Origin of the sequence: Sphingobium herbicidovorans, assembly GCF_002080435.1 — a bacterium.
GTDB classification, from domain to species: Bacteria; Pseudomonadota; Alphaproteobacteria; order Sphingomonadales; family Sphingomonadaceae; genus Sphingobium; species Sphingobium herbicidovorans.
The window spans coordinates 1,648,396-1,705,489 of the sequence record NZ_CP020538.1; the positions used below are offsets into that span (position 1 = coordinate 1,648,396).

51 protein-coding genes, 1 tRNA gene and 2 pseudogenes (1 of these 54 cut by a window edge) are annotated in these 57,094 nt (G+C 62.3%); 28 read left to right on the forward strand and 26 right to left on the reverse strand.

The annotated features are described in order from the left end of the window. The 5 genes from tolQ to pal form a co-directional block, all read left to right on the forward strand. Positions 1-580 carry the 3' portion of a protein TolQ gene (gene tolQ, locus B6S01_RS07955; protein ID WP_037465401.1) on the forward strand. Its footprint begins 140 nt before the window's first position, so 580 of the gene's 720 nt are visible here — the last part of the coding sequence; its start codon lies beyond the left edge, outside the window; the stop codon is at positions 578-580. Between the two features lie 124 nt (positions 581-704). After that, positions 705-1,169: a protein TolR gene (tolR, locus tag B6S01_RS07960; RefSeq protein ID WP_037465404.1), complete on the forward strand. Its 465-nt coding sequence runs from the start codon at positions 705-707 to the stop codon at positions 1,167-1,169. Positions 1,170-1,186: 17 nt separating this feature from the next. Then, positions 1,187-2,116 (forward strand): hypothetical protein, encoded by a 930-nt coding sequence (locus tag B6S01_RS07965; protein ID WP_037465406.1) that lies wholly within the window; start codon positions 1,187-1,189, stop codon positions 2,114-2,116. After that, positions 2,113-3,435 carry a Tol-Pal system beta propeller repeat protein TolB gene (gene tolB, locus B6S01_RS07970; protein ID WP_037465410.1) on the forward strand — a complete coding sequence of 441 codons (1,323 nt, stop codon included), beginning with the start codon at positions 2,113-2,115 and terminating at the stop codon, positions 3,433-3,435. Before B6S01_RS07965 ends, tolB begins: the two co-directional genes overlap by 4 nt. 59 nt (positions 3,436-3,494) lie before the next feature. Then, on the forward strand, positions 3,495-4,010 hold the full coding sequence (gene pal / locus B6S01_RS07975) for a peptidoglycan-associated lipoprotein Pal (protein ID WP_037465413.1): 516 nt from the start codon (positions 3,495-3,497) through the stop codon (positions 4,008-4,010). 142 nt (positions 4,011-4,152) lie between these two features. Here pal and B6S01_RS07980 read toward each other — a convergent pair whose 3' ends face one another. The 3 genes from B6S01_RS07980 to B6S01_RS07990 all read right to left on the reverse strand — a co-directional run bounded on the left by B6S01_RS07980 (position 4,153) and on the right by B6S01_RS07990 (position 7,901). Then, positions 4,153-4,602: a MarR family transcriptional regulator gene (locus B6S01_RS07980; RefSeq protein ID WP_037465415.1), complete on the reverse strand. Its 450-nt coding sequence runs from the start codon at positions 4,600-4,602 to the stop codon at positions 4,153-4,155. A gap of 112 nt (positions 4,603-4,714) precedes the next feature. Beyond that, complete coding sequence (locus B6S01_RS07985) at positions 4,715-5,017, reverse strand: hypothetical protein (RefSeq protein WP_037465447.1); 303 nt, start codon at positions 5,015-5,017, stop codon at positions 4,715-4,717. A 22-nt stretch (positions 5,018-5,039) separates the two neighbouring features. Beyond that, positions 5,040-7,901: a M16 family metallopeptidase gene (locus B6S01_RS07990; protein ID WP_037465419.1), complete on the reverse strand. Its 2,862-nt coding sequence runs from the start codon at positions 7,899-7,901 to the stop codon at positions 5,040-5,042. Positions 7,902-8,051: 150 nt separating this feature from the next. Here B6S01_RS07990 and B6S01_RS07995 point away from each other — a divergent pair, with 150 nt between their 5' ends. Then, on the forward strand, positions 8,052-9,686 hold the full coding sequence (locus B6S01_RS07995; protein WP_037465422.1) for a M20/M25/M40 family metallo-hydrolase: 1,635 nt from the start codon (positions 8,052-8,054) through the stop codon (positions 9,684-9,686). 87 nt (positions 9,687-9,773) lie between these two features. Next, complete coding sequence (gene clpB, locus B6S01_RS08000; protein ID WP_037465425.1) at positions 9,774-12,353, forward strand: ATP-dependent chaperone ClpB; 2,580 nt, start codon at positions 9,774-9,776, stop codon at positions 12,351-12,353. A gap of 51 nt (positions 12,354-12,404) precedes the next feature. Here clpB and B6S01_RS08005 read toward each other — a convergent pair whose 3' ends face one another. Then, complete coding sequence (locus tag B6S01_RS08005; RefSeq protein WP_081570343.1) at positions 12,405-15,461, reverse strand: TonB-dependent receptor; 3,057 nt, start codon at positions 15,459-15,461, stop codon at positions 12,405-12,407. 87 nt (positions 15,462-15,548) lie between these two features. On the opposite strand from B6S01_RS08005, the gene B6S01_RS08010 reads away from it, so the two are divergent. From B6S01_RS08010 to B6S01_RS08030, 5 genes are all read left to right on the forward strand, one after another. After that, the gene (locus B6S01_RS08010) at positions 15,549-16,904 is read left to right on the forward strand and encodes an IS1380-like element IS1247 family transposase (protein ID WP_006473457.1); all 1,356 of its coding nucleotides are present in this window, start codon (positions 15,549-15,551) and stop codon (positions 16,902-16,904) included. Positions 16,905-17,173: 269 nt separating this feature from the next. Beyond that, positions 17,174-17,476: a YciI family protein gene (locus B6S01_RS08015; protein WP_037467959.1), complete on the forward strand. Its 303-nt coding sequence runs from the start codon at positions 17,174-17,176 to the stop codon at positions 17,474-17,476. A gap of 1 nt (position 17,477) precedes the next feature. Next, complete coding sequence (locus B6S01_RS08020) at positions 17,478-18,107, forward strand: glutathione S-transferase family protein (RefSeq protein ID WP_037467957.1); 630 nt, start codon at positions 17,478-17,480, stop codon at positions 18,105-18,107. 7 nt (positions 18,108-18,114) lie between these two features. Beyond that, positions 18,115-18,738: a glutathione S-transferase family protein gene (locus tag B6S01_RS08025; RefSeq protein WP_037467955.1), complete on the forward strand. Its 624-nt coding sequence runs from the start codon at positions 18,115-18,117 to the stop codon at positions 18,736-18,738. 36 nt (positions 18,739-18,774) lie between these two features. Further along, entirely contained in the window at positions 18,775-19,122 is a 348-nt protein-coding gene (locus B6S01_RS08030) for a nitroreductase family protein (RefSeq protein ID WP_081570344.1), read from the forward strand. Between the two features lie 135 nt (positions 19,123-19,257). Here the strand turns inward: B6S01_RS08030 and B6S01_RS08035 are convergent, their stop codons facing one another. Then, positions 19,258-19,467 (reverse strand): DUF2093 domain-containing protein, encoded by a 210-nt coding sequence (locus B6S01_RS08035; protein ID WP_037466191.1) that lies wholly within the window; start codon positions 19,465-19,467, stop codon positions 19,258-19,260. A gap of 31 nt (positions 19,468-19,498) precedes the next feature. Further along, entirely contained in the window at positions 19,499-21,004 is a 1,506-nt protein-coding gene (xseA, locus tag B6S01_RS08040; protein ID WP_037466189.1) for an exodeoxyribonuclease VII large subunit, read from the reverse strand. 7 nt (positions 21,005-21,011) lie between these two features. Here xseA and purD point away from each other — a divergent pair, with 7 nt between their 5' ends. Both purD and B6S01_RS08050 read left to right on the forward strand, forming a co-directional pair. Continuing rightward, a complete protein-coding gene (gene purD / locus B6S01_RS08045) occupies positions 21,012-22,289 on the forward strand; it encodes a phosphoribosylamine--glycine ligase (RefSeq protein ID WP_037466218.1) in 1,278 nt (425 codons plus the stop codon). A 62-nt stretch (positions 22,290-22,351) separates the two neighbouring features. After that, the gene (locus B6S01_RS08050; RefSeq protein ID WP_037466216.1) at positions 22,352-22,867 is read left to right on the forward strand and encodes a hypothetical protein; all 516 of its coding nucleotides are present in this window, start codon (positions 22,352-22,354) and stop codon (positions 22,865-22,867) included. Between the two features lie 52 nt (positions 22,868-22,919). On the opposite strand, the gene B6S01_RS08055 is transcribed toward B6S01_RS08050, so the two are convergent. The 5 genes from B6S01_RS08055 to B6S01_RS08075 all read right to left on the reverse strand — a co-directional run bounded on the left by B6S01_RS08055 (position 22,920) and on the right by B6S01_RS08075 (position 28,140). Next, complete coding sequence (locus B6S01_RS08055) at positions 22,920-23,876, reverse strand: acyltransferase family protein (protein ID WP_037466214.1); 957 nt, start codon at positions 23,874-23,876, stop codon at positions 22,920-22,922. A 115-nt stretch (positions 23,877-23,991) separates the two neighbouring features. Then, positions 23,992-24,789 carry an inositol monophosphatase family protein gene (locus tag B6S01_RS08060; protein WP_037466187.1) on the reverse strand — a complete coding sequence of 266 codons (798 nt, stop codon included), beginning with the start codon at positions 24,787-24,789 and terminating at the stop codon, positions 23,992-23,994. After that, positions 24,776-26,122 (reverse strand): TldD/PmbA family protein, encoded by a 1,347-nt coding sequence (locus tag B6S01_RS08065; protein ID WP_037466184.1) that lies wholly within the window; start codon positions 26,120-26,122, stop codon positions 24,776-24,778. Before B6S01_RS08065 ends, B6S01_RS08060 begins: the two co-directional genes overlap by 14 nt. A 40-nt stretch (positions 26,123-26,162) precedes the next feature. Then, positions 26,163-27,083, reverse strand: a complete 921-nt coding sequence (nudC, locus tag B6S01_RS08070; protein ID WP_037466182.1) for an NAD(+) diphosphatase — start codon at positions 27,081-27,083, stop codon at positions 26,163-26,165. Beyond that, a complete protein-coding gene (locus tag B6S01_RS08075) occupies positions 27,070-28,140 on the reverse strand; it encodes an A/G-specific adenine glycosylase (RefSeq protein WP_037466179.1) in 1,071 nt (356 codons plus the stop codon). Before B6S01_RS08075 ends, nudC begins: the two co-directional genes overlap by 14 nt. A gap of 26 nt (positions 28,141-28,166) precedes the next feature. Between B6S01_RS08075 and B6S01_RS08080 the strand changes: the two genes are divergently transcribed. From B6S01_RS08080 to smc, 4 genes are all read left to right on the forward strand, one after another. Beyond that, complete coding sequence (locus B6S01_RS08080; RefSeq protein WP_037466177.1) at positions 28,167-28,709, forward strand: DUF721 domain-containing protein; 543 nt, start codon at positions 28,167-28,169, stop codon at positions 28,707-28,709. 80 nt (positions 28,710-28,789) lie between these two features. Continuing rightward, entirely contained in the window at positions 28,790-29,461 is a 672-nt protein-coding gene (locus B6S01_RS08085) for a thioredoxin domain-containing protein (RefSeq protein ID WP_037466212.1), read from the forward strand. Between the two features lie 47 nt (positions 29,462-29,508). Further along, positions 29,509-30,243, forward strand: a complete 735-nt coding sequence (locus B6S01_RS08090; protein ID WP_037466175.1) for a thioredoxin domain-containing protein — start codon at positions 29,509-29,511, stop codon at positions 30,241-30,243. Between the two features lie 95 nt (positions 30,244-30,338). Continuing rightward, positions 30,339-33,779 carry a chromosome segregation protein SMC gene (gene smc / locus B6S01_RS08095; RefSeq protein ID WP_037466173.1) on the forward strand — a complete coding sequence of 1,147 codons (3,441 nt, stop codon included), beginning with the start codon at positions 30,339-30,341 and terminating at the stop codon, positions 33,777-33,779. Between the two features lie 36 nt (positions 33,780-33,815). On the opposite strand, the gene B6S01_RS08100 is transcribed toward smc, so the two are convergent. Continuing rightward, a complete protein-coding gene (locus B6S01_RS08100; RefSeq protein WP_037466171.1) occupies positions 33,816-35,264 on the reverse strand; it encodes a phospholipase D-like domain-containing protein in 1,449 nt (482 codons plus the stop codon). Next, complete coding sequence (ubiA, locus tag B6S01_RS08105; RefSeq protein WP_037466170.1) at positions 35,261-36,163, reverse strand: 4-hydroxybenzoate octaprenyltransferase; 903 nt, start codon at positions 36,161-36,163, stop codon at positions 35,261-35,263. The genes B6S01_RS08100 and ubiA overlap by 4 nt, the downstream gene beginning before the upstream one ends. A gap of 96 nt (positions 36,164-36,259) precedes the next feature. Between ubiA and B6S01_RS08110 the strand changes: the two genes are divergently transcribed. Then, positions 36,260-37,006, forward strand: coding sequence for a 16S rRNA (uracil(1498)-N(3))-methyltransferase (locus B6S01_RS08110; protein WP_037466210.1), 747 nt, complete (start codon positions 36,260-36,262; stop codon positions 37,004-37,006). Between the two features lie 97 nt (positions 37,007-37,103). Beyond that, the gene (locus tag B6S01_RS08115) at positions 37,104-38,477 is read left to right on the forward strand and encodes a glutamate--cysteine ligase (RefSeq protein WP_037466169.1); all 1,374 of its coding nucleotides are present in this window, start codon (positions 37,104-37,106) and stop codon (positions 38,475-38,477) included. A gap of 3 nt (positions 38,478-38,480) precedes the next feature. On the opposite strand, the gene B6S01_RS08120 is transcribed toward B6S01_RS08115, so the two are convergent. After that, the gene (locus B6S01_RS08120; RefSeq protein ID WP_037466167.1) at positions 38,481-39,779 is read right to left on the reverse strand and encodes a methyltransferase family protein; all 1,299 of its coding nucleotides are present in this window, start codon (positions 39,777-39,779) and stop codon (positions 38,481-38,483) included. Positions 39,780-39,922: 143 nt separating this feature from the next. On the opposite strand from B6S01_RS08120, the gene ruvA reads away from it, so the two are divergent. Then, positions 39,923-40,531, forward strand: a complete 609-nt coding sequence (ruvA, locus tag B6S01_RS08125; protein ID WP_037466166.1) for a Holliday junction branch migration protein RuvA — start codon at positions 39,923-39,925, stop codon at positions 40,529-40,531. On the opposite strand, the gene B6S01_RS21900 is transcribed toward ruvA, so the two are convergent. Beyond that, positions 40,512-40,733, reverse strand: a complete 222-nt coding sequence (locus tag B6S01_RS21900; RefSeq protein WP_272937802.1) for a hypothetical protein — start codon at positions 40,731-40,733, stop codon at positions 40,512-40,514. The two genes, ruvA and B6S01_RS21900, sit on opposite strands and share 20 nt — an antisense overlap. Between B6S01_RS21900 and ruvB the strand changes: the two are divergent. Together ruvB and B6S01_RS08135 are read left to right on the forward strand one after the other, a co-directional pair. Beyond that, positions 40,656-41,590, forward strand: a pseudogene (gene ruvB, locus B6S01_RS08130) (Holliday junction branch migration DNA helicase RuvB). The gene B6S01_RS21900 and the pseudogene ruvB overlap by 78 nt on opposite strands. 127 nt (positions 41,591-41,717) lie before the next feature. After that, a pseudogene (locus B6S01_RS08135) lies at positions 41,718-43,459 on the forward strand (AMP-dependent synthetase/ligase). 4 nt (positions 43,460-43,463) lie between these two features. On the opposite strand, the gene B6S01_RS08140 reads toward B6S01_RS08135, so the two are convergent. The 3 genes from B6S01_RS08140 to B6S01_RS08150 are packed head-to-tail and all read right to left on the reverse strand — an operon-like array spanning position 43,464 to position 45,077. Then, a complete protein-coding gene (locus B6S01_RS08140) occupies positions 43,464-43,865 on the reverse strand; it encodes a hypothetical protein (protein ID WP_037466160.1) in 402 nt (133 codons plus the stop codon). Between the two features lie 50 nt (positions 43,866-43,915). After that, entirely contained in the window at positions 43,916-44,638 is a 723-nt protein-coding gene (gene gloB / locus B6S01_RS08145; protein ID WP_037466158.1) for a hydroxyacylglutathione hydrolase, read from the reverse strand. Between the two features lie 4 nt (positions 44,639-44,642). Then, positions 44,643-45,077: a VOC family protein gene (locus B6S01_RS08150; RefSeq protein ID WP_037466208.1), complete on the reverse strand. Its 435-nt coding sequence runs from the start codon at positions 45,075-45,077 to the stop codon at positions 44,643-44,645. Positions 45,078-45,179: 102 nt separating this feature from the next. Here B6S01_RS08150 and B6S01_RS08155 point away from each other — a divergent pair, with 102 nt between their 5' ends. Beyond that, on the forward strand, positions 45,180-45,884 hold the full coding sequence (locus B6S01_RS08155; RefSeq protein WP_037466157.1) for an SIMPL domain-containing protein: 705 nt from the start codon (positions 45,180-45,182) through the stop codon (positions 45,882-45,884). Positions 45,885-45,891: 7 nt separating this feature from the next. Here B6S01_RS08155 and B6S01_RS08160 read toward each other — a convergent pair whose 3' ends face one another. Both B6S01_RS08160 and B6S01_RS08165 read right to left on the reverse strand, forming a co-directional pair. Next, positions 45,892-46,779 carry a tetratricopeptide repeat protein gene (locus B6S01_RS08160; protein ID WP_037466156.1) on the reverse strand — a complete coding sequence of 296 codons (888 nt, stop codon included), beginning with the start codon at positions 46,777-46,779 and terminating at the stop codon, positions 45,892-45,894. Beyond that, positions 46,779-47,534, reverse strand: a complete 756-nt coding sequence (locus B6S01_RS08165; protein WP_037466154.1) for an alpha/beta fold hydrolase — start codon at positions 47,532-47,534, stop codon at positions 46,779-46,781. The genes B6S01_RS08160 and B6S01_RS08165 overlap by 1 nt, the downstream gene beginning before the upstream one ends. A 144-nt stretch (positions 47,535-47,678) precedes the next feature. Between B6S01_RS08165 and B6S01_RS08170 the strand changes: the two genes are divergently transcribed. The 3 genes from B6S01_RS08170 to B6S01_RS08180 all read left to right on the forward strand — a co-directional run bounded on the left by B6S01_RS08170 (position 47,679) and on the right by B6S01_RS08180 (position 49,549). Continuing rightward, positions 47,679-47,765 (forward strand) — tRNA-Leu (locus B6S01_RS08170). 175 nt (positions 47,766-47,940) lie between these two features. Further along, positions 47,941-49,170, forward strand: a complete 1,230-nt coding sequence (locus B6S01_RS08175; RefSeq protein ID WP_037466152.1) for a tyrosine-type recombinase/integrase — start codon at positions 47,941-47,943, stop codon at positions 49,168-49,170. A 217-nt stretch (positions 49,171-49,387) separates the two neighbouring features. Then, positions 49,388-49,549 carry a hypothetical protein gene (locus tag B6S01_RS08180; RefSeq protein WP_156103369.1) on the forward strand — a complete coding sequence of 54 codons (162 nt, stop codon included), beginning with the start codon at positions 49,388-49,390 and terminating at the stop codon, positions 49,547-49,549. Between the two features lie 30 nt (positions 49,550-49,579). Here B6S01_RS08180 and B6S01_RS08185 read toward each other — a convergent pair whose 3' ends face one another. Genes B6S01_RS08185 through hsdR form a run of 4 tightly spaced genes read right to left on the reverse strand, consistent with a single transcriptional unit; the run spans position 49,580 to position 54,662 of the window. Then, positions 49,580-50,695, reverse strand: coding sequence for a restriction endonuclease subunit S domain-containing protein (locus B6S01_RS08185; RefSeq protein WP_051908268.1), 1,116 nt, complete (start codon positions 50,693-50,695; stop codon positions 49,580-49,582). Positions 50,696-50,715: 20 nt separating this feature from the next. Then, positions 50,716-52,278, reverse strand: coding sequence for a class I SAM-dependent DNA methyltransferase (locus B6S01_RS08190; protein WP_037466150.1), 1,563 nt, complete (start codon positions 52,276-52,278; stop codon positions 50,716-50,718). Positions 52,279-52,296: 18 nt separating this feature from the next. Further along, positions 52,297-52,740, reverse strand: a complete 444-nt coding sequence (locus tag B6S01_RS21320) for a type I restriction-modification enzyme R subunit C-terminal domain-containing protein (protein WP_197053219.1) — start codon at positions 52,738-52,740, stop codon at positions 52,297-52,299. A gap of 44 nt (positions 52,741-52,784) precedes the next feature. Then, positions 52,785-54,662 carry an EcoAI/FtnUII family type I restriction enzme subunit R gene (hsdR, locus tag B6S01_RS08195; protein WP_197053218.1) on the reverse strand — a complete coding sequence of 626 codons (1,878 nt, stop codon included), beginning with the start codon at positions 54,660-54,662 and terminating at the stop codon, positions 52,785-52,787. A 431-nt stretch (positions 54,663-55,093) separates the two neighbouring features. Between hsdR and B6S01_RS08200 the strand changes: the two genes are divergently transcribed. Next, positions 55,094-55,948, forward strand: a complete 855-nt coding sequence (locus B6S01_RS08200; protein ID WP_231568007.1) for a protein NO VEIN domain-containing protein — start codon at positions 55,094-55,096, stop codon at positions 55,946-55,948. A 43-nt stretch (positions 55,949-55,991) separates the two neighbouring features. On the opposite strand, the gene B6S01_RS08205 is transcribed toward B6S01_RS08200, so the two are convergent. Both B6S01_RS08205 and B6S01_RS21600 read right to left on the reverse strand, forming a co-directional pair. Further along, complete coding sequence (locus tag B6S01_RS08205; RefSeq protein ID WP_051908267.1) at positions 55,992-56,570, reverse strand: PIN domain-containing protein; 579 nt, start codon at positions 56,568-56,570, stop codon at positions 55,992-55,994. Continuing rightward, positions 56,567-57,016 carry a helix-turn-helix domain-containing protein gene (locus tag B6S01_RS21600; RefSeq protein WP_037466147.1) on the reverse strand — a complete coding sequence of 150 codons (450 nt, stop codon included), beginning with the start codon at positions 57,014-57,016 and terminating at the stop codon, positions 56,567-56,569. Before B6S01_RS21600 ends, B6S01_RS08205 begins: the two co-directional genes overlap by 4 nt. Between the last annotated feature and the right edge of the window lie 78 nt (positions 57,017-57,094).

Consider the following 57,094-nt stretch of genomic DNA (forward strand, 5'->3'; position numbering starts at 1 on the left):
GACCTGGGCGATGATCATCGGCTTCAGCGTCACGCTGCGCAAAGCCAGCCGCCAGAGCAGCAGCTTTGAAGAGGATTTCTGGAAGGCGGAGGATATCGACCGCTTCTATGAAGCGCGCGGCAAGTCCGACTTCCCCGCCGCCAAGGTGATGGCCGCAGGCGTCACCGAATGGCGCAGGTCAACCGCGCAGAAGGTGATCGACCGCGACGGCACGCGCGACCGGCTCGGGACGGCCATGTCCAGCATGATCGCGGCGGAAGTCGATCGCCTGTCCGACCGACTCAACATCCTCGCCACCATCGGCGCCGTCGCGCCGTTCGTCGGCCTGTTCGGCACCGTCTGGGGCATCATGCGCGCCTTCACCGCCATCGCGAAGGAACAGAACAGCTCGCTCGCGGTCGTCGCGCCCGGCATTGCCGAGGCCCTGTTCGCCACCGCCATCGGCCTGTTCGCGGCGATTCCGGCAGTCATCGCCTACAACCGCTTCAGCCACGGCATCAACCGCATGGAATCAAAGCTGACCCGCTTTGCCGACGGCTTCTATTCGACGCTCAGCCGCGAACTGGAAGCCCAGCGGTGACGGTCAACATCACCCCCTCCCCCGTCATCCCAGCGAAAGCCGGGATCTCAGGCGGCGTAGTGCGCATTATGAGGCACGAGATGCCAGCCTCCGCTGGCATAACGAGCCGGACGGAGGCCGCATAATGGCCATGTCCGGCCCGCCCTCTCATCGTCGTGGCCGTGGCCGCGCGCCGATGGCCGACATCAACGTCACGCCACTGGTCGATGTCATGCTGGTGTTGCTCATCATCTTCATGGTGACGGCCCCGCTGCTCGTCACCGGCGTTCCCGTGAACCTGCCCGAAACCCGCGCCAAGGGGCTGGATCAGGACCAGAAGCCGACCATCGTCTCCATCGACCGCGACGGCGGCCTTTATATCGACGAAGCCGAAGTCAGCGACGCCGACCTGCCGGGCCGCCTGGCCGAAATCACCTCCGCCAATGCGGGCAAGGCGGAACCGCCGCAGATATTCCTGCGCGCCGACACCGGCCTCGACTATGGCCGGGTGATGCGGGTCATGGGCGAACTGAACCGCGCGGGCCTGAACAAGGTGGCGCTGGTCAGCACCGGGGGCAACGACGCCGCGCTCGGCGACGGTTCAGAATAGGGGCATAGGGTTCGGGCATGGAACGCGCGGAGAAGATCGGCCTTGGCGTGGCGAGCGCGGGACATGTCCTGCTGTTCGGCTTGCTGTCCGTCGGCTTTCTCGCCACCCCCAATCCCCTGAAACTGAACTCGCCGCCCATGGACGTCAGCCTGGTGGACGATGCCGCGCTCCAGTCCACCGCGCCCCAGGTCTCGCTCCAGCCCCCGCCGCCCAGCGTCGCGCCGGACGAAGGCCCGACCGAGGATGCAGCGCCCGCGCCGGTCCCGGAGCCTGCTCCCGCACCTGAGCCGGAACCGACGCCAGCACCGCCGCCGCCAAAGCCTGCGCCTCCCAAAAAGGCGGAAAAGCCGACACCCGCCAAGCCCAAGCCCGCGCCGGCGAAAAAGGAAGTGGCGAAGGCCACGCCAAAGCCCAAGCCCGCCCCTGCAAAGCCCGCAGCCAAGCCCGCACCGTCAAAGGCGAAGCCCGCCGCCAAGCCCAAGGCGAATGCCCCTGCGCGCGCGTCCGGGCAGGGCAAGGCGGAAAAACCGAAAGGCTCGCTGCTCGGCAAGGATTTCCTGAAAGGCATCGACACCGAAGCCGACGCCCCGCGCAAGGCCGCGCCGCCGCCCGCCGCTGCCATGGGGCCCGCGCAAAAGGCCGCGCTCGACCGCCTGATCAGCGACCAGATCTACCGCCACCTGAAACTCCCCTCCGGCGCGGACGTCGAACTGCTGGTCGCCTTTCTTGAGGTAAGGCTCGACCGCAATGGCCGGGTGATCGGCAGGCCGGAGGTTCTCGATATACAGGGCAGGACCGCCAGCAACAGCCCGCAGGTTTCCATCTACAAGGAACGTGCAGTGCAGGCCGTGCTTCAGGCATCCCCTTTCCGGGGGTTGCCTGCCGAATATTATGACCAGTGGAACTGGCTCAAACCCCTCAGAGTCTATGCAAGGAAAGCGCGATGAAACGCTTCGGAATAACCGCACTGCTTGCCCTTTGCGCAGCCTTTGCCCCCTCGGCACTCGCCCAGCTGTCTGTGGATGTGACGGGTGAGATTGAGAGCAACCTGAAAATCGTCGTCCCCGCCCTGCCCGCGCAGGCGGAAGTTTCGACGCCGGCGGGCTCATCCACCGACCTTGGTCGCAAGATCGCCGAAGTCATCGCCACGGACCTTAAAGGCTCCGGCCTGTTCGATCCGTCCGGGCCCGGCGGCATCCCGACCATCGCTTTCCCCGAAGTCACCAACCCCGCCTATGACAAATGGGGCGCCTATCAGGCGCTGGTGCAGGGCTTTGTCCGCACCACCGGCGGCGAAGCGGACATCACCGTCGGCTGTTACCTCTATGACGTCGCGCTGAAACAGGAACTGACCCGTCAGGGCTTCATCGTCGCGCCCCGCGACTGGCGGCGCGCCGCGCATAAATGCGCCGACGCCATCTACGCCCGCCTGTCGGGGGAAAGCCCCTTCTTCGACAGCCGCATCGCCTATATCGCGGAGAGCGGGCCCAAGGGGAACCGCACCAAGCGCCTCGCCATCATGGATAGCGATGGCGCGAACCACCGCTTCATCACCAACGGCCAGTCGATTGCGCTCACCCCGCGCTTCTCGCCCGACTACAAGTCGATCGTCTATGTCAGCTATCTGGGCAGCCGGGTGCGCATCTATGTCTATGACATCGGCAGCGGCCGTCAGCGGCTCGTCACCGAAAGCAACAATGCGACTTTCGCGCCGCGCTGGTCGCCCGATGGCCGCAACATCCTCTTTTCCATGGCGGTCGCGGGCAATACCGACATCTACCGCGTGTCGGCGCAGGGTGGCCAGCCGGTCCGCCTCACCACCGCGCCGGGCATCGACGTCGGCGGCAGCTATTCGCCCGATGGCGCACGCATCGTCTTTGAAAGCGACCGTTCCGGCAGCCAGCAAATCTACGTCATGAACGCCGACGGCTCCGGCCAGCGCCGCATCAGCCATGGCGGCGGCCGCTATGCCACGCCCGAATGGAGCCCGCGCGGCGACCTGATCGCCTTCACGAAGATTTCGGGCGACTTCAAGATCGCCGTCATGACGCCGGACGGCGGCAATGAGCGCATATTGACCAGCGGCTGGCAGGATGAACAGCCGACCTGGTCGCCCAATGGCCGCGTCCTGCAATATTTCCGCACCACGCCCGGTCGCAACGGCTCCAGCCAGGTCTGGCAGGTCGATCTTACCGGGGTCAACGAACGCCGCATCCCCACCCCGCTCAGCGGCTCGGACCCTGCCTGGGGTCCATTGCTGCCCTGACAGGGAACCACATCGTCGCGAAGGCGTAACGAACCCATACCTCTCTTAAGGAGACCGCCATGAAACTCACCCGCCCCCTTCTCATCGCAGGATGCGTCCTGGCCCTCGCCGCCTGCGGCAAGAAAGCGCCCAAGGATCTGCCTCCCCCGCCGCCCACCGACACCAGCGCCCAGACCGGGACCGACATTGGCGGGACCAGTGGTGTGGTGAAGGGCAGCCAGCAGGATTTCGTCGCCTCCGTCTCGTCCGACCGCATCTTCTTCGACACCGACCAATATGATGTCGACATGCAGGACCAGCAGACATTGCAGAGCCAGGCCGCCTGGTTGCAGCAGAACCCCAATGTCCGCGTCACGATCGAAGGCCATGCCGACGAACGCGGCACCCGCGACTACAACATCGCCCTGGGCGAACGCCGCGCCAACGCCGCGAAAAACTATCTCGCATCGCTCGGCATCGATCCCAGCCGCATCAATACCGTCAGCTATGGCAAGGAACGCCCCGCCGCGCTGGGTTCCGACGAAGCCTCCTGGGCGCAGAACCGCCGCGCGGTGACCGTCACCGTTCAATATTGATCGCTCTTCGGGCGGGCGGCTCGCCTGCCCCAGGGGTGCGATGAACTCTGGGAATATCCCGCCGGCGCAGGATCGGCGGGATTTCCTTTGCCTTCAAGCGGTCCGGAAGGGGCGACCGCTCACCAAAGGCGCACGCAAGCGCTCAGCACCGCTGGCGGCGCTCGGCGATTCGGCGACCGAACAGTTCCAACAGGTTCGCCGTAATCTCGATGGCGGCATCGGGCACCCCGTCCAGCAGTTCGCGCCGCAAGCCATCAAGCCGTTCCTCGATCAGCCCGGCCAGCTCCTTGCCCGCCGCAGTAAAGCGGATGGTATTGGATCGCTTGTCATCGGGATTGGGCACGCGCTCCACCAGCGCCATCGCCTCCAACTGATCCAGCGTCCTGACCAGCGACGGCTGGGTGATCCCAAGCAGCTGCGCCAGATCCGCCTGCCGCGCCTCGGCGCCCAGCCGATCCAGATGCACAAGGCACCAGCCCGCGCTATTGGATACCCGAAATTCCGCCAACGCCTCATCAGCCAGCGCCCGCCAGCTACGCGCCAACAAAGGCAACTTCCGCGCCAGCGCGCGCTCCATCTCCAATCGTGACATCTAATTTAGGTAGCTAACTAAATGATGAGCGTCAATAATATGCGATCTTCCCGCTATTTCATTCACGCATTCAAATTCCGGGAGCTCCAAAAACCCCCGGAAATTCTCAATATCAGGCCCGCTTCGTCCCGGAAAACCCGGCCGCCCCAAACGCGCCCAGCTGCATCGTGCCGCTGATGCTGTCGCCGCTCACCTCGGCCTCGCAATCCATCGTCACCGGCATCGGCATTGTCATGTTCATCTTCCAGGTCAGCTTGTTGCCATCGACCTTACCTTCAGCGACGTCGAGCGAACCCATCATCCCGGCGAAAGTCCCATGGAAGCTGTCTCCTGAACTGATGACGGTCAGCACGCCCTTCTGCTCTCCCAGCGGCGTCTTCGCCACGCAATCATAGGCTCCATCGACTGCTGCCATATTCATTCTCCTTTGCGGCCCTTTAGTCGGCCAATGTTCCCATCTCGACCGGCAGGCCCACGGCGTCAAGCTGCGGCCGCACCAGTTTCGCGTCGCCCACGACCACCCAGATCAGCCGGTCTGGATTGATCGCCTCCCGCGCGGCCTTGTCCAGGTCGGCCGCGGTCATCGCCCGGTAGATCGCGGGCAGCTTTTCATAGAAGTCGTCCGGCCGTTCCAGCAGTCGATTGCGCATCATCGCGCCCAGCAGATCCGACGATGTTTCGAAGCTGCCGGGCAGCGACAGGATCTGGCTGTTGATTGTCTGGTTGCGTTCGGCCTCGCTCGTCCCCTTGCTCGTCAGAAAGTCGGCGATGTCCTGCCGCGCCGCAATGATCGATGCCCCCGTCTTGTCCGTCTGCACCGGCGCATAGACCAGAAGCGGCATCGTTTCCTTGACGCCGGGCAGGGTGCTTCCGGCGGAATAGGCCCACCCCTTTGTCTCGCGCAGGTCCATGATCAGACGCGATGTCGAACTGCCGCCGAGCACCTCATTCGCCGTGATCAGAGTCACCGGATTGTCGATGCCGCGCTTGTTGGTCAGCAGCCCGGCGAGGATCATCGACTGCGGGCTCTGCGGCTTATCGACCAATATGATCCGCGACGGCCGCATCATCCGGTCCATGCGGAACAGCTTGGTCCCCTTCGCGACATTCGGCGCTTTCCAGTCGCCAAACCGCTTTTCAAGCAGCGGCATGATCTCGGCCAGTTCCGTGTCGCCCGCCACGAAGATGGTGGCATTGTCGGGCCGCAGCCATCTGTCATGGAAGGCGACAAGGTCAGCGCGCGTCACCGCCTTGACTCCGCTTTCCGTGCCCGACCCGGTGAAGGGAATGCCATAGGGATGCGCCTGCCCGTAAAGCAGCGGCGGCAACAGGCGCTGCGCGATCGGCATGGGCGCAGTCTTTTCAGCGGCAATCCGGGTCAGCACCTGCCCACGCAGCCGTTCCACCTCCTGCGGGGCAAAGGCCGGGTTGCGAATGACATCCGCCAGCAGCCTCAGCGAAGCGTCAAGATTGGGCTTCAACGCATAGAGGCCGACGCTGCTCGTATCCATGCCGTTGCCCGCGCTGATCGATGCGCCCAGCCGCTCCTGCTCCTCGGCAATCTGGATCGAGTTGCGCGTCGTCGTCCCTTCGTCCAGCAGCGCAGTGGTCAGTCCTGCGGTGCCGAGCTTCGCCTTGTCGTCGGCGGCGTTGCCCGCATCGAATGACACCGACACCCGTATCACGGGCACCGTCGCCCGCCGCGCGAACACCACTGGAATGCCGTTCGTCAGCTTCGCATGCTCGACCTTCGGGAATTCCAGATCCTTGACCGGCTCGATGGCAGGCGCGGCGATACTCGTCGGCGCAGGCGGTGTCGCCGCCGCAGGCGCGGGCTTTTGAGGATCGCGGAAATAAGCGGGGCGATGCGTCGCATTGCCTGCCAGCGCATTATCTTCCGGGGACCGCTCGCCGGGCGCAACCGTCAATCGAAACACCGGCCGCCCCAACCATTTGCGAGCGGCTGCGCTCACCGATTGCGGCGTTGCAGCTGCGTAAAGAGCAAGGTCCTTCTTATATTTCCCCGGATCGTTGGAATAGACCGCTCCTTCGGCCAGCGTCACCGCTTTGCCGCTGAACCCGCCTACCTTTTCCAAGCCGCCGATGGTGCCGGAAAGCTGCCGCGTCGCCGCCCGCTGAACCTCATCGCTCGTAGGTCCCTTGGCCAGATAGTCGGCAAGCAGCTGGTCCAGCCGCTTGCCCACCGCTGCGGCATCCTGACCGGGCTTAACGTCCACCGTGATCTCCGCGATGGACAGCTTTTCAAAGGGCTGGACGTTCGCCTTGACGGCGACCGCGACCTTTTCGCCACGCACGAGGATGTTATCCAGGCGAGAGGATTTGAGCCCGCCAAATACCGACATTGCGAGGTCGAGCTGCGGCAGGTCCGCCGAATTGACGCCAGGGACGATCCAGTTGCGATAGAGCCGCGTGGCCGCGACATTGTCGTGCATCACCTTTTCGACGTCCTGCGGAAGGGTGGGGACAGTCGCATCCACATCCTTGGGCGCCGGGCCGGAGGGAATGTCGCCAAACCATTTTTCCACCTTGGCGCGAGCAGTGGGCGCATCAATGTCCCCGGCCAGCACCAGTACGGCGTTGTTCGGGCCGTAGTGCGTCTTGAACCAGTTCTGCACATCGGCAAGGCTGGCCGCGTTCAGATCTGCCATCGAGCCGATCGTCGAATGGCGATAGGGGTGCCCCTCCGGCAGCATGGCGGCCAGCTGAGCATATTCGACAAGGCCATAGGGCTCATTCTCGCCCATCCGCTTCTCGTTCTGGACGACCCCCCGCTGCGTATCCAGCTTGGCCTGCGTGACAGCGCCCAGCAGATGGCCCATGCGGTCCGCTTCCAGAAACAAGGCCCGGTCGAGCGCGCCTGTCGGCACCGTCTCGAAATAATTGGTTCGATCAAACCAGGTCGTGCCATTCCAATCTGTCGCGCCGATATCCTCCAGACGACCGAAAAACGGCCCGTCCGCATTTTCCGAACCGTAGAACATCAGATGTTCGAACAGATGCGCAAAGCCGGTCTTGCCCTTGGGTTCAAACCGCGACCCAACATGATACCAGACCGACACCGCGACCACCGGCGCCTTGCGATCGGTATGAACGATAACGCGCAGCCCGTTTTTGAGCGTGAACTGTTCATAGGGAATATCGACTGCCTCAACGAGGCTGGAAAGCGGCGCGGGCGAGGCCGCGACAGGCGCGGAGACCGCTTGCGTCATCGGAGCGAGCGCCAGCGAGGAAAGGCCAAGCGCCAGCATCAGCCGCCGCGAAAGGGGAAAAAACGTCATGAGCGCCTCATGAAATCAAGGGCATGCGGCCGCACGCCAAGCACGGGTGCAGCATAGCGAGGCGAGTTAGCGGCGCAATACGCATTCCGCTGGACAGGGGTGCAACGCACGATAACGTCATGTTTCAATCATGGAGAGGGTTCACCGCTGATGCGCCTCGACCGCCGGTTTTTTCTGGTTTGTTCATTCTTTTTCCTGATCCCCGGCCCCGCGCCTGCAGCGCAGGGTTCGCCTGCGGAAATCTCCTCTGACGAGATCCGCGCGGATATTGGCTTCCTCTCGGACGATTTGCTGGAAGGACGGGATGCGGGCACGCGCGGTTACGATCTTGCCGCGCGCTATGTTGCTGCACGCTTCGAAGCGCTCGGCCTGCGGCAGGCGGTGCGAGATAGCTGGTATCAGTCGGTGCCGCTTGTCGTCACGGAGTTGGACAAGCGGATGACGTCATCGCTTACCATTGGCGGCAGGCGGTTCGAAAATGGCGGCGACATCATCATCAGCGCCTTTGGCACCGAGCCTCGTCAAACCGTAGAGGCGCAGGCCGTGTTTGTCGGTTTCGGAGTGGCGTCAGCGCGCGAGAAGATCGACGATTATGCGGGTCTCGATCTGAAGGGGAAATTCGCGGTCGCCCTGTCCGGCGCGCCCGCCGGCTTGCCGAGCGAGATCGCCGCGCATCTGGCCGCCGAAAAGGCGGCAGCAGCGCAAGCCGCAGGCGCCATCGGACTCATCACCATCCCTAGTGAAAGCCTGCTGACGCGCACACCCTGGGCCAGATTGCGCGACCGCGCCACGGGACCGGCCGTCGGTTGGGTGGGAGCAGATGGCCGCAGCTTCAGCCGCACACCGGGCATCGTCGCGACCGCTTATGCCACCGCCACCGCCGCCGATGCTTTGCTGGCCGGAAGCGGCGCGTCACTGGCCGCAATCCGCAAGCAGGCGGCAAAGCGCAGGCCGCTGCGGGGCTTCCCGCTTCGCCCGATCGTCAGGCTGGAACGTAACGCCGCAGTCAGCACGGCAGCCAGTTCCAATGTGCTGGCGATGTTGCAGGGATCGGACCCGCAACTGGCGGACGAATATGTTCTGCTGATGGCGCATCTCGATCATCTAGGCATGCGCAAGGACGCCAAGGGGCTTCCCAGGATTTACAATGGCGCAATGGATAACGCGGCTGGCGTCGCGACCATGCTGGCGGTGGCCAAGGCCTTCGCACAAGACGGACGGCGACCGCGCCGATCGATCCTGTTCGCGGCCGTCACCGCCGAGGAAGACGGGCTGATAGGGTCGCAGTTCCTGGCGAAGCATCCGGTGACGCCGCCTGGCGGACGGGTGGTGGCAGTCATCAATCTGGACATGCCCATCCTGACTTATGATTTCCAGGACTTGATCGCCTTTGGCGCTGAACATTCAACCTTGGGGCCGATTGTCCAACGGGCGGCAGAGGCGTCGGGCATCGCACTATCGCCTGACCCGTTGCCGGACGAGGGGCTGTTCACCCGGTCGGATCATTATCGCTTCGTCCAGGAAGGTATCCCCGCCGTCTTCCTGATGACCGGCTTTGGCGGTTCGGGAAGGCAGGAGTTCCAGAAGTTCCTGAAAACCGATTATCATCAGCCGTCTGACCGGATAAACCTGCCCTTCCATTGGAACGCGGCGACCAGGTTCGCATACGTAAATTACGCCATTGCGCGGGACGTCGCCAATGCCGATCATGCACCCCAATGGTATTCAGGCGATTTTTTCGGGGATGAATTTGCGCCCGAAGCGCAAAAGGCGACGAAACGATGAGCATAGACTGAAGCATATTGGATGCGCCCCTTGTGTGGCTTTTCAGCAACACTACATGGCTGGCATGTTTGAGCCCGTGAGGATGACATGAATCTCGAGAAATTCACTGACCGCGCCAAGGGATTCCTGCAGTCGGCGCAAACCGTCGCAATTCGCATGAGCCATCAGCGCATAAGCCCGGAGCATCTGCTCAAGGCGCTGCTGGAAGATGAACAGGGCATGGCGTCCGGCCTGATCAAGGCTGCGGGCGGTGATGCTGCCGTGGCACTTCGGGAGACTGACGCGGCGCTGGCGAAGGTGCCCGCGGTGTCGGGCAGCGGCGCGCAACAGACGCCAGGACTCGACAATGACGCGGTCCGCGTGCTCGACAGCGCCGAACAGGTTGCGGCCAAGGCGGGCGACAGCTTCGTCACCGTCGAGCGGCTGCTGCTGGCCGTGACACTCGCCACCACCACCGCGGCCGGGAAGGCCCTGAATGCAGCTGGTTTGAAGGCCGAAGCGCTCAACGCAGCGATCAACGATCTGCGCGGCGGCCGTTCAGCCGATACGGCGGGCGCGGAAGATCGTTATGACGCGCTGAAGAAATTCGCCCGCGACCTCACGCAGGCGGCGAGGGACGGCAAGCTGGACCCGGTGATCGGCCGGGATGAGGAAATACGCCGCACCATCCAGATCCTGGCGCGCCGGACCAAGAACAATCCGGTCCTGATCGGCGACCCCGGCGTCGGCAAGACCGCGATCGCCGAAGGCCTGGCGCTGCGCATCGCCAATGGCGACGTGCCCGATACGCTCAGAGACCGCACGCTGATGGCGCTCGACATGGGGTCGTTGATCGCTGGCGCCAAATATCGCGGCGAGTTTGAGGAGCGGCTGAAAGGCGTGCTCGATGAGGTGAAGGCCGGTGAAGGCCAGATCATATTATTCATCGACGAGATGCACACACTGATCGGCGCGGGCAAATCAGAAGGCGCGATGGACGCGGGCAATCTGCTCAAGCCCGCCCTCGCGCGCGGCGAGCTGCACTGCATCGGCGCGACGACGCTCGATGAATATCGCAAATATGTGGAGAAGGATCCGGCGCTTCAGCGGCGTTTCCAGCCCATTTTCGTGGGCGAGCCGACGGTGGAGGACACCATCTCCATCCTGCGCGGGCTCAAGGAGAAATATGAGCTGCACCATGGCGTGCGGATCACCGACGGGGCAATCGTGTCGGCAGCGACGCTGTCCAACCGCTACATCACCGATCGCTTCCTGCCCGACAAGGCCATCGATCTGATGGACGAGGCTGCGTCGCGGCTGCGCATGGAGGTCGAGTCCAAGCCTGAGGAGATCGAGACGCTGGACCGGCGCATAATCCAGCTGAAAATCGAACGGGAAGCGCTCCGCAAGGAGACCGACAAGGCTTCGAAGGATCGTCTGGACGCGCTGGAAAGCGATCTTGCCAATCTGGAGCAGCAGTCCGCCGAACTGACGCAGCGCTGGCAGGCCGAGAAGGACAAGATCGCGGGCGAAAGCAAGCTGAAGGAGCAACTGGACGCCGCTCGGATGGAACTGGAGCAGGCGCAGCGGGCGGGCGACCTCGGCAAGGCTGGCGAGTTGGCCTACGGGCGGATTCCCGAACTGGAGCGCAAGATCGCCGAGGCGGAAGGCGCGACCGAAGGCGCGATGCTGCGCGAGGAAGTGACGAGCGAAGACATCGCAGGCGTCGTTTCACGCTGGACCGGCATCCCCGTCGACAAGATGATGGAAGGGGAGCGGGAGAAACTGCTCGCTATGGAGGAAGAGCTTGGCAAGCGGGTGATCGGACAGGCCGATGCGGTGAAGGCCGTATCGACCGCCGTGCGACGCTCGCGGGCCGGATTGCAAGATCCCAACCGACCGCTTGGCTCTTTCCTGTTCCTCGGGCCTACCGGCGTCGGCAAGACCGAATTGACCAAGGCGCTCGCCGGTTTCCTGTTCGATGACGATAGCGCGATGGTGCGCATCGACATGAGCGAGTTCATGGAGAAGCATAGCGTCGCGCGGCTGATCGGCGCGCCTCCGGGCTATGTCGGCTATGAGGAAGGCGGCGTCCTGACCGAGGCGGTACGGCGGCGGCCCTATCAGGTCGTGCTGTTCGACGAGGTGGAGAAGGCGCACAGCGATGTGTTCAACGTGCTGCTGCAGGTGTTGGATGATGGCCGCCTGACCGATGGGCACGGGCGAACGGTCGATTTCACCAACACGATCATCGTGCTGACGTCGAACCTGGGCAGCCAGTTCATTGCCGGGCTGGCCGACGACGAACCGGTGGAGAAGGTCGAGGATCAGGTGATGGAGATCGTCCGGAGCCACTTCAGGCCCGAATTCCTCAATCGTCTGGACGAGGTAATCCTGTTCCACCGCCTGGGCGCGAGCCATATGGCGCCGATCGTGGATATTCAGGTGGGGCGCGTGCAAAAGCTGTTGAAGGATCGCAAGGTGGTTCTGGACCTGACCGACGGCGCGCGGGCGTGGCTGGGCCGGGTAGGCTACGACCCAGTCTATGGTGCCCGGCCGTTGAAGCGAGCGGTGCAGCGTTACCTGCAGGATCCACTGGCCGACCTCATCCTGCGCGGCGAAGTCCCCGATGGCGTCAAGGTGCGCGTCGATGAGGGCGATGGCGCGCTGACGTTGAGCGTGGGGTGACAAGAAAAGGGCGGCAGTACGACTGCCGCCCCATTATGCGTCACCTGAGTGTTAGAATTTGACCGACGCACCGATAAAGAAGGCCCGGCCCAGTGGATCGTAGGTCGCGGGGAAAGTGTTGCCGCTGTTTTCAGCGGTGCCGCCATAGTCATTGCCGACGATAGGCGGCTTCTTGTCGAACAGGTTGTTGATGCCCCCACGCAGTTCAAAGCGTTCGGCGACACGAACCGTGCCGCTGAGATCGAAATAGCTCCGGGCCTTGATCACGGGAACCACATAGTCCGCCGGATCGGCGCCATTCAGCACGATATCATCCTTGGTGAGCTTCCCGATATAACGCCACCGCAGGAGCAGGCTGACCGGGCCATAATCCAGCTGGGTGTTCTGGATGAACTGCCACTTGGGCTGCGGACGCAGGCAAGTCTTGCCCACCAGTCCGACGCAATCATAGGAGGGGAAAATGTCGGCAGGCTGATCCTCTGCCTTGATAGCGCGCGTAGCATTGATACCGAATTGCAGGCGGGCATCATCGCTGATCTTGAACTGATAGGCGACGGCGAAGTCGATACCCGTCCGTTTCAAAGATGCCGCGTTGAGGGTGCTGGCATCGACGCCGGTTTCAGTACCACCGCTAAGCGCCCCATTGATCGGGTTGCGATTGATTAGCTGGCAGAAGAATCCGTTCGGGTCCTGCTCCTGTTCATAACAGGCATCGACGATGACCTGTTCAGAGAACTGGGTGATCGCATTCTTCACCTTGATGTTGAAATAGTCGATGGACGCTGTGAAGCCGGGCACCTGCCGGGGTTGGACTACAAGCCCAATGCTGTAGGTGTCCGATTTTTCCGGCGTCAGCGTTGGATTGCCGCCGACATAATTGTTGATCTGGCCCGCAATCGGGCCATTGACCGTTCCGATACGCCCGGCAGGTACGCCGGTGTCAAGGCACAACTGGGACAAGGCCGCATTGCCGACCGGGTTCGATCCCGCGCAAGGATCATTTTCCAGATCCCCCGTGCTGGAGGTTCGTGGTTCGCCCAGCTCGGCAAGATTGGGCGCCCGGACAGCGCGCTGATACAAGCCGCGGATGCGCACGCCTTCTGTCGGAACCCACTCGCCACCGGCCTTGTAGGTCCAGTTGGAGAAGCTATTTCCGAATGTTCCGCCAGTGACCAGGTTCGAAACATCACTGCTATATTTGGAATAGCGCAAGCCGCCTTCAAATGTCAGCGCCTCCGCAAAAGGCTTGTCTTCCAGCAACGGCACGCGAAGCTCACCATAGATTTCCTTCACCGTGTATTTCGCGTCGATGGGAGATTGCGCGCCGAAACCAGGTGAATTCCCCGCAATCAGGTTTGCATCAGGCCGCGAGATCGTCTTCTCGCGACGATATTCCAAGCCCACCGCAAATCCCGCTGCCGAGCTGGCGGTTGGCAAGGTGAATAAGTCTCCCGCGAGAAAGGCGCCTGTGACGAATTGAGTGGTCTTGTCATTTGCTTCAAGATCCAGCCGTATGAAGTCCCCAGCCTCTGGCGTCAGATTGCCTGCACCGAAGAGGTTGACCGGGACACAGCCATTGCTGGGATCGATACAGGTGGGCACGCCCCCCACGTCGCGCACCAGAAGGCCCTGCTGCGTCTTGGCGAAGTCGATGTCGTTCAAATATTGCTGCCGCCGTTTCACCTGGCCATATTGAGCAAACACTTCATAATTCAGGCTGTCGGTGATGTCCCCACGCAGCCCGCCGACGAACTGCAAGGCCTTGTTGCGATAAATGGAATCGCGTGTTCCCAGTTCAGTAGTACGACGACCGAAGGCGATATCCACATCCCCGTCCGCGTCGGTATCCAACGGCGCGAGCACGCTGCGCGCCTGATCCGAGAGGAACGGGTTATCCAGGTTCACCGTGAACGGGAAGAAGAACGTCCCCGACGGCGCGAGCACCGTCGTCACCTTGGTGTCTATATAGGAAACCCGGCCGAAGAAGCGCGCGGCGTCCGAAAATTCATACTTGAACAACGCATGCGCCTGATACCGTTCCTGCGGCACCTGAAAAAGATTGTAGGGATTGAAATTGAAGGAACCCTGCAACGGACCGAGATCACCATTGGGCGAAAATTGCGCGTAGCAGTTGCCGTCATCGATGTCGGCCTGCGAGCAGATGGTCGGAAAACTGTCCGAGATGTTGCCGGGCGTATCAGTCAGGCTGCCTGACGGTTGAAGGTCGGCCTGTCCGAGCGCGAAGCGGGAAAAACTGCGTCGCGCCTGGCTCAATGCGGCCTTCTTGGTATAGCCGCCATTGACGACCAAATGCCCTCGTCCGTCAGCAAAGCTGGTACCGTAGGTAAGGCTGGCATCGAAAGTCCGCGCATCGCCTCGACTGGTGATGCCGTATTGGACGTCGCCCTTGATCCCTTGAAACTCGTCATCGAGGATGAAATTGACCACGCCTGCGACCGCATCGGAGCCATAGACCGCCGATGCACCGCCGGTCACGACGTCCACGCGCTTGATCAGCGCCGCAGGGATCATGTTGACATCGACGATGCCATCTTTGTTGAAGGGAACGAAACGCTTGCCATCGACGAGGACGAGGGTCCGCTCTTCGGTAAGATTACGCAAGTCGATGGTGGCGGCACCCTCATTGCCATTGTTTGTCTGCCCACCAATGCCAGGAACAGCCTGCGGAATATCCCGCAGGACGTCTTCGACAGAAGTCGCACCCGACAGCCTGATGGTATCAGCCGAAACAACCGATATGGGAGAGTTAGAGGTCAGATCAGGCCGCGAGATGCGCGATCCAGTTACGATGATAGTTGCCTCTTCGGAAGCGCTGCTCTGTACAGGCGCCTCCTGAGCACCGGCAAGTGTCGGCGCGAACAATCCGGCACTTGCAAACGCGATCGCGGATACGGCTGCGCCATTGCATAACAATGTGCTCTTCATCGGTGTCTTCACAGTCCAGTCCCTTGCTCTGGAGCGGCGCAAGCAAGCCTGCGCCCTTTGTTGTCCACGCATGGAGAGGAGCATTAGGAGCCCGACAGCAAACCCCTCTTCATCCGTGCTGCGGCGCAGTCTGCGCAGTCGTTTTAAGAGTGTAACCCACATTTCCCAAGTAAGGCGCTGATTTCGCTGTCCTGACCATTATATTTCCTATATAAAACATGGTGTTGAAGGCTGCGAGGGGCGCGTTTCATGGATCACCCAGAGGGTGCGGGCTTGCAACGGGCAGATCGGGTGGATTTCGACCCTCGCGTGCGGCTGGAATTTCGCGGCACGCAGCTCAGTTCCGACGGCGGCCTTCTGGTGATGCGCGAGCTTGATGACGCGCTCGGGTTGTCCGATTTGGCGTCAGCGGCGCTGCGCGATACTCGCTCTGGCAAGAACACGGTCCATCGGCTCGACGGCCTGTTCCGGCAATCAGTCTTTGGGCGGCTGGCCGGATACGAGGATGTCAACGACGCCAACCGTCTCGCCTGCGATCCGGTCATGCGCCAAGTTGTCGGCGGCAGAGCGGTCGATGCACAAGCGGCCTCGGCATCGCAGATGGGACGGTTCGAGACCGAGACGCTGGCTCTGGCCGGGAACCGTGCCGCGCTGGCCGACCTGAACGGGCAATGGATCGACCGGTTCCATGACCGTAACGGGCTGAAGTACATCGTTCTGGACATGGACAGCTCGGTCAGCCCGACCCATGGCGACCAGGAAGGGTCCGCCTGGAATGGCCATTTCGACTGTAGCTGCTATCACCCCAACTTTCTGTTCAACCAGTTCGGGATGCTGGAACGCTGCGCCCTGCGCCATGGCAACGTCCACAGCGCCGATGGCTGGCGTGATGTTCTCGACCCCGTCATTGCGCGCTACGCGGAGCGCGACCTTGGTGGCAGGTTCTTCCGGGCCGATGCTGCCTACGCGATCCCGGCGATCTATGAGCGATTGGAAGAAGCGCGGTTCTTCTACGCCATCCGGCTGCCCGCAAACGCGGTCCTCAAGGACAAGATCGCGCATCGGCTAACGCGCCCTGTCGGGCGGCCGTCACTGACCAAGGTCAAGCGGTTCTTCGAGGAATTCGAGTATCAGGCGGCGTCCTGGGACAAGGAACGCCGGGTGATCGCCAAGATCGAATGGCATCCGGGCGAACTGTTCCCGCGTGTCGGCTTCATCGTCACCAACCTGCCGATGGAGCCGGACTGGGTGGTGCGGTTCTACAACCAGCGCGGCACCGCCGAGCAGCACATCAAAGAGGGCAAATACGCCTTTCGCTGGACGCGGCTGTCGTGCCGGAAGTTCCGCGACAATGAGGTGCGGCTGCAACTGCACGCCCTGGCGTACAACCTGGCCACCTTCTTGCGCTGCATCGAGCTGCCCGAGGCCATGGCCGACTGGTCGTTGACCAGCCTGCAACTGAAGCTGATCAAGATCGGGGCACGTGTGGTCCGTCACGCCCGCACCATCACCTTCCAGCTGGCCGAGGTCGCTGTCACCGGCACGATGGTACGCGCCATCCTCGCCGCTATCCGCCGATTGCGAGCGCCACCGCTATGCGCATGATCGCGATCCACGCTCAAACTGAACGAAAGCGGCTGGACAGATCTGTCCGCTGCGCTGAAAAACGCCGCCCCTGGGCAAGGAAACAGCGGCTTCGCGGTCTGATCCGTCCAGATCCAGCAGTCTGCGCGACCGCAGGTGCCGCTTGCGGCAGAAAATCCTTGTCTAGCGCTCGGATACAGGCGATCTTCACCTCAAACGACACGCCACTTGGGGAATGCAGGTTCTACACGCTCGACTATCGGTTTAACCTGCACCCGGTGGCTTGACACATGTACTTCGTTCTTCAGGCGATGGACCGCCCGGACGCGGGTGATATTCGCGCGCAAACGCGCGAGCGCCACGTGGCTTATATGTCGGGCGGCGAACTTCCGGTTCGGGTCATCCTTTCCGGGCCATTGATGGACGAGGCGGAGGAGAAGGAGGTCGGCTCGCTCATCGTGGTTGAAGCTACGAATCGGCACGATGTCGAGGAATTCTCCCGAAATGATCCCTACCGAAAGGCCGGGCTTGTCGGTGCGATCTTGATCTTGCCGTGGCGCTGGACCCGCGGCAACCCCGACCGGAGGAACTGATATGACCTTGCAGCTTTTTACCTGGCAGACGCCGAACGGGCGCAAGATTTCCATCATGCTCGAAGAGCTGGGGCTGGGTTATGAACTGCGGCCGATCAACATCCTAAAGGATGAGCAATTCTCGCCGGACTTTCTAGCGAAGAACCCCAACAACAAGATCCCTGTGATCGTCGATCCCGATGGCCCCGGAGGTGAGGAACTGGTGCTCTTTGAGTCCGGCGCCATTCTGGTTTATCTGGCACAGAAATACCGAAGCGAGCTACTGCCGTCCGATCCACGCGCGCAGGCAATAACCTTGCAATGGCTGATGTTCCAGATGGGCGGCGTGGGCCCGATGCTTGGGCAACTCCATCACTTTCGCAGATATGCTCAAGACCAGGAATATTCGCTCGGGCGCTACCAGAAAGAGGTGGAGCGAATCTACGGCGTGCTTAACAAGCGGCTGCAAGATTCAGCTTATATCGCGGGGGACGGGTATACTATCGCCGATATCGCCACCTATCCCTGGCTCGCGCGCAACCCGCTTCACAACATCGATCTTGAAAAGGTACCAAATCTCAAGCGCTGGTACGATCACGTTGGTGCACGCCCCGCCGTGCAACGCGGAATGAACATACCGGAAGCAGGTTGAGAGAGTCATGCTTCGAGTTTTAGGAAGGCGCAGCTCCTCCAATGTCCAGAAGGTCCTCTGGCTCCTGGACGAGTTGGATATACCGTTCAGCCAGGAAAATTTCGGCGGCGAATTTGGCGGGAACCGCGACCCGGAATATCTTGCCGTGAATCCCAATGGCGTCGTGCCGACGTTGATAGACGAAGGCAACGCGATCTGGGAATCCAACACCATTCTCCGCTATTTGTGCAATTCGCGCGGACCCACCTCGCTTTATCCCCAGGACCCGATCGACCGGGCAATGGTCGAGCGCTGGATGGACTGGCATCTTGCCGCCTTGAACAAGTTCATGTCACAGCTTTATATCGGCATCGTCAAAACTCCGGAAGCCGAGAGAGACCTGCAGGCTTTAGACCGGGCGCGCATGGAGTCGCAGCGCTGCTTTGCGCTACTAGACGATGCCCTTGCACAAAATTCCTACCTTGCTGGCGATGCATTTTCGCTCGCCGATATTCCCTGCGGAATCATGGTCTATCGCTGGATAGCTCTCGGGTTCGCCAGGGATTCGGAGCAGCCCAATCTTCGTAGGTGGGCCGACCGTCTCGCGGAACGGCACGCCTATCGCAAGAACGTCATGGTCGGCCTTGGCTGACCGGAATCAGAAATCAAACAAACGGAAGGGCTGCCAATGACGGTTGCTGACGAGAAAACCCTGGAAATCCTCTTCACAGAGGCACGTTCTCAGAATGGCTGGACCGACCAGGTGGTAACGGATGCGGAACTTCAGGAGGCATATGATATCGCCAAATGGGGACCGACCTCGATGAATATCCATGTAAAGCAGCGTCACGGAACAGCGTGCAATTTGCTGTTGCACTGTCGTAAATTTGCCACATCATTTCTGAATGTTACTTTTGGGGCATTTGACAACTTTATGACGTTGACGAGACATCCGCCGAACTTTGCTTCTGATGTTTGCGGAAACGGTGTGGAAAAATTGCGCAGGGTGACAGGGTCAGCAGTGGCCCAGGGCTGACGACAACGGGTCGCCGGCCGGCGCCCTAGCGATGCCGGTCTGGCAGTCGCCAGGCACGCCCAGATAGATATGTGGTGCGATCCAAGGTCTGAAATGCACCGCAAACGTGCAGGCGCAACAGACGGGCTGGTCCGGTTAGTGCCCCCGCGCCTTCAACTCCGCTCGGGCAGAGGCTTCGGCGGTGGCGTAGGCTTCCTGCCGGACAATGCTCCAGTAGCGAAGATCGTCGAGCGAGATCTTCTGGCCAGTGACGGCGCAGACAACATGATCGCCCGCCTGCAGGACGCGGAAGCTATAGGCCATATAATGCAGCCGGGCCGGGCGGTCACGGTTGGACATCAGCATGGGTCAGCGACCTTTTCCATTTTCGAGCGCATCAGGAAAACAGATCCTGTTGCCGGTCTTCTGCGCCGTGCTGCGAGTTGCGGGGCGCACGGGATGAAGCGGATATAGATTGGCTTTGCGGCTTCTCAAGAGGTTTGGCAGGCGCCCCACCCTCCACCACCGCTCCGACGGCGCCGTCGTCGAAATGAAGCGAGACCGCACCGGCTGCGCGCGCGTCGGTGACTGTCTTGATAAGGCGCGCGCCCGCCATCACCCGCGCAAATCCGCGCCGGAGCGGAAGGTCGGGATTAACCGAAGCAAAAAGGCGGGCGAGGCTATCGAAAGCCGTAACCTGGGCATGAAAAACGCGGGTCAAATAATCCGGGCGCAGGCGCAGGCGGTCGAGGCGCTCCTTCCCCCGGTTCAGATATTGCCGCAAGAGAGCAGGGCGAAGCGCACCGCCGGCCTGCCCAAGATGCGCACGGGCGTCTGCGACGCGATGGCGCAGGCAATTGCCCAGATTGTCGGATAGCTGGTCCAGCCGCTGGCGTTGTGGCGCAAGCAAGGTGTCGGGCGTCGGCATCAGACGGACCTGCATGTCCAGCCGCTCGCGCGCTTGCGCCGCGCTCCGCCGCACGGCGCGGTTCATGCGCAAGCCTTGCTCGGTCAGCATGGCCATGAGGTCGGCCCGGACCGGCACGGCCAGTTCAGCTGCGGCGGTGGGCGTCGGCGCGCGCATGTCGGCAGCATGATCGCACAGCGTCGTGTCGGTCTCATGCCCCACCGCCGAGATGATAGGAATCGAACACTCCGCCACGGCGCGCACCACGATTTCCTCGTTGAAGCTCCAGAGGTCCTCGATCGAACCGCCACCGCGCGCGACGATGACAAGGTCTGGCCGGGGCAGCGGACCCCCGGGCTTCATGTCTGAAAAGCCACGAACCGCACGCGCGACCTGCTCGGCAGCACCCTGCCCTTGCACCAACACGGGCCAAAGAAGAACATGGGTCGGGCAGCGGTCTTCGAGACGATGCAGGATGTCGCGAATGACTGCGCCGGTGGGGGATGTGACGACGCCAATTGTACGGGGCAGGAAAGGCAGGCGACGTTTCCGGTCTCTGTCAAAGAGCCCCTCGGCAGCGAGTTTCTGCTTCAACTTCTCCAGCAGCGCCATCAGCGCGCCTTCGCCCGCAAGCTCCATGCGGTCAATGACGATCTGATATTTGGAGCGCCCCGGATAGGTAGTCAGTTTGCCAGTGGCGATCACCTCTACCCCGTCCTGCGGCGAGAAGGGCAGTCGTGCGGCTCCGCCCTTCCACATCACGCCGTCGATGACGGCATTATCGTCCTTGAGGCAAAGATAAAGATGCCCCGAAGCCGCGCGCTTGAAACCCGATATTTCACCGCGCAGGCGGACATGGCCGAAACGGTCCTCGACCGTGCGCTTCAACATGGCCGACAATTCGCTCACCGAAAGCGGCGGTGCGTTGTCCCCCGCCCGTTCCTCCGCTAACAGGCGGCCCGACGTACCGAAACCAGCTTCATATTCCGGGGACATGGGCGAAATGAACATCCTTTTGTTGGGCAGCGGCGGCCGCGAACATGCTCTGGCCTGGAAGCTGGCGCAATCGCCAACACTCACGACCCTTTATGCAGCACCGGGCAACCCCGGCATAGCCCAGCATGCGACGTTGGTCGATCTGGATGTCACGGATCATCGCGCGGTGGAGGATTTTTGCCTGCGCCATGCAATCGGTCTGGTAGTGATCGGGCCGGAAGCCCCCCTCGTTGACGGCCTCGCTGACAATCTGCGGGTGAAGGGCTATCCGGTTTTTGGCCCGGGCAAGAAGGCAGCGCAGCTGGAGGGGTCGAAGGGCTTCACCAAGGACCTGTGCAAACGGGCGAACATCCCTACCGCAGGCTATGAGCGCGTCCACAGCAAGGATGGCGCGATCGCGGCGCTGCCTGACTTCGGACTTCCTGTCGTGATCAAGGCCGATGGTCTGGCCGCAGGCAAGGGCGTCATCATCGCGGAAACGCAGGATGAGGCGCTGGCGGCGCTGGACACCATGTTTTCCGGCGCGTTCGGCGCTGCGGGCGAGGAAGTGGTGCTGGAGGAGTTCATGAGCGGGGAGGAGGCGAGCTTCTTCGCATTGACCGATGGCAGCGCCATCCTGCCATTTGGCTCCGCGCAGGATCACAAGCGGGTGGGCGACGGCGACACCGGCCCCAATACGGGCGGCATGGGCGCGTACAGCCCGGCGCGGGTGCTGACGCCCGAACTGGAAGCCGAAGTGATCGAGAAGATCATCCGGCCGACGGTCGAGACGCTGGCGGCCGAGGGGACGTCCTATTCAGGCGTGCTCTATGCCGGGCTGATGCTGACGGACGAAGGTCCAAAGCTGATCGAATATAATGCGCGCTTTGGCGACCCGGAGTGCCAGGTGCTGATGATGCGCTTCGACGGCGATCTGGTCGAACTACTGCTGGCAGTGGCCGAAGGGCGGCTGGCGGATCAGGGGGCCGTGGCGTTGGCTGACCGGACGGCGCTGACCGTGGTGATGGCCGCGAAGGGCTATCCGGGGACGCCGGAAAAGGGTGGCGCGATTGGCGGCATCGAAGCGGCGGAAGTGGGCGGCGCACGCATCTTCCATGCGGGGACGGCGGAGAAGGACGGCAAGCTGGTCGCCAATGGCGGTCGCGTTCTCAACGTCACGGCAACGGGAGACAGCGTTGGGGCGGCTCAGGCGGCAGCCTATCGGGCGGTGGATGCGATCGACTTCCCGACTGGCTTCTGTCGCAGGGACATTGGCTGGCGCGAGATAGAGCGCGAAGCACGCTGACACTCTTGCTTCAGCCGGCAGATCGCCCTTAAATGCCCTGGATAAACAGGGAGGACCGGTTGATGCAGCAGTTTTTCATTGATTATGGCCTGTGGCTGCTAGTCGCGCTGCTGATCTTGATCGGCGTTGTCTTCCTGCTGACGGGCCGCAAGAAGACCGTGGACGCGCCGGTGGTCGAGCACCCGGCGGAAGTCGAGCGGCGGGATATCGCTCCTCCCCCACCGATCCGGGAAAACATTGCGGCCGAACCGATCGCAGCGCCAGTGGCCGAGGCCGAACCCAGGATCATGCCCGCTGCCGTTGAGTCGGCTCCCGCCTCCTCCAGCATGTCGTCCGACGAGCCTGATAATCTGCTGAAGCTCAAGGGCGTGGGGCCCAAGCTGAACCTGCTGCTGATCGAACTGGGCGTCACCCGTTACGCGCAGATCGCAAGCTGGAGCGATGCCGATATCGCCGCGATCGACGCCAAGCTGGGCAATTTCAAGGGACGCCCTGTGCGCGACCAATGGGTCGATCAGGCCAGATATCTGGCTGCTGGCGACTTGGCGGGATACGAAGCCAAATATGGGAAACTGTGAGTCAGGTCTGACCCCGGTGGCTCGATGACTGGACAGGCTGAGCGCTAACCTTTTAGCCAGCTATCGCGGGCGCCGTTTTAGCCCGCATCGGGCGCGACCTTGCCGGATCGGTCCCCAGCAGCAAGGCGGCAACAGGTCGCTGGGCGGCAAATCGGCTCGCAACTGCCAGCAACAGGATTGATAGCGCCAGCGTGGCCAGCGGGCCAATGCCGGTCAGCATCACCGATCCCATAACCAGCGGATGCCACAAATAGAAGAAGAGGCTATCGCGCCCGATCGCATCGATGGGCGCGTTGTGAAGACCAAGCCCCGACAGGACGGGCAGCAGGGCGATCAGACCCAGGCACATGAGCAAACGCGCCGGGACATACGCCAGTTCTTTCCCATCGACGTAAAGACCGGACCACCAAATGAAACCAAACACAGCGGAGAGCAGCGCCGGCAACAGAGCGCCTTTAGGAAACGTCCGTTCGGCAAGCAGCATGCCGAAGAAGAAATAGATGGGATATTGCAGGAAGCGGCTGTCCGGCGCCAGAAGGCCGCCGTAAACCGGACCATGGCCGAGGCCAAAATTATACATGACCGCCAGGCTGACGGGCGTTGCCATCGCTAGCAATACCAGCGGCGAAAAGGGCAGCAATCGAGTGACCAAGATCAGGAAAAAAAGGACCGGCACATACCAAAGATGGAAAGGCGGTCGCAGCAACAGATCGAGCGGCGTAGTCCAGGATATCGGCCAATGGCCCGCGATGACATAAACGAGCATCGCGATCGTCCAGGGGACCAGCATGCGCTGCCCATAACGGGACAGCAATTCGGCTGATCCGACGCTCCGCACCCGAGTGACGTTGAGCAGATAGCCGGAAATGCCCATCATCAACGGCATCCGAAAACCCGATCCGACCCATAGAGCAAGATGGCGCGCTTCCGCCAGTTCCATGGCGTGACCGGCCATGACGAGCAGCATCAGCGCGCCCTTCAGCAGGTCGATGGATGAATTTTTCGCCACCTGATATCTTTCCGCACTGGCTTCATCGGAATGATATCGTCGCAAGCCTTCTCTTCTGGTTAATCAGTCGCGGCCCGGTCTCTCCCTAGCCTGATTCCGTTCTCGCGCACGGGTGCTAGTCGCGCCCCAGCAATTCCCGGACGCGGGGCGCAAGTCGTTGGGTCGCGGCGGCATGGATGCCGGGCGCCGTGCACAGCAGGCCCAAGGCAGTGGGCTCCGGTCGGTTGAAAGACAACTCATCGCCGAGCGCATCGGTGACGATGGCGCCAGCCTCCTGCGCTATCAGGGCAGCGGCGGCGACGTCCCATTCATTGCCCCAGCGGACGGTAGCGACGATGTCGGCTTCGTCAGCGGCGACCATCGCCATGCGCAGCGCAATGCTGTTGGGCTTGTGCACGGCCACCAGATCGCGGTCATGGCGGGGCAGTTGATCGGCAGGCACGCGTGCGCCGGGTAGCATCGCGCGCGTGCCCGCCTGCAAGACACGGCCGTTCCGGGTCGCGCCCTTCCCTGCCTGAGCGAGCCAGAGTTCGTTACGCGCTGGAGCCGCGAGAATGCCGATGCGCACCGAACCATGTTCGACCAGCGCTACGGATACGGCCCAACCCGGACGGCCGCGCAGATAGTCGCGGGTGCCGTCGATCGGATCGACCACCCAAACCCGCGCCAAGTCCAAACGATGGACGGTGTCGGCGGTCTCTTCCGACAACCACCCGGCCTCGGGATCGATACGACCGAGACTCTCACGCAGCATCTCATCTATTTCGAGGTCCGCCTCACAAACAGGATGGCCGGGCACCTTTTCCCATTGGCGCACCTGAGTCTGGCCGCCCGCCCAGAGGGTGAGCGCGCGGTCAGCAGCGTCCGATACCGCGCCAACCAGCGCGCGCAGGTCGACCTCAGCCTCCGGCAACGGTCATCCCGTCGATGCGGATGGTGGGCACGTTCATGCCATAGCGGAAAATAAGGTCATTCGCCGGGATGAGGGCGCGGAACATGTCCTTCAAATTGCTGGCGATTGTGATTTCCGACACGGGGCGGGTGATCGCCCCATCTTCGATCAGGAAACCGGCGGCGCCACGACTATAATCGCCAGTAACGCCGTTAACGCCCATGCCGATCAGTTCGGTGACGTAAAGACCACGCTTTATGTCGGCCATAAGTTGCGCGGGCGAAAGGCTGCCCGGCTCCATATGGACATTCGTGACACCCGCGCCCGGCGCGCCGCTACCACCTCTGCTGGCATGGCCGGTAGGTTCGAGGCCAAGCTGGCGAGCAGAGGCGCTATCGAGCAGCCATCCCGTTAATACACCTTGGTCGATCAGCGCGCGGCGGGCGACGGGGAGCCCTTCGCCATCGAAGGGGCGCGAGCGCATGCCACGTTGGCGCAGTGGATCGTCGATGATGGTTATGGCGCTGTCGAACAGTGCCTGTCCAATCGAGTCGAGCAGGAAGCTGGACCGACGCGTGATCGCAGGGCCAACCATCCCGCCGATCAGATGGCCCATGATGCTGGACCCGATGCGCCGGTCAAAGACGATCGGCAAGACTCCGCTTTCCAGCTTGGCCGGGTTCAGACGGGCGACAGCCCGCTCACCTGCGCGGGCGCCGATGATAGCAGGCTTCTCCAGATCATCGAGATGACGGACGCTATGGCTGGCATGATCGCGCTGCATGTTCGCGCCGGCGCCTGCAAGTACGCTGGCCCATGTGGAATGACTGGTGCCCGCATAGGCCCCCGCAAAGCCGTGGCTTGTGGCGAGCGCAATCTGACTCCGGCCGTTGGATGCGCCTCCCCCTTCGCTGTTCGTGACGCCGGAGACGGCGCGCGCGGCTTCCTCCACCTCCAGGGCACGTTCGCGGAGCAAGGCCGGTTCGGGGTCGCTGGGATCGGCAAGGTCAAGCGCGGGGAGCGCGTCGCGCAACAGCCGGTCCTCCGGAGCAAGGCCGGCATAAGGATCCTCGGGCGCCTCGCGCGCCATGGCGATGCAACGATCGACCAGCGTGCCGAGCGTCGCGGCGTTCATATCCGATGCGGCGATGCTGGCGGAACGCTGGCCGATGAATATGCGCAGGCCGATCTCCTCGCCTTCCGACCGCTCGACATCCTCAAGAGCGCCCAGGCGGACCGCCACGGTAGTGGATGCGTTGCAGGCGTAGATGGCGTCGGCAGCGTCAGCCCCCGCCCTGCGCGCCGCCGCCACCAGATCCTGGGCGCGGGACTGGGCTTCTTCTAGGCTGAGCATGGGTGCGGGGCGTTCCTGCTAAGGGTTCGGGCCTTGGGCCTTACGCGCTTGGTTCGGAGGGGGCAACCTGCGCATCGACCCAATATTTGAGCAGATGCCAGGCGACAGCCATCGGCTGCGGACAGATGAAGGGCGCGTTGATATCCTTTGCCAGCGCGGCGCGGACGCCATCGACGTTGCACCAGAAAGCATGCTCGATCTCGGTTTCGTCGAGCGCCAGCGCATCATCGTCGGCCTGCGCGATGCAGGCGATCATCAGCGAAGAGGGAAAGGGCCAGGGCTGGCTCGTCACATAGCGAATCGAATGGACGCTGACGCCCGCTTCTTCCTTGATCTCACGGGCAACGGCCTCTTCGATCGTCTCCCCCGGCTCGATGAACCCGGCAAGAGCGGAATAAAAGCCCTGCGGCCAGCTATGCTGTCGGCCCACCAGAACACGGCCGCGATGTTCGGCGAGCATGATGACCACCGGATCGACGCGAGGAAAATGTTCAGCGTCACAGGTGCCGCATCGGCGCGCCCAGCCTGCCTTTTCTGGTCGGGTGCCCGCGCCGCATACCGAACAATAGGGATGGCGTCCGTGCCAGTGGACCAAACTGCGCGCGGCGCCGTAAAGTGCAACTTCGTCGGCGGGCACTTCGGCGACGATCGAGCGGCTACGCGGGCTGGGCACGAAATTGCTGCCCACCTCGGCGGCAAGGCGGACAAAGATGGGCCGTTTCCCTGCCTCCAAGCCGAGCAGAAGATGATCCCCGACCTGTGCTTCCGGGCCGATCGGCTCCATCAGCAAGTGGCCATCGAGAGTGACGGGATCGAGTCCGTCAAGGACCAGGCAGCGCGCGTCCGGCGAGGCGAAAGCCTGGGCCACGAGTTCCGGTTTCACGCGAATATGGTCTGCTCGGTCGAGCCGTCCGCCAACAAAGCCGAGCTGCTCAGGGGCGGAGTTTTCAAGGCCGGGCATGCTGTGCGCTCTCCTTCATTACCGCGTCCGCGGCACGGCGGAATAGGGTAGGCAGTCCCGCATCCCCGATCCGGGCGAGCGGCCACCACTCGCCTTCCCCCGGCGGCTGACAGTTTTCCGTCACATGAGCGACATGGACAGTCAACGCCAGCGAGAAATGGGTGAAAATATGGGCCACGGGAGCAGCAAGCGCACGCCACTGAGCGGTCATAGGCGGGGTGGGGTCAGGAGCGGCTTCCCAATCAGACGAAGGCAGCGCGCGCATGCCGCCAAGCAGGCCCTTTGCCGATCGACGAACCAACCAGACATGACCGTCCGGACGCTCGATCCACCAGCCATGGCCAAGACGATGCGGTCTGATTTTCTTGGCGGCTTTGACAGGGAAGGCGGCGGGATCGGCCGTGAGCACAGCCGCGCAGTCGGTGCGCAGGGGACAAATGCCGCAGGCGGGCGCCCGTGCCGTGCAGATGGTCGCACCAAGATCCATCACGGCCTGGGCGAAGTCACCCGCGCGGGTTTCAGGCGTGATGCTGTCAGCCGCTGCACGAATGGCGGGCCGGGCGTTGGGCAGCGGTATGTCAATGGCGAACAGCCGGGCAACGACCCGCTCGACATTGGCATCGACGACCACCGCTCGACGACCAAAGGCAATGGCAGCGACAGCGGCGGCGGTATAGGCCCCTACTCCGGGAAGATCACGCAGGCCATCTTCCGTATCGGGAAAAGCGCCGTCACGCTCGTTCGCGACGGCGCGGGCGCAAGCGAGGAGATTGCGGGCGCGGGCATAATAACCAAGTCCGGCCCAGGCAGCCATGACGTCAGCATCATCCGCTGCAGCAAGGGCTTCAACGCTGGGCCAGCGCTCCGTGAACTTCGTGAAATAGGGGATGACTGCGGCGACCGTGGTCTGCTGAAGCATCACCTCGGACAACCATACACGATAGGGGTCGGCGGCATTGGCGCCCGGTGGCGCGCGCCAAGGCAGACGACGCGCGCGGACGTCATAATGCCCCAGCAGATCTTCCGCTATTTTCTTGGTGTTCCCCTCGACGCGCATGGCTGCCCTATGCCATTAAGCGGACGATGACGGAACGCCCCGCAGCACCCAAATTGAAAAGCCGCCCTGCCGCAGCCGCAGAGCGTCCGCGCGTAGGCGGACCCAGGCAGATCGCCGACCTTATGCCGCAGATCGGCGCGGCGGCTTTTCGCAAGTTCGGCTTCGTGCAATCCAGCATCGTCACCCGCTGGGCCGAGATCGTCGGAGCGCATTATGCGGAAATATCCGAACCCGAGTCGATCCGCTTTCCTGTCGGCAAAAAGGCGGGCGGCACCTTGCAACTGACAGTCATGAGCGGCCACGCCCCGATGGTGCAGCATGTGCTGCCCGACATCATTGACAGGGTGAACCGTTTCTTTGGCTATGCCGCCGTCGCCAAGGTGACGATGAAGCAGGGCCAGGTGCATCGGTCCTCCCCCGAACGCAGGCCTCCGCCGCGCAACTTGAAGCCGATGCCGGTCGAACTGGGTGACTCGCTGCGGGATATCGGGGATCCGGAACTGCGTGCGGTGCTTGAATCGCTCGCACAGGGGCTTGCCAATTCCAGTGGCTTGCCGAAGATCAGTTAAAGAATGGCCGGGCGCATTTCCGGATAGGCCCGGCGCGAATTCAACAGCCGTACAGGGGCGGCGCCTCAATGGACTATCGCATGACGAAATTTCGATTGGCCGTCCTCGCCCTTGCCGTCTCGCCCGGCGTCCTGATTGCGGCGCCCGCCACCAACTGGATCAGCCGCGTGGCCCTGTCGCCGATCGGCGGACATGTGCTGGGCAATCCGGCTGCTCCAACCAAGCTGGTCGAATATGTCAGCTACACTTGTTCCCACTGCGCATATTTCGTTGGAGAGGCGAGTGCGCCGTTGAAGGCGAACTATGTGAAGGGCGGCAAGGTCAGTGTCGAGGTGCGCAATGCGGTGCGCGACAAATATGACCTGACCGCTGCACTGCTCGCGCGCTGTGGTGGAACCGCCCGCTTCTTCGGCAATCATGAGGCGCTGTTCGCCAATCAGGAAGCCTGGATGACGCAATTGCAGGCCTATGACCGGGGCGCGGCCAAGCCCTCCGAACAGGTCGCGGCACTTCGCGATATCGGACGAAATACGGGGCTCTACACGCTGATGGGCAAGCGCGGCTTCACGCCTGCGCAGTTGGACGCCTGCATCGCGAACCCGGGGGCGATGAAGCAGATTTTGGCGATGACGGACGAAGCATGGAACAAGATCAAGATTGGCGGCACGCCAGCATTCACCGTCAACGGTGCGATTGCGGGCGGATCAAGCTGGGCGACGTTGCGCGATGCATTGCCCGCCGTCGCACAGTGAACTAAACCCCCATCATCCTGAAGCTCGACAATCGGAGCCCTGCCGCAGTGAAAGCCTTTTCCGGACTTGCCATGATCGCCCTGTCGCTGACCCTTTCGGCCTGCGGGCAAAAGGACGCGACCAATTCCACCGCTGGCGAACCGGTCGCCGCTGTTGCCGCACCCGCGGGAACAAGCTGGTCCGCCACGGTCACGCAGACCCCCGAGGGTGGATTCGTGATGGGCAACCCCCAGGCGAAATTGAAGCTGGTCGAATATGCGTCCTACACGTGCAGCCATTGCCGCGATTTTGCGGTCGAAGCTTCCGAGGAAATCCGCAAGATCGTCGATAGCGGCAAGATGAGCTACGAGCTGCGCAACTTCGTACGCGATCCTATCGATATTTCGACGGCCCTGCTTGCCCGTTGTGGCGGCAAGGACGTCTTCTATCCGATCAGCGATCAGTTTTTCGCAAACCAGAATGCGATGTTCGAACAGGCGCAGGGTCTGGGCGATGCCAAATATCAGCAGCTGATGAGCGCGCCACCGGCACAGCGGTTCGGCCTGCTCGCCGAAGCGGTGGGTCTTCTCGATTTTGCCAAGCAGCGCGGTATCGCCGAGGATCAGGCGAAGCAATGCCTGGCCGACACCGCTGCTGCCGAGAAGCTGGCCAAGGGCGTCGAAACGGCCAGCAGTCAGTATAAGATCGAAGGCACGCCGACCTTCATCCTCAACGATGTGAAGATCGACGATGTCGCTACTTGGGCGGCCTTGCAGCCCAAGTTGAAGGAAGCGGGTATCTGATTGAAACGAGGGGGGCGGACAATCTGGATCGAGCATCCCGTTGAACGACGGGCGGTGCAATGCTGCCCCGGCCTTGCCCCCTACGTGCCGTTCCCATGCAGATAAAACGGCTCAAACTGTCTGGCTTCAAAAGTTTCGTCGATCAGACGGAACTGCGGATCGAACCAGGCCTGACCGGCATTGTCGGACCCAACGGCTGCGGCAAGTCGAACCTGCTTGAAGCTATCCGCTGGGTGATGGGCGAATCCAGCGCCAAGTCGATGCGCGGCGGCGGCATGGAGGATGTGATCTTCGCAGGCACATCAACCCGCCCGCAGCGCGACTTTGCTGAAGTATCCCTGCTGACCGTCCAGGAACAGGGCGAACTGTTCAACGCGGTAGAGGTTGGCGCGGACGGCGAGTTGGAGGTGACGCGCCGGATCGAGCGCGGCGCCGGCAGCGCCTACAGGGCCAATGGCCGCGACGTACGGGCCAAGGATGTCGCCCTGATCTTCGCTGACGCGGCCACCGGTCCGCACAGTCCTGCCCTGGTGAGCCAAGGGCGGATCGCCGCCGTCATCGCGGCGCGACCGCAGGAGCGGCGCGCCATGCTGGAAGAAGCGGCGGGCATTTCCGGCCTGCATGTCCGGCGCAAGGATGCCGAGCAGAAGCTGCGCGCGGCCGAAGCCAATCTGGTGCGTCTGGACGAAATTCTCACGGACATGGAGGCGCGAGCGAGCAGCTTGCGGAGACAGGCCAAGGCGGCCGAGCGATATATCAAGCTGTCCGAGCAAATCCGGGTAGCCGAAGGGCGCGTGATCTTTGCCCGCTGGCGCGAGGCGGCGGCGAGCGCCGATGCCGCGCGCAGGGAAGCGGCAGACGCCGAGAGCGCGGTGAGTGTCGCACAGGAAGCGCAGGCGGCAGCGGCGGCCCATGCCAATGCGGCGGTGGGCGCACTGGCCGCCCGGCGCGTGGCGGCGCAGGTCGCACGGGACGAAGCGAATGAGGCGGGGCACCGGCTCACGACGCTGCGGACCGAGCGTGATGGCGTGGTGCGCCGCCTGCATGATCTCGCTCAACAGGCCGAACGGCTGGAGGAAGATCGCGCGCGCGAAGGCACGTTGGCCAACGACGCGGCTGAGGCGATCGCACGGCTGACCGATGAGATTTCGGCGCTCAAGAAACGGATCGCTGAAACCGACATGATGCGGCCCGACTTCGCCGGCCGCATCGCACGCGCAGAAGATGCCGCGCGCGACGCGGAGCTGGACCTTGCCAAGGCAATGGCGCGGCAGGCGGGAGAACAGGCAGAGTTGCGCGTTGCCGAAGCCGCGCTGGTGGCCGCACAGACCCGGCTGGAACGGGCGGAACGCGAAGTGGCCAAGCTGGAAGGCGAAGCGAACGGACTACCCGACGCCGCGCCGCTGGAGGCAAAACGGGCAGAAGCAGAGGCGGCACAGGAACAGTCGAGCGTAGAACGGGACGCCGCCGAGTTGGCAATCGCTGCCGCGGAAGCGGCGCGGCAAGTAGCGGCCGAGGAACGCGCTGCCGCTGAAACGGCGCTGGCATCCGCGCGCGCAGGATTAGCCGCACTCGACAGCGAGGCGGCGGCACTCAAACGCGCCGTAGAAGGCGGAGCCGGACGGGCGCGCGCGCTTGACCAGCTGACCGCGGAACCGGGCTATGAGCGAGCGTTGGCGGCGGCCTTGGGTGATGATCTGGAGGCGCCGGTAGGCGCGCAGGGAATGCGCCGGTGGACCGGAGCGGCGACATTGGCGGACGACCCGGCCTTGCCTGCGGGCTGCCCTGCGCTCGCGGACCATGTAAAGGCGCCTGCGGAACTGGCGCGGCGGCTGCGCCAGGTTGCGATCGTGGAGAAGGATGAGGGACAGGCGCTGGCCGTAGGACAGCGCCTCGTGACCCGCGATGGCCAGTTGCGCCGCTGGGACGGCTATTTCGCGGCGGAGGGCGGTGCGGCAGCGGCAGAGCGGCTGATCCGGTTGAACCGCCTGGAAGCAATTGCAGCGGCGCGACCGGCGGCAACCGGAGACGTCGCGACGGCGCTTTCAGCGCAGGACAGCGCAGCCCAGCGCGAGCGCGAGGCGACGGAGGCCCTGGCCCGCGCAAGAACCCAGCTTGGCAGCGCGGATCAGCGATTGCGGGCCGCCTTGCGGGCAGCAGATGAGGCTGCGACGGCGCTGGAACGGCTTTCAGGACGGCGCGAGGCGATCGAGGAGCGGCTGGCGGAAGCGCGGGCGGACCTGGCCGGCGCGCGGGGTGAACATGACAAGGCGCAGACCGGGCGTGCGGTGTTGCCGGATGGAAACGAGACGCGGGCGCTGGTCGCCACGCTGAGCCAGGCAAGCGAAAAGGCCCGGATGGCGGTTAGCCAGCTACAGGCGGATCAGGCGCTTGCAGACCGTGCGCTGGCAAGCGACCAGGAGCGCATGGCTGCCGCAGACGCGGAGGCTAAGGGCTGGCGGGCGCGAGCAGGTGAAGCGGCGAAGCGAATCGCCGCCATGGTGGAACGTGAGGACGCCATCGCGGCGGAACAGGCCCAATTGGCAGAGAAGCCCGATGGCCTGACTGCGGCAATCACGGCGCTGTCCGAACAAGGCGCTGGCCTCGCTGAAGCGGCCGAGGCGGCGCGGCGGGCGGAGAGCGAGGCGGAACACGCGCTGCGAATTGCCGAGGGGCGGGTAGCCCAGGCCGGTGAGGCATTAGCGCAGGCGCGCGAGCGGCGCGCCACCGCTGCAGCGCGAGCCGAGGCAGCGGACGAGAAGCGGGTCGAGGCAAACAGGCTGTCAGGCGAGCGATTCGAATGCCCTCCACCAGTCCTGCCCGAAAAATTGGGCTTTGGAAGCCCAGAGGTCCGGACCGCGCAGAGCGAGCAGGCGGAGCATGACCGGCTGGTTGCCGAGCGCGAGCGCATCGGGCCGGTCAACCTGGTCGCGGCGCAAGAGCTGGAGGAGTTAGAGACGACGCAAGCCACCAGCCGCGCCGAAAGCGAGGAACTGACTCAGGCGATCAATCGGCTGCGCGGGTCGATCGGTAGCCTCAATCGTGAAGGACGGCAGCGGCTGCTGGCCGCATTCGAGGCGGTGGACGGTCATTTCCGGCGGCTGTTCACGACCCTTTTCAATGGCGGGCAGGCGCATCTGGAGTTGATCGACAGTGACGATCCACTGGAAGCGGGCCTGGAAATCATGGCCCAGCCGCCGGGCAAGAAATTGGCCGCCCTGACATTACTGTCCGGCGGCGAGCAGGCATTGACGGCCGTGGCTCTGATCTTCGGGCTGTTCCTGACCAACCCCGCACCGATCTGCGTGCTGGACGAGGTGGATGCACCGCTGGATGACGCCAATGTCGAGCGTTTCTGCGACCTTCTGGACGTGATGGTAGGACAGACCGACACACGATACCTGATCGTCAGCCATAACGCCGTAACGATGGCGCGGATGCATCGCTTGTTCGGCGTCACCATGGTTGAACGCGGCGTGAGCCGGCTGGTGTCCGTCAATCTGGGCGGGGCCGAAGCCCTGCTGGCGGCGGAATAGCGGCTCCAGGACGGCAACGAAGTCGGGTATCGCGCTTCAAGAACGCGTTTTCATCCGTCGAAAAAGACCTCTGGCGGTCGTCGGCTCGAACATTTCCGCAGAGCCTTCCGGGTCGAGTACTTCGTTTTCGGCCAGCCATGCCTGCACATCATTGAGATCGGGCGTGACAAAGGGACGCAGGGTGCGGCCTGGCTTGTCGCGCAGTTCCTCTATGCCGGCGATCAACCCTCGCTCGGCGATAACGGCAGCGACACGTTCGAGAGGCAAGTCGAGATGCTCCGCGACAAGATCATCTCGTATCTTGCGGATCTGGTTTTGATGGCCATTGTTGGCGGGCAGGCTTGTGTCGATCGTGACATCGCATTCGGTGTCCAGCCGCATCGAGCGGTTGTTCATGTTGGAAGAACCGACGCGGATGGCGCGGTCATCGACAATGAGGACCTTGGCATGGACATAGATGGGCTCGCCACGCACCGTGAAGGGGTGGTAAAGCCGGAATTTGCCATATGTGTCCCGCGCGCGAAGCGCCTCGACCAGCCGGGCACGGGCGGTATCCATTGCCTGTTGTTCGAGCCAGCCATCGGCCTGTTCAGGGTTGATGATGACGATGTCCGGCCCATTAGGGTCACCCAGACGCGCGGCAATAGCCTCCGCGATCCTGCGCGACGCGAAATATTGGCTTTCCGCGTAGATGCTATGCTTTGCCGAGGCGATCTGGCTCAGATACAGCTTTTCAATCTCGATCAGCGGTTCCTGGTCGTCCATCTCAGGAGCGGAGCGCGAGATCGCGACGTCGACCTGTTCAAACTGCACTGCAAGCGCATCTGGCCAACAGTCGTGATAGCCCAGAACCGGCTCCAGATCATCGCCGCCCGCCCCCTTCCAGCGGGCGCGGGCATGGTGGCCCAGAGCCATCGCCACATCCCCCTGCAACGCTGTGGTCGCGTCATGCCAGGGGCCGTATGCCGTGCCGTCCGGATGATGGCGGCCGGGATCGCCGTCGCGATGATGGCGCGTGTCCCAGCGGTCAGCCGTCATATCGATACCGCCGCAGAAGGCGAAGCAATCGTCGATCACCACGATTTTCTGATGATGCGATGCCGCAGGCGGGTGATGACTGTCCAGCTTCACATGAATGCGCTTGTGCGCCATCCACTTGACGGTGGTGAAGAGGTTTGTGGGCTGCGCCATCGACTTCATGGCGCCGATGTCCCAGCGCAGCAGGAAAATCTCCAGCTCTGGATTACGCTCGACCAGCCAGCTTATAAAATCGCCGATGATGACGGGCGCGCCATCCTTCGCCTCATCCTCACGGATCAGACTGATGGCGGCATCGAAATCCCATCCGATCAACATGATGCGCCGCTTCGCCTTCAGCATTGCCGCACGGGCGTGGCGGAAATAGGGATCGGCGTCGATGATGACGCTCGCCTTCGTGGCGCGGGCAATGCGCCAGCAGTCCTGGCCCTCGTTCGGCGCGCTCATACGCTGCCCACCACGAGGCAGCCCAGGAACATCAGCAACCCGGCAAAGCGGTTGGACCGGAATTTAACCAGGGGATCGAGGCCGTCCTCCTTGAGCGTTGCAACCTGCCAGACAAGATGGACGGCCATCGGCAGCAGTGCGGCGAGAACCAGCAACTGCGGCCGGACCTGCCAGAGAGCCGCTGCCCAGAATAACAGGGAAAGGAGGTAACATAGCATCACCCCCGCGCGGACATGCCGACCCATCGACAGGGCGCTTGATCCGATACCGATCAACGCATCATCCTCCCGATCCTGAAGCGCATAGATGGTGTCATAACCAACAACCCAGAAGATAGTGCCGCAGTAGAGCAGCATGCCCGGAGCAGTGAGCGCGCCGCTGACTTCGCTCCAGCCCACAAGCGCGGCCCAGGAGAATACCAGACCGAGCCAGACCTGCGGCCAACCGGTGATCCGCTTCATGAACGGATAGGCGGCGACGAGCGCCAGGCTGCCGAGCGACACGATTTGGGCATAAAGGCGAAGCTGTAAAAGCACGAGGAGGCCCGCGAGGCAAAGCAGAAGGAGCCAGGCCCATGCAGTCTTGACGGAAATGGCGCCGCTGGCGAGCGGACGGGCAGCCGTGCGCGCCACCTTCCGGTCGAGGTCGCGATCGACAATGTCATTGAAGACGCAGCCCGCGCCGCGCATGGCGATGCTGCCAAGGAGCAGCCAGAAAATGAGCGACCAACGCTCCCCTGCCCCGCCAGCAAGCCCTACCGCCCAGGCGCCGGGCCAGAAGAGCAGCCACCACCCTATGGGCCGGTCAAAACGGGCGAGCAGCGCCAGCGCGCGCGGCGTCGGCGGCAGACTGGCCAGCAAACCGCGAGCTTGTGTATCGGGGACGATCGTCTGGCTCACCTTGTCTCCGTTCGCCCTGACTTGTCGAAGGACTTTCCTTCCTCTTTAGAGAAACGATGGGCTTGGACAAGCCACGCCCAAACGGAGTGCATGGATATGACCGCAACCCCTGCCTGGCCGCCGCAAAGCGCCCCGCGTCTGCATGTCGAAACGCAGCTGGGCGAAGGCGTCGCCGTACCGGTCGATGGCAATCCGGCTCATTATCTGATCAGCGTCATGCGCATAAAGGCTGACGATATCGTGTTGCTGTTCGATGGGCGATCGGGCGAATGGGCGGCGCGGGTCCGCGACCTCCGGAAGCGCGATCTGGTGCTGGAATGCGTGAGCCGGACCAGGCCGCTGGAGGATGCGCCGGATTTCTGGCTGTGCTGCGCGCCAATCAAGAAGGGAAGGATCGACCTGATCGCCGAAAAGGCTTGCGAACTGGGTGTGGCGAGACTGCAACCGGTGCTGACCCGGCGCGCCGTCGTGGACAAGCTCAATCTCGACCGACTGCACGCCCATTTGGTCGAGGCGGCCGAACAGTGCGGGCGCACCGCGCTGCCGGACCTTTGCGCCATGGTGAAGCTGGATGCCCTGTTGCGCGATTGGCCCGGCGACCGCTGGCTTTTCTTCGCTGATGAGACGGGGGGCGAGCCGCTGGTGGATGCGCTGCGCACTCATCCCGGCGCTGCGGCCTTCCTGATCGGGCCGGAGGGGGGCTTTGATCCCGCCGAGCGGGGCGCGATCCGCGCCGTGACGAAGGCGGTGCCCGTATCGCTGGGGCCGCGCATATTGCGAGCGGAGACAGCAGCGATCGCCGCCACTGCTGCCTGGATGACACTGAACGGAGACTGGCAATAGTTGCATTCCGAAATGGGATTGCCGCAGCCCTATACGCAACCTATTTGTGCCCCGCGCGCTGTTATTGACGCGCTGGGGGGACAGGCTAAGGCGGGGCATGAGCACCAGGACAGACTCAGGGGGCGCAGACCCCGTAATCGAGAGCCGCGAGCAGTTGATCGCGGCCTTTTCCAAAGGCGAAAAGCCCAAGGAACGCTGGCGCATCGGCACTGAGCATGAGAAGTTCGTGTATGCCAAGAACGACCATCACGCCCCATCCTATGACGAACAGGGCGGCATACATACGCTGTTGATCGGCCTTACGCGCTATGGCTGGAACCCGGTGTTCGAGGGCGAGAATATCATCGCGCTGTCGGGCCGCGATGGGACAGTCAGCCTCGAGCCCGCTGGACAACTCGAATTGTCGGGCGCCCCGCTCGAAAACCTGCACCAGACCTGCATGGAGACCGAGCGTCATCTGGAACAGGTGAAATATGTCGGCGACATGCTGGGCCTGGGTTTTCTGGGCCTGGGCATGTGGCCGGACAAGCGGCGGGACGCACTGCCGATCATGCCCAAGGGGCGCTACGACATCATGCTGCGCCACATGCCGCGCGTGGGCTCCATGGGCCTCGACATGATGCTGCGGACCTGCACCATCCAGACCAATCTCGACTATAGCACCGAAGCAGACATGGTGCAGAAGTTCCGCGTTTCGCTGGCTCTGCAACCGCTGGCGACGGCGCTGTTCGCAAATTCGCCCTTCACCGAGGGCAAGCCTAACGGCATGCTGTCCTATCGCAGCCATATCTGGTCCGATACCGATCCGCATCGCACAGGCATGCTGCCTTTCGTGTTCGAAGAAGGCTTCGGCTACGAACGCTATGCCGACTATGCGCTCGATGTGCCCATGTATTTCGTGTACCGGGACGGCCGCTATATCGATGCTGCGGGCCTTAGTTTCCGCGATTTCCTTGATGGAAAACTGTCCGTCCTGCCGGGCCAGAAGCCGACGGAAAAGGATTGGGAGGATCATCTGTCCACCGCCTTTCCCGAGGTACGGTTGAAGAGCTTCCTGGAAATGCGCGGGGCCGACGGCGGGCGCGCCGATCGGATCACCGCGCTCCCGGCATTCTGGGTCGGCCTGCTCTACGAACAGGGCGCGCTGGATGCGGCATGGGACATGGTCAAGGACTGGAGCATGGAAGAGCGGCAAGCGCTGCGCGACGCGGCGCCCAGTCAGGCCCTGGATGCCCCGGTGCCCGGCGGTCGCAAGCTGCGAGATATTGCTGGGGATGTTCTAGACATCAGCCGCAGCGGCCTGAAGGCGCGGGCGCGACTGAACGGCGCGGGCGACAACGAAACCGCCTATCTTGCGCCACTTGACGAGATCGCCGCCGCCGGGCGCACCCATGCCGAGCATCTGCTGGAACGCTATCATGGCGAATGGGCAGGCGACCTTTCCCGGATCTATGCCGAGGAAAGCTATTAGTCGTTATTCGGCGGGCTGGGGCACCGGGGCCGTACGCCCCCGGCCCGTTGCCCAGGCAACAAGGCGAGGCACGGGACCGTTACGGTCCATCCATTCGCTATAGGCGCGATAGTGCGGATCGGACAACAGATGCGCTTCCTCCGTCCGCGCGCGCCAATAATAGACGGCGTTGGTTACCGCCAGCATGGCGCAGTTGCGTACCATGTCGGTAAGGCTGCCCGACACCGTGAGGAAGGGCAGCGCCGAAAACCACCAGAAGAGATTCTTCGAAAGATAGGCGGGGTGACGCGTCCAGCGATAAGGACCATGAGTCAATATGCCGCGATGGGTAAGGTTGGAGAAGCGAATGCCGAACACCACCGTCGCCCAGGCGTAGACGGCGGTCAACAGCACCAGCCAGCCGCCTAGCAACCATTGCAGCAACGTGTGGCCCTGCGTCCAGACGTCCCATTCCGCGCCGCCCGCATGATAGTCGAGCGGGCCGCCCCCGCCCATCAGCACAAAGGGCGGATAGCAGATAAGCGCGGCAAGCCAGCCCGCAAGCGCCGGATTTGCCGAGCGGATGTGGGAATCCAGCGGCTTGCAAGTCAACAGATAGCCTACCGTCGCCATGCAGACATCGACCATGAACATGACAGCGATCAGAAAGGCAGCGAGATTCACTGGGTTCGCGAAGACGTGATCGAACCGCCAATCGACGACGCTGGCAAAGTTTCCCGGCACAATCGATAGCATGAAAGCAAGGAAGAAGCCCTTCACCGCCCACGCGCGGGCGTGATCGGCGACTTGCGCCATATCCGGCTTGCCCGCCGCTCCGCCGATCACCCAAAGGCCGAACGCGTAGGTGGCGTCCTTAGGATCGACAAGCCGCCTGTCTAACCAGACAACATATGGAATGGAGAATAAAACGAGCCACGGCGCTGCATCCATGAACAGGTTCATCGAAAAGCGATAATTGCCAGTCCAATACCAGCGCGCCAGACAATAAAAGATCGCGATTCCCATCCAGGTCGCCCAGAGACCAGCGATCTTCACCAAGCTAATGTCCAGGACGGCCCGCCACGCGCGGGGCGGGCCCTGCCAATCTATGCCGGTGGACGGGTTGCGGTGCACCTTGTCCACCAGCAACGACCACAGGACCATCGGCAGCCCGCAGGCCAGGATAGCTGCCAGGCCAGCATTAGGCCCGTTCATGCCGAAATGTCGCGCGACGAGCGTCCACAGGCCCAGCCCCGCCAAACCGGAGAGACCTACGCCATGGCTTACGGCGGAACGGGGACAGGAATCGGCCTGGCTGGGCATTCGGCGCTTATGCCGGGGAAAGGTAAGCAAGCGATGAAGGCTCCTTAACCCTGAATTGCAGAGCGACGGTGCGGCTAACGCTTTTGACTGGCGCGAAGCCCAAGAGGCTGTAAAGAACAGACCATGACCAAAGGGCGCGGGACATGATCGCAAAACTCAAGGGGCGGTTGGACAGCACCGGTATCGACCATGCCATCATCGACGTGGGCGGCGTAGGCTATCTGGTCGGGGCGTCGTCCCGAACCTTGTCGGCGCTCGGGCCGGCAGGCGAAGCAGTGACGGTATACACCGAAATGCTGGTGTCCGAAGATTCGATCCGGCTGGTCGGCTTCGCGCGCGGCGAGGAGCGGGACTGGTTCCGCCTGTTGATCGGCGTTCAGGGCGTCGGGTCGCGCGTGGCGCTGGCGATACTATCGGCGCTGGAGCCCGCAGAACTGCATCGCGCCATCGCTACCGGTGACAAAGCGATGGTGGCGCGGGCCAATGGCGTAGGCCCCAAGCTCGCGCTGCGAATCGTAAACGAACTGAAGGATAAGATCGGCGCCGCGCCGGGGGCAGGCGCCGTACTCGGCGGAGGCATGACGCCGGTTGCCGCAGGAGGACTTGGCGCAGACGCAATTTCGGCGCTGCAGAATCTGGGCTTCAAACCAGCCGAGGCGAGCAGTGCGGTAGCACAGGCGGAAGAAGAACTGGGCGAGGACGCGACACTGGATGCTCTGGTGCGGCTGGCGCTCAGGAAGGCGGCGAAGTGACACGCGTTCGGTACTGCAGCAGTGACAGGGACAGGCGCGCATGAGCGAGGATCGGCTGGTCGCATCTACCCGGCGCGTCGAAGATGTAGATGCGGCGCTGCGACCAAAATCGCTGACAGAGTTTATCGGGCAGCAGGCAGCTCGTGAAAATCTGCGTGTGTTTATCGAAGCCGCGCGGCAGCGCGGGGACGCGCTGGACCATGTGTTGTTCTTTGGCCCCCCGGCCTTGGCAAGACGACTTTGGCGCAGATCGTGGCAAAGGAAATGGGCGTGGGATTCCGCGCCACATCAGGACCGGTAATCGCCAAATCGGGCGATCTGGCGGCGCTCCTCACCAATCTGGACGAGGGCGACGTACTGTTCGTGGACGAGATCCACAGGCTTAATCCTGCGGTCGAGGAAGTGCTGTATCCCGCAATGGAGGATCGTGCGCTCGACCTGATGATCGGCGAGGGACCTTCGGCGCGGTCGGTGCGGATCGATCTGCCGCGCTTCACCCTTGTGGGGGCGACGACGCGGCAGGGTTTGCTGACGACGCCGCTGCGCGACCGTTTCGGCATTCCGGTACGACTGCAATTCTACACGGTCGACGAACTGGAGTTGGTGGTGCGGCGTGCGGCGCGACTGCTGAACCTCGGCATCACCTCCGACGGTGCGATCGAAATCGCTCGACGGTCGCGGGGCACGCCGCGTATTGCCGGACGGCTGCTGCGCCGGGTGCGCGATTTCGCCAATGTCGCGGGCGTGGAAGCAGTGGACGCCAAGGCAGCCGATTCCGCGCTGAGCCGATTGGAGGTCGATCATCTGGGCCTCGACCTCATGGACCGCCGATATCTTATGATGATCGCCGACATCTATCGTGGCGGTCCGGTCGGCGTGGAAACTTTGGCGGCTGGCCTGTCCGAGCCGCGAGACACGGTCGAGGAGGTGATAGAGCCCTATCTGATCCAGCTCGGTCTTATAGCCCGCACCGCGCGAGGGCGCTGCCTTAATGGACCAGGGTGGAAACATCTCGGCATCAATCCGCCCGCCGGGCTCCAGGACGGGCTATTCGACTGAAAATGCGTGGCCGTTACGGCCCGGCCCGGTTATAGCGCGTCGAGATGCGGATGCGCGCGGGTGACGCGCTCCCGGATAGGAGTTACGCGGCTTGCGGGCGATCGAACGATATCCCAATCTGGTGACCATGTTCTTCGCACGAGCGAAGGAAATGGGCGACTTACCCTTTCTGTGGCACAAAGCCGCTGGCAGCTGGCGGCCGCTCAGCTGGACCGAGGCTGCACAGCAGGTCGCAAGTCTTGCTGCAGCGCTGCGCGCCCAGGGGTTAAAGCCCGGCGATCCGGTGATGCTGGTCAGCGAGAACCGGCCAGAATTCTGCATCGCCGATCTGGCCATCATGGCGGCGGGATGCGTTACCGTGCCGACCTACACCACCAACACGACACGCGATCACCAACATATCCTGACCGACAGCGGCGCGCGCGCGGTAATCGTATCGACTGCAAAGCTGGCTCAGGCGCTGATGCCGGCCGTGCTGCGTTCGCAGGCAAGCTTCGTGGTCGGCATGGAGCCGTTAAGGAGCGTGCAGGGCAATGTGTCCTGCCATCTGTGGGCCGACCTGATCGCGTCGCACATCGCCGACCCGGACGCCTGCGCGGCGGAGCAGACGGCGGGGCGTGAAGACCTGGCATGCATCATATACACCAGCGGCACCGGCGGCGCGCCGCGTGGAGTGATGCAGCACCATGGTGCTATCCTGTGCAATATCGAGGGCGCAGGAAAGCTGATGGCGGAGGATTTCGGCTGGGATGACGAGGTTTTCCTGTCTTTCCTGCCGCTATCCCACGCCTATGAGCATAGCGGCGGCCAATTCCTGCCGATCATGCTGGCCGGGCAGATCTATTATGCGGAAGGGTTGGAGAAGCTCGCCAGCAATATCGAGGAGGCACGTCCCACGATCATGGTGGTCGTGCCCCGGCTGTTCGAGGTCTTGCGCGCCCGCATCATCAAGTCGATCGAAAAGCAGGGGAAATTCCCAGCCTGGCTACTGTCCCAGGCGCTGCGGATTGCGGCCAAAGAACAGAAGGGTCAGGGATCGATTGGCGACCTGCCGATGAAGCTGCTGCTCGGCCGGACGCTTAAACCCAAGATCGCGCAGCGCTTCGGCGGCCGGATGAAGGCGCTGGTATCGGGCGGCGCGCCGCTCAATCCCGATGTTGGCCTGTTCTTCGACGCCATGGGACTGACACTGTTGCAGGGCTATGGCCAGACAGAGGCTGGACCGGTGGTCAGTTGCAACCGGCCAAGCGCAGGCATCGCCATGGACACGGTCGGCCCGCCATTGGAGGGTGTCGAGGTAAAGATCGCCGAAGATGGCGAGATATTGGTGCGCGGTGAGCTGGTGATGCACGGCTATTGGCGCAACAGCACAGAAACCGAGAAGGCGCTGAAGGACGGCTGGCTGCATACCGGCGACATTGGCGAAATCGATGCCAAAGGGCGGATCCGTATCACCGACCGCAAGAAGGACCTGATCGTCAACGACAAGGGCGACAATGTCTCCCCCAGAAGGTCGAAGGCATGCTGACTCTCCAGCCGGAGATCGGGCAGGCGATGGTCTATGGCGACCGGCGGCCGCACCTGGTGGGCCTGCTGGTGCCCGACGCGGAATGGACGCGCGAGTGGGCGGCCGCGCAGGGCCGGAACGCTGACGATTTAGCAGGCAATGCAGCTTATCTGGCGGCATTGAGGGCCGCAGTCGATCGAGTAAACGCTGACCTTTCCGTCACCGAACGGGTGCGCCGCTTTCTCCTCAGCGACGAGCCGTTCACCATCGAAAATGGCGAGATGACACCTTCGATGAAGATCCGGCGGCATGTCATTCGTGCGCGATATCACGACCGTCTGGACGCGCTCTACAAGGGCTGACCGCTCATTGGTCGGGGCTGCGGTAGGGCGTGAAGGAACCCAGCGCACAGCCGCCCGTGATGGAACCGGTCACAAGGTCGGCGCTCCTGGCGATGTCGCCCCGGCAGTATTGCGAGCCGGTTGGTCTGATCACCAGCGTGTCACCCCGGCCGAGGCCCGTACAGCTTCCGATCAGATCATTGCGATACACCAGTCGGCCGCTGACCCGGTAGAGCAGAACGGACTCGTTGATCGCGGTGAGGCTGGCCTGGGGATAGCGGTTGACGCAGCTTACAGGTTCGCCCGCAACCTTGCCTTCCAGCGCTGCTTCCAACCGTGCCGCCTCCTTTTCAGTGAGACGGGAAGGCTCATTGCCGCCAGCGCACGCCGCCAAAATCAGCGGAGCGAGAAATATGCATTTCCGCATGGCACTTCTCCAGCTTCCATCCCCGCAACGATGAAATAACGCCGCAGACGTCAGGCTGTATCCTTGGCGGCGCGGCGCCGCGCCAATTCGCCCACATCACCCGCGCGCATGAAAACATTGGTCGCGCGCTCCTGCCCGATGGTGGTCGGCACGGTCGCTTCGCCGCGCGCGCGCGCCGCATTCACCTGCGTCATCCGTGCGACCAGAGCCTCGTTTTCAGGCTCAATGGTCAGAGCAAAACGACCGTTGCCTTGCGTATATTCATGGGCGCAATAAACGATCGTGTCATCCGAGAGGGCTGCAAAACGGGCCATATTGGAGAACATCTGATCCGCCGTTCCTTCGAACAGCCGACCACAACCCATGGCGAAGAGCGTGTCACCTACAAAGATCAAGCCGTCACCCGGCAGATGGTAGGCGATGTGTCCTGCGGTATGGGCCGGAACTTCCATGACGGTCGCGACATGATCGCCGATGCAGACTTGATCGCCCTCCCCGACCTGTACGTCCAGCGTCCCGATCTTCGCCGCTTCCGCTCTTGGCCCGGTGATGCGGCAACCCGTCACAGCCTTGATTGCGGCATTGCCGCCCACATGGTCGCCATGCCAATGGGTGTTCCAGATCTGGCTGATCGTCCAGCCGTGCGCGGCGGCCGCGTCCAGCACAGGTTCGGCCACGGCGGGATCGACCACAACGGTCTCACTGCTGAGTTCGTCATGCAACAGCCAGACGTAATTGTCGGCCAGTACGGGAACGCGAACAACCTGCAGCATGAGCTTACCAGACGCCGGTATTAGGCATGGATGCCCACGGTTCTGCGGGAGCCAGATATCCGTCCTGCAGCAATTCGATCGAAATATTGTCCGGCGTGCGGACAAAGGCCATATGACCATCCCGTGGCGGCCGGTTGATGGTAACGCCCGCATCCATCAGCCTCTGGCAGACATCGTAGATATTATCGACGCGGTATGCGAGATGGCCGAAATTGCGACCCTCACCGTAGGTTTCGGCCGGAGAGCCATCTTCAGGCGGCCAGTTATAAGTCAGTTCGACCTGCGCCCCTTCGTCTCCTGGTGCCGCGAGAAACACCAGGGTGAACCGGCCATTTTCATTATCAACGCGCTTTTGCTCCTGAAGCCCAAGCAGGTTAAAGAAGCAGACGGTGCGATCGATGTCGGTCACGCGGATCATGGTGTGGAGATATTTGGTCACGCTTCGCTCCGTTCGCCGCCATAAGCAACGGTTCATCTCTTGAGAGGCAGGAATATTCCCCAAGATAGGATGGCGCAGGCTTGGTGGAAAGAGGAGAGGCAGATGGGTCTTGAGTATCGCGACAAGGTGCTGCTGGGCTGTGCCGGATTGCTGGCGCTGGGCGTGGTAAGCGGCGGCTATCTGCTCGGTGATGGGCTGAAGCGCGCAAAGGCCGCCGATCGCTCTGTCACCGTTCGGGGCCTGGCGGAACGCAATGTCACCGCAGACCTCGCCACCTGGTCTATCAGCTATGCGGCTACGGGGTTCGACCTGCCCGCCGTAAGGGCGGAGATCGACAACAATACGAAGGAATTGAAAGCCTATTTCGCGGGCCTTGGCTTTAAGCCAGACGCGCTGACGCCCACGGGCGCGGGCGTTAATCAATATATCAACAATGGCGTAAACACGATCACCATTACCCAGCGGATGCTGCTGCGCACGACCGACATCGCGCTCGCGCAGCGGGCAGTGGCGCAGCAGTTCGACCTAGTCCGGCGCGGCGTAACGCTGCAGGAAGGGTCGGGCATGCGCTACAGCTTCACCAAGCTCAATGATGTCAAACCGCCAATGGTGGCGGCCGCAACGAAGGACGCCCGGGCAGCGGCGGAGCAGTTCGCGCGCGACAGCGGCGCGAGTGTCGGCGGTATCAAAAGCGCGACGCAAGGCTATTTTTCGATCGAGCCGCGCGACGGCGAAGCGGACGGGTCGAGCGATACGCCCTACAAGAAGGTAAGGGTTGTCACGACCGTCGATTTTTACCTGAATTGACGCCCGGTCAATTGCGGTCAGCTTTTCCGGCAGGCGGCACTGCGACCGACAAACGGGTGAGGTTGTCGGCAGCAGCTTTGCCGGCGGTGGACTGGGGAGCCAGTGCTACCGCCCGCTGCCATGCCGAACGGGCGATGTCGGGGTGATCGGTCAGCACTGCGATATTGCCTTCCTCCAATGCGACGGAGGCGTCATCGGGTGACATCTGCACCGCCCGGGCGATATGGGCCTGAGCCAGCTTCAACTCTCCCGAGCGGCGAGCCAGTGTCGCCGAAAGCAGCCAGGCGAGCGGGTCTTGCGGCACCTGCGTCAGCGCAGCGTCGAGGGAGTCCCGCGCCGCCTTCGCATCGCCCAGTGCGACCAGCGCGCGAGCCTGGTCCAGTTGTGTCTCACCCTTTTCGATGCCGTCGGGCAGCCCTCTTGCCAGTGCTGCGTCAAAGCTGGTCCGCGCCTTCGCCGCATCGCCCGACGCAAGGGCGGCATTGCCAGCCTGCGCCCACAAGCGAGCGCCCTGCGCCATCTCGCCAGAGCGCTCAGCCTCGTCAGCCCCCTGTTCGAAGGCTACAATGGCGGGAGCCCAACGTTCTGCCTGCGCATAGGCAAAGCCCATGCAATGGCGAGCATAGAAGCTTCCACCCTCCAGCCGCCATTTCTGAGCGAAAGCGACAGCCTGATCAGGCGATTCCATCGCTTGGTCGAGGCAGGCCTGAAAAGGCTCTACAAATTTTTCCGGGACCGGAATGCGAGCCCCTGCCGCTGCAGAGCCCTGCGTTGATGCTGGAGTGCGCGGCGCAACAGCCGCCCCCTTTTCCTTCTTCGGACGGTTCATGATCGCCTCGATCTCAGGATCATAGCTTTGCGGCATCACAAGCAGCAAGGGGAGGAATAAGACCATCAGAAAGTATCCAAAAGGCTGCTGAGCGTGCGGATGAGCAACGCGATGTCGCCGTCGCGAGACAGGCGATGATCGCCGTCCTTAATCAGCAGCGTCTGCACATCATATGAACGCAGGCGCTGTGCCAGCCGCACCGCCGTCTGCCAAGGCACATCGCGATCCTCCTGCCCCTGAAGCAGGCGTACAGGGCAATCGATCGCAATCTCCGCTCCAAGCAGCCGCAGTGCCTGCCCCGACTGCCAAAAGGCCAGCGTCGTCACCAGTCCCTCGTCGCCATAGGGTGTTGGCTCGATAATTTGGCCCTCCGTCGACAGCAACGCCTTGTCCGCATCACTGAATCCCCATTCAGTGAAATCTGGAGCGGCAGCGATACCGACCAGCCCAGCCACCCGCTCTGGCCGCACAAGCGCGATGAGCAATGCAATCCAGCCGCCCATCGAAGACCCCACGAGCAGCAGTGGCCCATGCGTCAGCGAATCGATCAGCAGTAGCGCATCGTCGCGCCAGCTTGCGAGCGTACCGTCGGAGAAGCTGCCCTCACTGGCGCCATTACCAGCATAGTCGAGTCGCAGAATCGCCCGCCCGGTCTTCGCCGCCCACGCGTCCAGTGCGACCGCCTTACCGCCTTCCATATCAGACATATAGCCGGGAAGAAAAACGATGGTTGGCCCAGTTCCTGCCCGATGCCGGTATGCGAGCCGGACCCCGTCGGGGCGAGCGAAGAAAGCGGGCGGCGCGGCTTGGCATGGGTCCATGGGGCTGTCTCCACTGAAAGAAGGATGCGTCTGGTTCGCGCCAATAGAAGCTGGAGCGCGGAAAACCAGAAAGGAAGCAAAATAATGGCAGGCGCGCGATTGACAGGGTGAGGACCAGCAGCTAATCGCGCCGTCCTACCCCGTGCCCAGATGGCGGAATTGGTAGACGCACCAGCTTCAGGTGCTGGCGATCGCAAGGTCGTGGAGGTTCGAGTCCTCTTCTGGGCACCACTTTGCCTTCCGGAATCGTCCGGAGGCGTCCAGCAAGTGACTGGTTTAGCAGCATTTTCTGATTGAGAATCGCCGGATAACGTCCGGTGATATCCAGGCGAGACCGTCAGCAGCACCGTCATTTGACGGTGTTTTTGACAGTCCTGGATCGACCCGGCTTTGCTGGGAAAGAACGATGCTCACTCATATCCAGATTGTGGCGGCAAAGCCTGCCGCGAAGCCCTACCAACTGCGCGATTCGAGAGGTCTTTATCTCTCAATTAGACCGAATGGGTCGAAACTCTGGCGTGTCGACTACAGCTACCTCGGCAAAAGAAAGACCCTTCACCTCGGACCATGGCCTGAAGTTAGCCTCGCAGACGCGCGCGTCCGGCGCGATGAGGCGCGAAAGCTGGTTGCCGCCGGCACTGACCCATCAGTCGAGAAAAAGCGTGCCCGTATCGCCGCGAAATACGCGAGCGCTAATACGTTCAAGGATGTTGCCAAGGAATGGCTCGTAAAATGCGAGCGCGACGGCCTCGCGCCTGTCACGATCGACAAGATCAGTTGGCTGCTTGCCAAGGCCTATCCCCTAATCGGAAGCCTGCCGATCGCGCAGATCACGCCTCACGAAGCGCTTGCCGTCCTCCGCAAGGTCGAGGCCACAGGCGCATATGAGAGCGCTCGTCGCATGCGGAGCGTTCTGAGCCGAGTATTCCGCTATGGCGTCGCGACCGTCCGATGCGACAAGGACGTTGCTGCCGATCTACGCGGCGCAATCGCTACTCCCAAGGCCAAGCATTTTGCCGCCCTGACGAAGCCGTCCGAAGTCGGTGTCCTACTCAGGGCCATTGACGGCTACGACGGGAAGGACGTGACACGCATGGCGCTGCGATTGTCTCCGCATGTGCTTCTGCGTCCTGGCGAACTCAGGCAGGCGGAGTGGACCGACATTGATGTGGAGGAGGCTATCTGGTCGATACCGGCGGAAAGGATGAAGATGCGCCGGCCACACCGAGTGCCGCTATCTCGACAGGTACTCGAGATGCTCACGGAACTGAGGGAGTTGACCGGCCATAGGAAGCATATGTTTCCCTGCTTCGGAAAGCCCCGCAAAGCTATGTCCGAGAATGCTGTGAACCAAGGCCTGCGGCGGCTTGGCTACACCACGAACGAAATGACCGCGCATGGCTTTAGGGCTATGGCTGCCACGCTGTTGAACGAAATGGGCGAATGGAATCCCGATGCGATCGAGCGACAGCTTGCGCATGTGGATACGAATCAGGTTCGACGAGCCTATGCGCGCGGCGAATATTGGGACGAGCGCGTAGGCATGATGCAGCATTGGTCGGACTATCTCGATAAGCTGCGGGATGGAGGACAGGTACTTCGTCCGGTGTTCGGAGCAAAACCTATGACGGGTTGAGGTTTAAACGCTGCGGGGATCAGGTAAAAATGTTTCCCGCAGGGTGTGAACCGCCAGTAATTTAGCGGAAAAAAGCCTGCTATGGCGGATGAATGTTTGCGAAATCTGACTTTCCCCTCCGAATATCCTCTTAAAAAATACAACTCAAGAAGTCGCCATTCTTAGCCAGCGAGAATAGGTAAGCGGGGATCGTCGCTTCATGGGCCGGGTGCCATTGATGCAGAAGTTGAAATCGCGCGGCGAGGACCGCCGGTTTCACGACCGTAGGGTTGAAGCGCACCTGGCGGAAGGCGACCGACTGGCGTGGAACCTGACCAGCGGCGTGGACGGGTTCATGAACACCGAAAGCGAATGCACGGTGACGCTTTGGGATGAATAGAGTGCAGCTCAATGCGCCCCTAGTTCTCCCTCAGCCGAACACCTCGTTGAGCAACGCCGGCAGCAACTGATCGAGATGCGCCGTAGCTTCGGCCTGAGTGGCCTTGGCGGCGCGTGCTTTGGACTGGAGGCTGTCAAACCAGAGTTGGGCGTCGAGTGATGGCACCGGCACAGAGATCTTGGGGAGCAGCTTCGTAGAGAGGGTCTTGTTGCGGACCATCGTGCCCGGCGATGCTTTCAGCACCTCGCGATGACCGTCCTCAGTCGTGAAGTAATAGTATAGGAACTCCGGCGACATCCGACTACTGTCGGCCTGACAGGTCAGCATGCGGTGGTTGCCAACCGCTCCTGCGTGGCTGCTTTGCGCCAAGCCCGTCGCCTGTTCCCAAGCCATGAGATTGCTAAAGACCAGATCGCCCTGTTCGACCCAGAACAACTTTTGCCAATCGAAGTCTGACCCCAAAACCTGCCGACGTTCGAACAAGCCGCGGTAGAAGCTGCGAACGCCGATTTCCCTATAGACTTGTGCAGGATCGATCACGACCGGGCGGCGCACCAGCGGCGCGATTTCACCCATGGTCACGCGCGGTGCGTCCGCGATGATCCGAGCAAAGGCGGCGCGCATGGTGGCCTCGACTTCCGATACCATTGCCGTCGCTGCGTTTCCTCGCGCGGCGATCGCTGCCGCGGCTTGATCCAACCTGTTGACGATGGCTTGCTGTTCCGTGGTCGTTGGCAAAGGGATGGACTGCGCCAGAAATCTGCTTTCTTTGAGCCTGACCCTGTTCGTGCTGCCTTCACTTGCGCTCTTGCAGATTGCAATAAACCATCCCGTCCGTGCCACCCACGCGACGAATTCGGGCAGAGCCTTGTCGGGGTCGACATTGAAAGCTGGGAAGTCGTTCGACACGACTGCGCCATCCAATTCGGCGGGAACGATGCCGAATGCACCGTGGCGGGCGTCGATCTTGGAAATCACGAACTGATTGGTCGAAACACGGTTCTGCTGCGCGGCAGCGATTTCTGAACCCTTGACGCGCCCGCGAAGCGCGAGGCCCTTGCCCCATAGGCGAGCCGTCACCTGCGCATAGGTTTGATCTGGGTCCAGTTGGATCCGATCTGTATTCGGCCAGAGCAATTCACCCAAAGGGACTGAGGGCCAACGGCTCATGCAAAAGCCTGCTGCGACACAAGTTCGCGAAGCTCGTCCAGCAGCGCCAGAACTTCACTTTCCTTGGTGAAGGCTGCCTCGACAATCTCCGCCGGTGTTCGATGATCCTCGGCGGCTTTGGCGTTGGGATTCTTGATGTCGAGATTGACCGCAACGACCTGCCCACCGGCATCCCGCTCGATGAGAGAGGGGCCATCCACCAGCCATGCGCGCGGGTCCTCGCCCCGCGTATCCCACCACGCGCTCAAATCCGCCAGATCGGCGGACTGCAACGGCGCGGTCTTCGAATACTTCCGTCGGCCATTGGGGGCTGGTTGTTCCCAATAGGCAATCGGCCCGGTGGGGCCGGTGGTGTCGAAGAACAGCAGGTTGGCCGCAATGTCAGTGTAAGGGGCGAAGACACCCTCGGGCAGGCGCACGATGGTGTGGAGGTTGAACTTTTCCAGCAGGTCCGCCTTGATCCGCGCGGCGACGCCAGTGCCGAACAGCGTGCCGTGCGGCACGACCACGGCGGCGCGGCCCTGGCCCTTGCGTTTCAGCCGTCGCATGATCAGTTGCAGGAACAACTGCGTGGTTTCCGCCGTGCGGCGGTCATCGGGAAAGTTGGAAAGGATGCCCGCCTCTTCCTCGCCGCCAAATGGCGGATTGGTCAGGATCACATTGACCCGTTCCCGCTCGCCGATTTCGGTCAGGCGGAAGCGCAGCGCATTGCCGGGATCAATCTCGGGCGCTTCCAGCCCGTGCAGCAGCAGGTTCATCTGCGCCAGCAGGAAGGGTAGAGACTTGGCCTCTATGCCCGCAAGGCTACCTGACTGAAGCTGATTGCGCCGTTCCACGGTGTCCGCCTGAAGCGCCATGTGCGTGAAGGCTTCGGTGAGGAAGCCGCCGGTGCCGCAAGCCGGATCAAGCACGGTCTCGCCGATGGTAGGGTTGATCCGCTCAACCATGAAGCGGACAACTGCGCGCGGCGTGTAGAACTCGCCGCTGTCACCCGCCGCATCGCGCATTTCGCGCAGCAGCGTTTCATATAGCCGCCCGAGGGTGTGCATTTCCTCGGAACTGTCGAAGTGGATGGCGTTGATCAGGTTGATCACATCACGCAGCAGATAGCCGCTTTCCATGCGGTTAGTGACACCGCGAAACACGGTCGCAATCACGTCGCGCCGGTCGCGTCCGCCATTTGTCCCGCGCAGCGCGCGCAGATAGGCGAAGAGGCCAGGACCTTCGCTGCCATCCGGCAACGTGGTCTTTTCGGCGGTTATAAAAGTCAGCAAATCCGGCCCGGTAATGCCGTCCTTGTCCGCCGCCCAATCCCGCCAGCGATACGGCGGTTCTATGGCTGAGGCGAACGCGCTGCCTGCCAGCTCGGCCTCGTCCTGATGCATCCGTTCAAGGTCATCGAGGAACTTGAGGAACATGATCCACGTCAGCACCGGCAGCCGATCAAGATCCCCATTCAGCCCCTTGTCCTTCCGCATGATCTTGCGGGCGGACTTGACGATAGAATCAAGGCGCTGGGCCGTGGTTTGGGGAGCAGTGGTCTTCGGGGCGCGGGCCATGGTATTCCTTATCGATTATCAGGCCGCATAGAGTGCTTCGGTCAATTCCGCCACCGCCTCGCGCATGGCCTGCGGGCCGCCAAACAGGCGCGCAATCTCGCTGGGATTGCCGAAGTCGGAAATGGGCTGAACCTTGAGCGCCTGAGGCAAGGACAACTGGTCAGGCCCGGTCGCGGCGTATTTTTCCAGCAGGGCATCGATAACGCGCCGCGCCTCTTCGCCGTAACGCTGGAACAGATCGGGCTCCTTGGCGCGCAATCGCTGGGCGCGTTCCGTTCGTGTGGTGAGCGGTGCATTCCAGGCAAGATGACACAGCAGATCGAACGGATCGTCATCGGGCCTGCCTGCATCGAGCTGGAGCGCGACAAGATCGATCCCGCGTTCGGCCAGTGCATTGATAATTGCCCCGCGCTTGTCCGGGATGGCCCATTCTGCGCGGAAGGTCGCTGGAGTGGGAAACAACGTCCGCACCTTCTCGTCTGTCCAGTCGGTGAGCTTGCGGCATGTCAGCCGCTTGCCGTCAGAATCCAGATCATAGACGAGATGTGCGACGACTTCGACTTCGCCGCCATCGACGTAAAGTTTGCGGGGCAGGCTTCGGGTTCATCGGGCGGCAGCGTTGTGGTTCCATCCCCACCTTCTGAGGAATCCACAGGGCTTTCCGGCTCGCTCTCGTCGGTTGAGACGACTTCGCCTTCGGCGTCGATCTCGGTTGTGATTTCATCGGCGGGTTCACCATCGAAGGCCGGATCGGCGAACTTCTCGGTAGCTGTGCCGGTGTAATCGAGAATGTTGAACCACAGTTTCCCGTAGTCCTCGCGCAGCCGCGTGCCGCGCCCGATGATCTGTTTGAACTCCGCCATGGAGCCTACGACCCGCGCCAGCGCGACATTCTTGCAGGTGGGGGCATCAACGCCGGTCGTCAGAAGCTGCGATGTGGTGAGGATGACCGGCGTTTCGGACTCCACGTCCTGAAACGTGCTCAGCTTACCTTTGCCGATGTCGCCTTCGTCAGAGGTCACCCGCGTGACGTAGTCGGGATACTTCGCCACCATATCGGAATTCAGATTGATCAGCGCCTGCCGCATCTCGCTCGCATGGTCCTGATCAACGCAGAATACGATGGTCTTGGCGAAGCGATCGGTGTTCTTGAGGAAGTCTGTCAGATGCCGGGCAATGGCCTCGGTCCTCGACCGCAACGCGACGATGCGTTCGAAGTCTTTTGTCTGGTATTCCTCGTCGGGAATTTCGCGCCCGTATCGATCCAGTTCCCCGGCCCCCGGCCGCCAGCCAACGGCGTCGAGATCGGTGACAATACGATGCACGCGGTAGGGCGCAAGGAAGCCATCGTCGATCCCCTGCGCGAGCGAGTACGTGTAAAGGGGCTTCTGGAAATAGGCATAGGTGTTGCGGCTCTCTTCCCGCAATGGCGTGGCCGTCATTCCCAGCTGATAGGCGGGTTCAAACCATTCCAGAATTTCGCGCCACGAACTGTCCGACCGCGCACTGCCCCGGTGGCATTCATCGATGATGATGAGGTCGAAGAAGTCCTGTGCGAATTCCTTGTATAAACCGGGGCGGTTCTCGTCGCGTGCGATGGCCTGATAGGTCGAAAAGTAGATGTCGCGGCCATGGCTGATCGCGTTTGCGCCCAGCTTCCAGCGCGCATCGCCAAACGGGGCAAAGGTCTTGTCCTTGGGATCGTCGACCAGAATATTGCGGTCAGCCAGAAACAGGATTTTGGGCTTGCGGTGATCGCCCCGCTTATTCCAACCGGCCGACCAAAGCCGCCAACAGAGCTGGAATGCGACGGCGGTCTTCCCGGCCCCGGTACAGAGGTTTAGCAGGGCGCGGCGTTGCTCGCCCAAGATTGCTTCCATTGCCCGGTTGACGGCAATCTCTTGGTAGTACCTGAGTGGCCGTTCCGGATCGGGAAATCCCGCTGATAGCAGCTTGGCGGAATCGGCACTCGAGATTGCTAACTGGGTTTCGAGACGGGACCAAAGTTCGCGCGGTGTCGGAAAATCGCTGCGCGAAACCTCGGTTCCCAGCGCGAGATCGATTTCGATGATGTCCCGGCCGTTGCTGGCATAGGCGAACCGAACGCCAAGCACTTCGGCATAGTTCTTCGCTTGCTGAACGCCGTCCTGGGCTGAGCGATAACCTGCCTTGGCCTCAATCACTGCGATCGGATAATCGGACCGATAGCGCAGGATGTAGTCCGCTCGTTTCCGTGTCCCTCGGCGTGCTACTCCACCCACGAAGAGAACGCGTCCATCCGTGAAAGTCCGCTGTTCCTGAATCGCACAAGGTGCATCATCCCAGCCAGCGGTTTGCAGCTTGGGCAAAATGTATTTTCGGCAGGTGTCAGCTTCGGTATTCATTTTGCTTGACTCATTCGCTGAACAACATGGGATTGGCAACTAGCGGCGAGAATTCGGATGCTTGGTCGTTGTATCTCGAACCCGTGACCATTCAAGAAATCATCCCCTTCCATTAACTGATGACGCCCCTGACCGAACCCGGACAGGCACTAAAACGTGCACTCATGCGGACCGTATTGCCGCCCAGCGGAAGGCTGCCTGCACCACTGCTTCGAGTGACGTTTCGCTCGCTCTGCCCGGTACACGCCTGCCCGTGCCCAGCCTTATCGAGGCTCAGTCAAGAGGATGGTCGCGGGTTTATTCGCGCAAAAGTCCCTCTAGCGTAATGGGTCGGTAGCTCGCCATCATCCCGTCTCCCCGCTTCAGGTTCGTGTTTGGCTCTGACTTTGAGGGATAAGACAGGACGCGGCGATTGGACAATGCCGTCTTCCATGGTAGCCGGAGGCATGGCGGGCAGCGATAGTCGAGGGTCGGACTGGTCGGATCAGGAGATTGATCTGATCGTCGCAGACTATTTTGCGATGCTCCAAATGGAGCTGGCTGGGCAGACGTTCGTCAAATCGCATCGAAACATGGCGCTACAGCAATTGATCAGCCGCTCCCACGCGTCGATCGAGTTCAAGCATGGCAATATCAGCGCTGTATTGGAGCGATTGGGCTTGCCCACGATCAAGGGTTACAGGCCGCGCGAGAATTTCCAGGGTGCGTTGATCGAGGGGGTGGGGCGCTATCTTGGAACCCCCGGTCGGCCTGAAGCTCTCGTGGCATTCAGCGAAGCGGTCGCGGTTGAAACCCCTGTCATGCTTCCGATCGTCGACGCGCCGCCGCTCTCACATGTGGAGAAGCCGAGCACGCGGCCGCTTGAGCGCCTCGTCCGCAAGTTCGATCCGGCCGTGCGGGATGCGCGCAACCGATCGCTGGGGCTGCGCGGAGAGGAGCGAGCGTTCCATGCCGAGAGAGAACGCCTCTCCGCTGTGGGCAGGGAGGATCTTGCTCGGAAGGTGCGCTGGGTCTCGCAGGAAGATGGCGATGGCGCAGGCTATGACATTCGCTCCTATGCCCATGATGGCCAGGAACGGTTGCTTGAGGTCAAGACCACGCTTGGACATGCGCGGACGCCCTTCTACCTGTCGAGCAATGAACTGGCCTTCTCGCAGGAGCGGCCGGAGGCCTTCAAGCTCCTGCGCGTCTATGACTTTGCGCGATCGGCCAAGGCTTTCGAGCTGGAACCGCCATTGACCGATCATGTCGCGCTGTTGCCGACCGCTTATCGAGCCAGTTTTTGATGCCGGTCGGGCTTGGCGCGGCGGTATGTCCGGTCGCGTTCGACTATAGCAGATCGATATGCTCTTTAAGCATCGAAGCCAGTTTGGGCAGCCCCTTGCGCTGGAGTTCGAAAATGAATTCGCCCGGCGTAAAGGGAGGGTTCTGGTAGTCCTGCCGCATGTTGCGCAGGGTGGACAGGGCATCGCCTGGATACAGTTCGAACGTGCTGCTCAGAAAATCGTCGGGCGTCACCGCCGTGATGCCGAACGGCGCCAGCGCCTCGTCCGGGAAATCCTTGAGGTTTTCGGTGACGATATGTTCGGCACCTGTTCGGATCGCAGTCGCCAGAACATGGCGGTCATCAGGATCAGGCAGGATCAGTGCTGGCATGAGGCTTTCTCCGCCCGTCACGCAGCTTTCAGGAAATGCCCGTTCCATGGCCGCCATCTGCGCCCGGATGCTCGCCTCGAAATCCGGACGCCTCTCGAGCAGGTTACGCGTCCATTCGTCCATGATCGTGGGCGACCAGCGCGCGCGGAACAGCCCTGCCTCGGCGAAGCGAAGCAGGGCATCCCTGACCCGGAAGGGGTAGAGGACGTTGGCGTCTAGCACGACGACAAATCTGTCCGCGATCTCACTCAATCGGCGTCAAACTCCTGGCCAAGGCGCTGGAGTTCCGTCAGGGCGCTGCGCCGAACCTTATCCCTCTTGGCCTTGTAAGCCAGGAGTTCGTTGGCGCGTATTCTGCGGTGAGAGCCGACCTTGTGGTAGCCGATCGCGCCTTCGTCCAGCAGCTTTACCAAGAAAGGGCGAGAGACGTTGAGAAGGTCTGCCGCCTCTTTCGTGGTAAGTTCCGCGCCATAGGGGACGAGCGTGATCATCTCGCCGCGTCCGACATGGGTCAGGACGTCGAGCATGAGCTGTCCCAGAGGTGCCGGAAGCTCGACCTGGACCTGGTCGCCATTCTTCTGCACGCTGAACGGCAGACCGTCGGGGGTGAGCGCCTTGGCCAGAAGACGTGCGGCTTCGGAGGCCGCGCGGACCTCGTTTTCCGTAGGCGGCCGCTCGGAAAGCGCTTGCTCGCTCATGTCAGTCTCCAATGTGGCTTGGGGTGGATGATAGATATATAGTGGATCGTCGTCTTAAACGCAATAAGTGCAATGGAT

Bases quoted from the DNA above. Each gene is read 5' to 3' on its own strand.
- tolR (WP_037465404.1), top strand. From the start codon at position 705: ATGGCCATGTCCGGCCCGCCCTCTCATCGTCGTGGCCGTGGCCGCGCG.
- B6S01_RS07965 (WP_037465406.1), top strand. From the start codon at position 1,187: ATGGAACGCGCGGAGAAGATCGGCCTTGGCGTGGCGAGCGCGGGACAT.
- tolB (WP_037465410.1), top strand. From the start codon at position 2,113: ATGAAACGCTTCGGAATAACCGCACTGCTTGCCCTTTGCGCAGCCTTT.
- pal (WP_037465413.1), top strand. From the start codon at position 3,495: ATGAAACTCACCCGCCCCCTTCTCATCGCAGGATGCGTCCTGGCCCTC.
- B6S01_RS07980 (WP_037465415.1), bottom strand. From the start codon at position 4,602: ATGTCACGATTGGAGATGGAGCGCGCGCTGGCGCGGAAGTTGCCTTTG.
- B6S01_RS07985 (WP_037465447.1), bottom strand. From the start codon at position 5,017: ATGGCAGCAGTCGATGGAGCCTATGATTGCGTGGCGAAGACGCCGCTG.
- B6S01_RS07990 (WP_037465419.1), bottom strand. From the start codon at position 7,901: ATGACGTTTTTTCCCCTTTCGCGGCGGCTGATGCTGGCGCTTGGCCTT.
- B6S01_RS07995 (WP_037465422.1), top strand. From the start codon at position 8,052: ATGCGCCTCGACCGCCGGTTTTTTCTGGTTTGTTCATTCTTTTTCCTG.
- clpB (WP_037465425.1), top strand. From the start codon at position 9,774: ATGAATCTCGAGAAATTCACTGACCGCGCCAAGGGATTCCTGCAGTCG.
- B6S01_RS08005 (WP_081570343.1), bottom strand. From the start codon at position 15,461: ATGTGGGTTACACTCTTAAAACGACTGCGCAGACTGCGCCGCAGCACG.
- B6S01_RS08010 (WP_006473457.1), top strand. From the start codon at position 15,549: ATGGATCACCCAGAGGGTGCGGGCTTGCAACGGGCAGATCGGGTGGAT.
- B6S01_RS08015 (WP_037467959.1), top strand. From the start codon at position 17,174: ATGTACTTCGTTCTTCAGGCGATGGACCGCCCGGACGCGGGTGATATT.
- B6S01_RS08020 (WP_037467957.1), top strand. From the start codon at position 17,478: ATGACCTTGCAGCTTTTTACCTGGCAGACGCCGAACGGGCGCAAGATT.
- B6S01_RS08025 (WP_037467955.1), top strand. From the start codon at position 18,115: ATGCTTCGAGTTTTAGGAAGGCGCAGCTCCTCCAATGTCCAGAAGGTC.
- B6S01_RS08030 (WP_081570344.1), top strand. From the start codon at position 18,775: ATGACGGTTGCTGACGAGAAAACCCTGGAAATCCTCTTCACAGAGGCA.
- B6S01_RS08035 (WP_037466191.1), bottom strand. From the start codon at position 19,467: ATGCTGATGTCCAACCGTGACCGCCCGGCCCGGCTGCATTATATGGCC.
- xseA (WP_037466189.1), bottom strand. From the start codon at position 21,004: ATGTCCCCGGAATATGAAGCTGGTTTCGGTACGTCGGGCCGCCTGTTA.
- purD (WP_037466218.1), top strand. From the start codon at position 21,012: ATGAACATCCTTTTGTTGGGCAGCGGCGGCCGCGAACATGCTCTGGCC.
- B6S01_RS08050 (WP_037466216.1), top strand. From the start codon at position 22,352: ATGCAGCAGTTTTTCATTGATTATGGCCTGTGGCTGCTAGTCGCGCTG.
- B6S01_RS08065 (WP_037466184.1), bottom strand. From the start codon at position 26,122: ATGCTCAGCCTAGAAGAAGCCCAGTCCCGCGCCCAGGATCTGGTGGCG.
- nudC (WP_037466182.1), bottom strand. From the start codon at position 27,083: ATGCCCGGCCTTGAAAACTCCGCCCCTGAGCAGCTCGGCTTTGTTGGC.
- B6S01_RS08075 (WP_037466179.1), bottom strand. From the start codon at position 28,140: ATGCGCGTCGAGGGGAACACCAAGAAAATAGCGGAAGATCTGCTGGGG.
- B6S01_RS08080 (WP_037466177.1), top strand. From the start codon at position 28,167: ATGACGGAACGCCCCGCAGCACCCAAATTGAAAAGCCGCCCTGCCGCA.
- B6S01_RS08085 (WP_037466212.1), top strand. From the start codon at position 28,790: ATGACGAAATTTCGATTGGCCGTCCTCGCCCTTGCCGTCTCGCCCGGC.
- smc (WP_037466173.1), top strand. From the start codon at position 30,339: ATGCAGATAAAACGGCTCAAACTGTCTGGCTTCAAAAGTTTCGTCGAT.
- B6S01_RS08100 (WP_037466171.1), bottom strand. From the start codon at position 35,264: ATGAGCGCGCCGAACGAGGGCCAGGACTGCTGGCGCATTGCCCGCGCC.
- B6S01_RS08110 (WP_037466210.1), top strand. From the start codon at position 36,260: ATGACCGCAACCCCTGCCTGGCCGCCGCAAAGCGCCCCGCGTCTGCAT.
- B6S01_RS08115 (WP_037466169.1), top strand. From the start codon at position 37,104: ATGAGCACCAGGACAGACTCAGGGGGCGCAGACCCCGTAATCGAGAGC.
- B6S01_RS08120 (WP_037466167.1), bottom strand. From the start codon at position 39,779: ATGCCCAGCCAGGCCGATTCCTGTCCCCGTTCCGCCGTAAGCCATGGC.
- ruvA (WP_037466166.1), top strand. From the start codon at position 39,923: ATGATCGCAAAACTCAAGGGGCGGTTGGACAGCACCGGTATCGACCAT.
- B6S01_RS21900 (WP_272937802.1), bottom strand. From the start codon at position 40,733: ATGGTCCAGCGCGTCCCCGCGCTGCCGCGCGGCTTCGATAAACACACG.
- B6S01_RS08140 (WP_037466160.1), bottom strand. From the start codon at position 43,865: ATGCGGAAATGCATATTTCTCGCTCCGCTGATTTTGGCGGCGTGCGCT.
- gloB (WP_037466158.1), bottom strand. From the start codon at position 44,638: ATGCTGCAGGTTGTTCGCGTTCCCGTACTGGCCGACAATTACGTCTGG.
- B6S01_RS08155 (WP_037466157.1), top strand. From the start codon at position 45,180: ATGGGTCTTGAGTATCGCGACAAGGTGCTGCTGGGCTGTGCCGGATTG.
- B6S01_RS08160 (WP_037466156.1), bottom strand. From the start codon at position 46,779: ATGGTCTTATTCCTCCCCTTGCTGCTTGTGATGCCGCAAAGCTATGAT.
- B6S01_RS08165 (WP_037466154.1), bottom strand. From the start codon at position 47,534: ATGGACCCATGCCAAGCCGCGCCGCCCGCTTTCTTCGCTCGCCCCGAC.
- B6S01_RS08175 (WP_037466152.1), top strand. From the start codon at position 47,941: ATGCTCACTCATATCCAGATTGTGGCGGCAAAGCCTGCCGCGAAGCCC.
- B6S01_RS08180 (WP_156103369.1), top strand. From the start codon at position 49,388: ATGCAGAAGTTGAAATCGCGCGGCGAGGACCGCCGGTTTCACGACCGT.
- B6S01_RS08190 (WP_037466150.1), bottom strand. From the start codon at position 52,278: ATGGCCCGCGCCCCGAAGACCACTGCTCCCCAAACCACGGCCCAGCGC.
- hsdR (WP_197053218.1), bottom strand. From the start codon at position 54,662: ATGAATACCGAAGCTGACACCTGCCGAAAATACATTTTGCCCAAGCTG.
- B6S01_RS08200 (WP_231568007.1), top strand. From the start codon at position 55,094: ATGGTAGCCGGAGGCATGGCGGGCAGCGATAGTCGAGGGTCGGACTGG.
- B6S01_RS21600 (WP_037466147.1), bottom strand. From the start codon at position 57,016: ATGAGCGAGCAAGCGCTTTCCGAGCGGCCGCCTACGGAAAACGAGGTC.